The sequence below is a fragment of the Photobacterium sp. DNB22_13_2 genome, from assembly GCF_052873915.1.
Map to the genome: position 1 here is coordinate 576,714 of NZ_JBNNXU010000001.1, position 57,671 is coordinate 634,384.

Sequence of the window (57,671 nt, forward strand, 5' to 3'; positions counted from 1 at the left end):
CTTTTTTATATGAAAGTGACTCAACCTCAGAGAGTTATTTTACAGAACTCGCCAATGCCTCGTTTCCAGCATTCATTCGCTCTTTTGCCCAAGAGCGATACATAGTAATAGAGGTATACAGCACCACACCAATCACCAACCATGCCAGCAAATGCAAATCTAGCGATTTCACCAAATACGCAGCAATGACCACACCAATAGGGCCGGTAATCGCCACCACCAACGCTGCACGGCTGTTAATACGGTTCATGCGGATAAATCCGCCCGCAGAAAAGAAGCTCAAGAAAGCACACGAGCACATCATGATAGGAAATGCCGCCAAGGGATGCATCCCCAACAGGTATACCATGGTCATACACGGGGCATAAAGACCAATACCTACCGTCATTAATGCACCGAACAAGAAGTTACCGGCAATGGCAACCGCCAGTTTCCAGCCACTTAGCCCCAACTCCAGTCCACCAAGCGGGAACAGCTTAAGCTGCCCGGCCAACATCAGACTTGCTACCACCAGCAAAGCGGCACTCATTACCAAGCGGATCAATTGACGATCCCAGCTTGAAACTAAGCGAGCTCCCACTGTCGCCCCCAGACAAGCGGCTAATACCATACAGACCAAGGTCGTTGGGTCAACATCCACTGCCGTAAGGAAAATAAGGGACTGTACAACCGTCGCCAACACTGCCTGGCAATTGAGCGTGCCCGGCAAAAGCTGATCGTCAATAAGCTTGAACTGTTTATAGCCTGCAGTTTTGATAGCAAAGCTACCTACACCTAGGGTGTCACAAAAGTTGGCAAAGCCACCAATAAGGCCAATTGGTAAGATTTTTGTTTGTGCTTCCTGCACTCGATTTTTTCGCCATGAAAGGAGCAACATAGCGATGAAAATCAGTCCACCTACAAGCAATCCCGCTTGTATGACTGTGAATACTGTCATGAGTTACACAAATTTTTTCGGAAAGGCGCGGATTATCCATTATGCTCGTGCATAATTCCATGCTTGAAATCATGACAAATAATAAGAAACAGTAACACTGTCTTAATCGGATAATTTTTGTCATAATTTGTACGAAAAGCCATACATCAGTCATGAAATGCAACAGCATTAATAATGACTATCATGCCTAAAAACGATTATTGTTCACATGAATTCATATCTTGCCAGACAGCCTGTACTAAATCGGGAGAAGGACACCATCGGTTATGAGTTATTATTCCGAGACGGTCCGAAAAACAGCTTCCCAGAAATTGGTGACGAGCAGGCAACACACCGCCTGCTGACAGATAATTTTCTAAGCTCTGGCAACAATGATGTGACCTCGGGGAAAAAAGCCTTTATCAATTTCCCACACAGTAGCCTACTCAACCGCATTCCACTGCTTTTCCCAAAAAAAAGCTTCATCATCGAAATTCTGGAAACCTGTAAACCTGATGATGAGTTATTGGAAGCGGTCAGCGAGCTTCATCGGGCCGGCTATACCTTGGCACTGGATGATTTCACCCCGACTCCGGAGTGGAACCGCTTTATCCCATATGTTCACATCATCAAATTTGATCTGCGGGCAACGCCACTGGCCAAAGCGAGCTTTTTTATCCGCCGCCATAAAGAAAAAGGCAGCCGCATTATCTTTCTGGCAGAGAAAGTTGAAACCCACGACGAGTTCACGGCGGCTTACGAGGCTGGTTTTGATCTGTTCCAAGGCTACTTTTTCAGCCGCCCTGAAATCGTTAGCAAGAAGGCACTAAAGCCCTCAGCCCTGACGACCCTGAGGCTATATCGTGAAATTAGCTCTACCGAAGTCGACTTTAGCAAAGTAGAGCAAATCATTGCCACCGATGTGACGCTGTCGTACAAATTACTGCGTCATGTCAACAACATGACTTACACCCGTGCCAAACCCATCTCCTCCTTCAAGCAGGCATTGGTGTATTTAGGTGAAGAGAAACTACGACGTTTTGTTACCTTTGTTGCGACCTCCCATGCGGTCGAAAACAAGCCCGAATCACTTTACTTCTTATCGCTTCAGCGAGCCCGCTTCTGTGAACAGTTAAGCCAGCAGTTTCAGTCACGCATTGACAGTAACCAAGCCTTCTTGACCGGTTTGTTTTCCCTGCTCGACTCTATTCTCGAGCAACCCATTGGAGCACTAATTGACCAATTACCATTGGATAAACCCGTCCAGCACGCCCTCATTAACCGCAAAGGCCAGCTTGGGGGACTATTGCGCTTAGCTATTGCCTACGATCAAGCAGACTGGCAGACCATTGAGCGGCTATGCAAGGCACTAACTATTAAGCAATCAACCGTTGCAGAGACCTACCTTGAATCTTTAAAATGGGCCACTGTCTTTGAACAAACTTTACCGAGTAAACCATGACCCAACAAACCCTGTCATGTCCATGTGGCAGCCAACGCCCGCTAGCGGAATGCTGCCAGCCTATCCACCAAGACCCAAGTCTGGCTAACCATCCAGAACAACTGATGCGCTCCCGTTATAGTGCCCATGTACTGGGATTGGTCGATTATGTCGTGGCAACCTATCACCCTAGCTGCGACGCTGAGCAACACCGTGAAGCCATTGCCGAATCAGTAAATAGCCAATGGTTAGGGCTCGAGGTGATCAACAGCGAAATTGCGACAGAGTACGAGGGTTTTGTCGAATTTAAAGCGTTTTACCAAGAAGGCGACGAGCAATACTGCCTGTACGAACGCTCGCGCTTTGTTAAAGAAACGGTTAATGGCCAACAGCTGTGGTTCTACATTGACGGTGAATACCCAGAGCCTTCAGCTTCCGAAGAGCATAAGCCAGCCTCTGCAGTAAGCGATAAGATCGGCCGTAATGACCCTTGCCTATGTGGCAGTGGCAAAAAACACAAAAAGTGCTGCGGTTGATATCAGCCTAAATCATTTAGCCCCTAGCCGACGCGAGGGGTTTTCTTATCCGACATATTATTCACAAAGCCGAATAATCAGTCGAATTCCCCCATTCGCTCTAGCCTTTCACCACCATTAGTTCCTGTTAACATTTCGTATAGCAGCTTGTTGCAAGTGCACTGCCTATAAGCTCATCCCAAAGTGAAAATCCGTTTAATATCGTCGCACTATCTCCCCCAGTGATGACATTTTGTTCAACCATTGTTCACCTCCTGATAAAATTTTAATATTTCCGTAAAATTGCTATTGCAAAATAAATCCAGCTTCGTTAGTGTGAATCACAAGCAAGCGTTAATAATGATTTATACAGAGTACATAACTATGCGTATCCCAATGGTAAACCTACACCACCATCATCATCCTGATTAGTCTTTCGGGAGGATACGCCTCGCTCTGGAAGACGCAAAAACATTCTTCCAGCGGTCGTCATAGTACAGATTACAAGGCCCTCGGAAGAGAAATCTTCCGAGGGTTTTTTCGTTTTCAGGCTCAACATCGAGTAACAGGGATTAAAACAATGCAGACACAACGACTACGAATTGCGATTCAAAAGAAAGGACGCCTGAGCAAAGAGTGCCAGGAACTGCTCAAGCGCTGTGGCGTGAAGTTCAACATGGTGGGCGAGCGCTTGGTGGTGCATTCTGAAAACATGCCGATTGACCTACTGCTGGTACGTGATGATGATATTCCGGGCCTGATCATGGACGGCGTGGTTGACCTTGGTGTGATTGGTGAAAACGAGCTAGAAGAAGTCGGCCTTGAGCGTGAAGCCCGTGGTGAACCAGCAAACTACATCAAACTACGCCGCTTGGACTTCGGCGGTTGCCGCTTATCGATTGCCATCGATAAAGACGCTCAGTACAACGGCCCACAGGATTTGCAGGGCAAGCGCATCGCGACGACCTATCCGCAACTGGTTAAACGCTACATGGACGAGCTGGGCGTGACGTTCAGTACCTGTATGCTCAACGGTTCAGTTGAAGTTGCCCCCCGTGCCGGCCTTGCAGATGCTATCTGTGATTTAGTCTCAACGGGAGCCACGCTTGAAGCCAATGGCCTGAAAGAAGCAGAAGTGATCCTGCGCTCTAAAGCCGTGCTAATCCAGCAGACCGGTGAGCTGTCAGCTGACAAACAAGCGCTTATCGATCGTCTATTAACCCGTATGCAAGGTGTTATCCAGGCCAAAGAGTCCAAATATATTATGCTGCACGCTCCGGCAGAGCGCCTTGACCAAATCAAAGCCCTGTTACCGGGTGCTGAAGATCCAACCGTGTTACCTCTTTCACAAGACAAAAGCCGCGTAGCAGTACATCTTGTAAGCTCCGAAAACCTGTTCTGGGAAACCATGGAACAACTTAAAGAACTGGGCGCTAGTTCAATCTTGGTTCTACCAATTGAAAAAATGATGGAGTAAGCAATGAAAACCGTTGTGTGGCAATCCCTGAGTGAGAACCAACAAGAAAGCCTGCTTGAGCGCCCAGCAATCACCGAGGGTGCCAACATCACCGCGATTGTTGCTGGAGTGATCGCTGATATCCGCAATCGTGGCGATCAGGCCTTGCTCGAGCTAACTGAAAAATTTGATGGTGTTAAACCTGATAGCATCAAGGTAAATGAAGGCGAAGTGTCTGCCGCCTGTGCCAGGTTAAGCGATGACATGAAGCAGGCGCTGCAGCAGGCCTACCACAATATCGCTACCTTCCACAAAGCGCAGAAACAACCAACCTTGCGGGTCGAGACCCAACCAGGGGTAGTGTGTGAACAAGTAACTCGCCCGATCAACTCTGTCGGCTTGTACATTCCGGGCGGTAGTGCCCCATTGCCATCAACGGTTTTAATGCTTGGCGTTCCAGCCCAAATAGCGGGCTGTCGAGAAGTGGTACTTTGCTCACCACCACCGATCGCCGATGAAATCCTCTATGTCGCCAAACTATGTGGCATTACCGACATTTATAACGCCGGTGGATCGCAGGCTGTTGCTGCCATGGCCTACGGCACCGAGACCGTGACCAAAGTCGATAAAATTTTCGGCCCTGGCAATGCGTTCGTGACCGAAGCAAAACGCCAGGTCAGCAATGACTTCCGTGGTGCAGCAATTGATATGCCAGCTGGCCCTTCAGAAGTATTAGTCATTGCCGATAGCAGTGCCGATCCTGATTTCATTGCCGCTGATTTACTAAGCCAAGCCGAGCACGGCCCTGACTCACAGGTCGTCCTGCTCACCCCGGATCCAAGCATTGCCGATCGAACCGCCGATGCCATCCAGCAACAGCTCAAGGCCCTGCCTCGTGCAGATATTGCCCGCCAAGCACTTGGCTCGAGCATTTTGATTGTGGCCGAAAGCCTGACTCAATGTGTGTCGATTTCCAACCACTACGGTCCTGAACACCTGATTGTTCAAACCCGCAACCCACGTGAACTGGTATCGCTGCTAGACAATGCAGGTTCAATATTTCTTGGTAACTGGTCACCGGAATCGGTGGGCGATTACGCTTCCGGTACCAATCACGTATTGCCGACGTATGGCTATACCCGTACTTATTCAAGCCTAGGCTTAGCAGACTTTAGCAAACGCATGACCGTGCAAGAACTCAGTGCCGACGGCCTTAGAGAGTTGGCACCAACCGTTGTCGCTATTGCCGAAGCCGAAGGCCTCGATGCCCATAAACGTGCCGTCACAATCCGAATGGAAAAACTGACTGGCACAACCGATGTAAACGATGAGGCATGATATGAAAATTGATCAACTGGCACGAAAAACTGTCCGTGAGCTAACACCTTACCAGTCAGCACGTCGCCTTGGTGGCTGCGGTGATATCTGGCTCAATGCCAACGAGTCACCTTTTGCCAATGAATACAACATCAAATGCGATCGCCTCAACCGCTACAGTACCTGTCAGCCAACAGATCTGATTGCAGCCTATGCCGATTACGCTGGTGTCCGCCCAGAGCAGACCCTGACCTCGCGTGGCGCAGATGAAGGTATTGAGCTGCTGATCCGAGCATTTTGCGAGCCAAATCAAGACAACATCCTATACTGCCCACCGACTTACGGTATGTACTCCATCAGCGCGCAAACCTTCGATGTCGGCGCCAAGACTGTTCCGCTGACCGAAGAGTGGCAGCTTGATCTTGAGGGCATCCGCGACAACCTTGATGGGGTCAAACTGGTCTTTGTTTGCAGTCCGAACAACCCAACCGGTAACCTGATCAAACGTCAGGACATCGAAACCTTGCTGGACATGACTCAGGGTAAAGCGCTGGTTGTGGTCGACGAGGCATACATTGATTTTTGCCCTGAAGCCACCACGGCGAATATGCTGGATCAATACCCGAATCTGGTTGTGCTACGTACCCTGTCAAAAGCCTTTGCTCTTGCTGGCCTACGTTGCGGCTTTACCTTAGCCAGCCCTGAAGTCATTGACCTGCTATTGAAAGTCATTGCCCCCTACCCAGTACCTGTTCCAGTAACCGATATCGCGGTGCAAGCGCTTTCTCCTGCAGGTCGCGCCAAAACCAAATTCCAGGTACTGGATATCGGTGCTAACCGCGCTTATCTCCAAGCTGGCCTTGGTATGCTGAAAAACGTGACCGTTTTTGAGGGCTACGGCAACTACCTACTGGTGAAATTCCCCGATGCGGATGCCCTGTTTAACGCCCTGTGGGATCACGGTATTATCCTGCGCCGTTCGCCAATAGAAAACTGTATCCGGATCAGCATCGGCAACCGCGACGAATGTGAAAAAACACTGGCCTTCATCCGAGAGCAGCTAGGACAAAACTAAGAGAAAGGACAACATTGTGAGCAAGGAAAAAATCTTATTTATCGACCGTGACGGCACCCTGATTGTTGAACCGCCTATTGATTTTCAGGTCGACCGCCTAGACAAGCTCAAGCTGGAACCCTTTGTGATCCCTGCGTTGCTAAAGCTTCAGGATGCCGGTTACAAGTTAGTGATGGTGACGAACCAAGACGGTCTTGGCACCAGTAGCTACCCACAGGAAGAGTTCGATGCCCCACATAACATGATGATGGAGATCTTCGAATCGCAAGGGGTGAAATTCGACGAAGTGCTGATCTGCCCTCACTTCAATGAAGACAACTGCAGCTGCCGTAAACCAAAACTTGGGCTAGTCAAAGACTACCTTCAGCAAGGCCGAGTTGATTTTGAAACCTCGGCAGTGATCGGTGATCGCCAAACAGATCTTCAGCTCGCTGAAAACATGGCTATCCGTGGTATCCAGTACAACCCGAACTCTAACGAAGAGAACGGCATGAACTGGCAACAGATCGTTAAAGATCTAACGACCCGCCCAAGGATCGCCGAGGTGGTGCGCACCACCAAGGAAACCGATATCCGAGTCAAGGTCAACCTTGACGAAACAGGCGGAAATCACATTGCCACAGGCCTTGGCTTTTTCGACCACATGCTGGATCAAATCGCGACCCACGGTGGTTTCCGCATGGAGCTGACCGTTGACGGCGACCTGCACATCGATGACCACCACAGTGTAGAAGATGCAGCACTGGCATTAGGTGAAGCATTGAAAAAAGCCCTTGGCGACAAGCGCGGGATCGGTCGATTTGGTTTCAGCTTGCCGATGGACGAATGCCTTGCGCAGTGTGCACTGGACCTATCCGGACGTCCATATTTGAAATTCGACGCAACATTCAGCCGCGAACAGGTCGGCGATTTATCGACGGAAATGGTCTCACACTTTTTCCGCTCACTGACCGATACCCTAGCGTGTACGTTGCACCTATCATCGACAGGTAACAACGACCACCACATTGTCGAAAGCCTATTCAAGGCCTTTGGTCGCACCTTGCGCCAAGCTATTCGGGTGGAAGGTAACGAGCTGCCAAGCAGCAAGGGAGTATTGTAATGCCAGCGCCTAACCAACAAGTTGTCATTATCGATACCGGTTGTGCCAATGTGTCATCAGTGCGTTTTGCCATCGAGCGATTAGGCTACCCAGTGACGGTGAGCAAAGATCCCGAGGTCGTACTGGCAGCAGACAAACTCTTTTTACCCGGCGTCGGCACTGCCAGCGAAGCGATGAAGAACCTCGAGCAACGTGACCTTATCAACTTGGTGAAACAAGTTGAAAAGCCGCTGCTTGGTATTTGTCTCGGTATGCAATTGCTGGGCGAGCTGTCGGAAGAACAAGGGCAGAACGGTACCGAGCAGGTCAATTGTCTTGGCCTATGCAGCGCGCCGGTAGAAAAATTACAAACCGGCGAACTCCCCCTGCCCCACATGGGCTGGAACACCGTCGTCGCCGAAGCTGAGCACCCTCTTTTTAAAAACATCCCAACAGAAAGCTATTTCTACTTTGTTCACAGCTATGCGATGCCGGTATTCGGAGAACCAGATGCTGAAAAGAGAAATGAATCACAAACAGGCCGAACGATTGCCCGCTGCGAATACGGACAGCCGTTCACTGCAGCGGTACAAAGTGGCAATTACTTCGGTGTGCAATTCCACCCGGAGCGCTCAAGCAAAGCAGGCTCGCAACTGATCAAAAACTTTCTGGAAATGTAAGGACAAGGACGAATTATGATTATCCCCGCACTCGATTTAATTGACGGTCAGGTCGTCCGCTTATTTCAGGGAGACTACGGCAAGGTTACCGAATACAAGGTTGACCCTGCCGAGCAATTCAACCTCTATAACCAAGCTGGTGCCGGGTGGCTGCATTTGGTTGACCTTACCGGAGCCAAAGATACCTCTGCCCGCCAGTTGGACTTAATCAGCACGCTGCTAGCCAGTACACCAGCCAATATTCAAATTGGCGGTGGCGTACGTAACGAGCAAGATGTTGCAGATCTTCTCAATGCCGGCGCCCAACGTGTCGTCATTGGCTCGACTGCAGTTAAGCAACCAGAGCTTGTTAAAGGTTGGATGGAAAAATACGGCCCAGAGCGAATTGTTCTGGCACTGGATATCAATATTGATGCAAAGGGCAAGCGTAATGTCGCCGTATCGGGTTGGCAAGAAGACTCGGGCGTGACGATCGAAGCCCTGCTCGATGACTTCCTGACTGTCGGTCTCAAGCATGTATTGTGCACCGACATTTCCCGTGACGGTACATTGGAAGGCTCCAATGTTGAGCTCTACCAAGATCTTTGTGCCCTTTACCCGCAAGTACAATTCCAGTCATCGGGTGGAATAGGTTCACTCGATGATATCGCCGCCCTAAAAGGCTCAGGCGTTGCTGGCGTGATCGTTGGCCGAGCCCTGCTGGATGGCAAATTTACCGCTGAGCAAGCCTTTGCTTGCTGGGCAGAATAAGGCAAGGAGAAACCAAGATGCTAGCTAGACGAATTATTCCCTGCCTTGATGTAAGAGATGGTCAAGTGGTCAAAGGGGTACAGTTCCGTAACCACGAGATTATCGGTGACATCGTTCCGCTGGCCAAGCGCTATGCCGAAGAAGGTGCCGACGAGCTGGTGTTCTATGACATCACCGCATCCAGTGATGGTCGAGTGGTCGATAAAAGCTGGGTTTCCCGCGTAGCAGAAGTGATCGATATCCCTTTCTGTGTCGCTGGCGGCATCAAATCTGCCGAGGATGCCAGCCGTATCCTGCAGTTTGGGGCCGACAAGGTATCGATCAACTCGCCGGCCTTGGCCGATCCGAGTTTGATCACTGAGCTTGCGGATAAATTTGGTGTGCAATGCATTGTAGTAGGTATCGATTCCTACTTTGATGCCGATACCGGAAAATACCAAGTCTACCAGTTTACTGGAGACGAAAGCCGTACCAAGGCTACCCGTTGGGAAACCCGCGACTGGGTACAGGAAGTCCAGCGCCGCGGTGCCGGTGAGATTGTCCTGAACATGATGAACCAGGATGGGGTTCGCAACGGCTATGACCTCACCCAGCTCAATATGGTACGTGATGTTTGCCATGTACCATTAATCGCTTCCGGCGGTGCCGGTGAGATGGTGCACTTTGCCGATGCCTTCAATGAAACGAATGTCGATGGTGCCCTTGCTGCATCGGTATTCCATAAACAAATCATCAACATTGGTGAGCTCAAGCAATACCTGAAACAACAAGATGTGGAGATCCGACTATGAGCCTAGCAAATAGCATTAATTGGGACAAAGTAGACGGATTGGTTCCGGCTATCGTGCAAGACAACACCAGCGGCCAGGTACTGATGCTGGGGTACATGAATGACTCAGCATTGAGCAAAACCCTTGAAACCCAACAAGTCACTTTTTGGTCTCGCACCAAAGAGCGCCTTTGGACCAAAGGGGAAACGTCCGGCAACGTGCTGCGGCTTAAAAGTATCAAGCTCGATTGCGACCAAGACACCCTCTTGGTAAAAGTCGATCCTATCGGCCCAACCTGCCACTTGGACACCACAACCTGTTTTGACAGCGATACCGCTGAAGCAGGCCAAGTTGAACAACCCGCTCTGGTGTTCCTTCATCAACTTGAACAGGTCCTGGCTTCTCGTAAAGGTGCCGATCCTGAATCGTCCTATACCGCCAGTTTGTATGCCCGCGGGACTAAACGGATTTCGCAGAAGGTCGGTGAAGAAGGCGTTGAAGTCGCGCTTGCGGCAACGTCGGGTGACAAGGCGGAATTAGTTTGTGAGTCTGCCGATTTAATCTACCACCTACTGGTACTGTTGCAGGATCAGGGAATGTCGTTGTCCGATGTCACGGCCAAGTTACAAGAGCGCCATAAATAGAGCGACTTGACGATTGGTTAACAAAAAGCCCGGTCAAAATTGGCCGGGCTTTTTATTGAATGCAATATTTAGCGCTCAAGGGCTTCCTTGTAGTGCTTTCGGCATACCGATACATAACGATCGTTGCCACCGATCTCGACCTGATCACCATCAGCAATCGCTTTGCCGCTGGCATCTTGGCGGATCACCATATTGGCTTTACGACCACAGTGACAGATGGTTTTCAGTTCAACCAATTTATCTGCCCAAGCGAGCAAATAACGGCTGCCTGCAAAAAGTTCGCCACGAAAATCACTGCGCAGACCATAGCAAAGCACTGGAATATTCAGTTTGTCGACAACTTCGGTTAATTGGTATACCTGCTCTTTGGTTAAGAACTGGCATTCGTCAATCAGTACACAATCAATTTTTTGCGTTCCATTCATATCTTGCAGGCGGACATATAGATCCTCGCTGGCATTAAACAGCTCAGCTTCTTCTTGCAAACCAATCCGAGAGCTGACCATGCCTTTGCCATAACGATCATCAATTGCCGCAGTAAAAATCACTGGCGTCATTCCCCGCTCGCGATAATTAAATGATGACTGTAATAATGTTGTCGACTTACCCGCATTCATTGCCGAATAATAGAAATACATCTGGGCCATTAAGCTTCCCTAATAATACGATTGGTGCGTGAAAAAACAGCCGAGATGCTACAGAAAAGCCTTTCAGATTGAAAGGAGCAAGCTCAACTTCTTTGTAACTGGATATCGGAAAATCTCTCATCTGACTGAAATAAAAAAAGCCTGTATCAAATACAGGCTTTTTTCATATTCAACCGTCAGTCTTAAGCGTTAGCCGCTGCTTCCTGAGGACGGCGAGATAGCCACGATAGGCAGGCACAAGCGACGATGAAAGCAATGGTTGCCGTCATGAACGACACAGCCAGAGAGCTTGTGAAGCCAAGCACCAAGAAACCGATGGTTGATACTACGGCCATCGACAATGCGTAAGGTAGCTGAGTTGATACGTGATCGATGTGGTGGCAGCGTGCACCCGTTGACGACAGAATCGTGGTGTCAGAGATAGGCGAACAGTGGTCACCAAATACCGAACCCGCCAATACTGCACCTAGCATTGGAAGCATCAGCATGATATCCGTCGCGGCAGCCAGATCACCCGCGATTGGCAGCATAATACCGAATGTACCCCATGAAGTACCGGTTGAGAACGCCATCACGCCAGCCAGCAAGAACAAGATAGCTGGTAGCAACATTGGACTAATATTACCTTCCACCATCGTCGACAGGTATTTGCCTGTTGCCATATCGCTGATCACGTTGCCGATGCTCCATGCAAACAGCAAGATCAAAATCGCTCCGAACATCGACTTAGCACCGATCCATAACGTAGAAGACACGTCAGCCATCGGAATGCGTTGGCGGATTACAGGAATTAGCGCAGCAATAAAACCGACCAAACCACCGTATACCAGAGACATGCCTACATCTGTGTTCTCAAAAGCACCCAGCACGCTAAATGCGAGACCATCAGCAGCCAGAGCTTGGTAACCGGTAAAGATCATAAAGAAGAACGTCGCCACAATCAGGGTCACGATCGGCATAATAAGATCAGCAACACGACCATTTTTGCTTTCTTCGATTTCAAGTTCGTCATTCAGATCTTTGGCACGGCTGTCACTATCGCCCTCGTCAAAGCCGCGGCAGTGACTGGCTTCCAGTTCGTGCTTTTTCATTGGGCCAACATCAATTTGGAACCAAGCCACCACGAAGACCATCAGCAATGCAAAAACTGCATAGAAATTCATTGGTGCCAACTGTACGAATGCACCCAGCGGAGTATATTCCGTCACACCATGTGATGCCAAAATACCGCCAATCAAGGTAATAATGTAGGCACCCCAGCTAGAAGCAGGCATTAGTACACACATTGGTGCTGCTGTTGAATCAAGGATATATGCTAATTTGGCACGGGACACATAAAAGCGATCTGTCACTGGGCGCGAGATCGAACCGACAGCCAAGCTGTTGAAGTAGTCATCAACAAAAATAAACACCCCCAAGAAAGCAGCCAGCAGTTTAGCGCCACGCTTACTCTTAATTTTGGTTTGTGCCCATTCTGCAAATGCACGGGTACCGCCAGAAAGTGTCAGCAATGCTGTGGTCATACCCAGCAAAATAAGGAAGGCGACGATACTCATGTTCCAGCTGTTAATGGCGCCGTCTTCAATAAACAGCCCTTTAACCGTGGTACCAATATAGCTTGCGGTGCCGCCGACAGAGAAATCAGTCAGCAGGAATGCGCCCAGAAGGACACCTACACCCAAAGAAACTAAAACGCGTCGTGTAAGGATTGCCAAGCCCAATGCAACCAAAGGTGGCAACAATGATATGGCGGAATGGGAAAAATCTACAATATTCATGATCTCGACTACAACCGATCCTGGTTGGAGATCTACTGTTTTACACGACATCTTGTCGTGTATAGAAGAGCATAAGGAAGGGTACTACCCCTAATCCGACTCCACAGTAGCGCTCCATAGTTAATGTAATTATATACTATGGCAGTGTTGCCCCTATTCGGTGACAACCCCAGCAAGCTGGCTTGATAGTCCGAGCTTACTTCGGCAACGGCTCCTTTCGTAAATCCTCATCGGTATCACCCTACGATTTACTACTAATAGACGATGCGCCTCTACCCTTAGTCTAGGTCTGGTCAATTCTACGGAATAGACATTCAAATGCAACCAGTTAACGTGAAAAAAATGACACAAATAGTGAATAGTCTTGCCACAAAGGACAATAATCAGACAGTTGAAAGCGCTTTTTTATACTTAACACATATGAAATTGATGGCAATTATTTAACCGTCTGTGTTGATTGTGGATAAGAATATTTACTCATCTCGACCATTACATTCTATTACAAATGAGAAATGAACCCAGTAAATTGCAAAAAAATAAATATACCCTTCATTTTTTAATTGGCATCGCCGTATTAAAAGTATTATTATTGCAATTATTGAATTGTCACTGCTATTATTAATTTATAGTTTTAGGCCTACAGGAAATAAAAAATGTCTGATGCAATGAAAGCGCTACTTAACCTTCGCAGCCTTCGCGCTCTTTCTCGTGAATATTCTCTTGAACAACTACAGGAAGCGCTAGAAAAACTTCAAACTGTTGTTACTGAGCGTGAAGAGTCTGAAGCTGAAGAAGTCGCTAAAGAAAAAGAACGTACAGAAAAACTAGCTCAGTACCGTGAAATGCTTCTTGCTGACGGTATTGACCCAGAAGAGCTTCTAGCAACTCTTAATAAAGCACCAAAAGCGAAACGCGCACAGCGTCCAGCTAAATACCGCTTCATCGATGAAAACGGTGATGAGAAGACTTGGACTGGCCAAGGCCGTACACCAAGCGCTCTGAAAAAAGCACTTGATGATGGTAAGTCTCTAGAAGAATTTGAAATCTAATAAATCAAATTACCTACGAACATCTATAAAAACCCGACTTTTGTCGGGTTTTTTATTACCTGTGAAAAATCACCATAAAACAATGTAAGCGCATGATTTATATGTTAAAAATGCAAACTCAAGCATGTGATAACAACACGATTAGTTTGAAAGCCATAGGATAGCTAATAATTAACCGTTGGTTTTAAACCATCATCACAGGTTATAGGATGAATCTTCACTTGCCTCAAAGCATAAAAAGCCAGACCTTTTGGTCTGGCTTATTTGTCATATTATGACATTACCTGATTTGATCGGCTAAATGACTTACCGCCAAAGCGAAATAGTGTGACCGGTTCCACTTAAGTAAAGATTGGTAATTACCGTAGATTAAGTAGGCTCGACCATGTTTATCATCCGGTTGAATAAGCCACGCTTCAATATCAACACTCGGTAGTGCCTGACCATTAAAGCGACGAACGCCTAATCGTTGCCAATCCGTTAAGCTTTTGGCTTTGCTCTTTTCAACCCCCATCAGCGAAGCATCGATAGAAGCGGGTAATGAAACTTGTCGGCCCCAGGTATATTGATCATCCCAGCCCGCTTTTTTTAAATAATTCGCGGCAGAGGCAAAAACATCAGCCTCTGTCTGCCAGATATCAATCTTTCCGTCATTATTGCCATCAACTGCATAAGACAAAAATGACGTCGGCATAAACTGAGGTTGCCCCATCGCGCCCGCCCAAGAGCCTTTCATCTCTTCAGGGCTAATATGGCCCGCATCCAATATTTCCAGCGCCGCCATTACCTGCCCGCGGAAAAAAGCTTCACGGCGGCCTTCATAAGCCATGGTCGATAAAGCCTCAACCACATTATAATTCCCCATCAGACGACCGAAATTACTTTCGACCCCCCATAAGGCAACTATAAAGCGAGGCTGTACACCATATTGCTGACCAATTTTATCCAGCGCTGATTTATGCTGGCGATAAAGCTCATTCGCCTGTTTTACTTTCCAAGCCGGCACCGCACGAGGAATATACTCATCCAGCGTCAATTTACGCTCTGGCTGATTTTTATCCGCTTTTACTGCGCGTTCGACAAATGTTATGCCATCAAAAGCAGAGTTGATAATCGACTCCGAAATTCCTTTTTCCTGGGCTTCTACTTTTAGTCCTTCGACATAGTTATCAAACCCCTCATCAGCATAAACTGCCGACGATAATCCTAACCCTAAGGCCACAAAGGCCGATATCAATCGCTTATGCATAGTTTATCCTTTGTTACTGGCGGCTTTATCCGCTTTGTATTGCTCCAGTAAGTTTGGCACGGGTGGCGGTACTTGCAGATAATATCCGTTGCCCTTGAGTTCCGTTTTCACTTTTTCGATATCTGCCTGTGCCAACTTATGGCGTTCATCTAACTTAATTACCATGACAAATTGTGGCGTACCAAATGTTTTCAACAAAGCATCAGGTACTGGTGAGAAATCATCTTTGTTGTTGATATAAAGATAGGTATTGTCTTTTTTAGGGCTTTTGTAAATAGAACACAACATATTGTCGGTAACCTGTACGTTAATTTCGCTCTTTGTCAGACAACGATTCACGCGAATCATTCCCCTATCGAGGGTGGATCGCCTACTTGATGAGACGGTTGTCTGAATTTCCAACGCAAAAGCAAGGATAGCTTGCTGATATACTGTTTGGAATATAACATGCAAGTTACCCAAGAGATAACGTTCCCGAACGACTAATTTAGCGACAGTCATCAGCACACATGACAAAATCTGCAGAACTCAAGGGAGGCTCATTCACCCTCTCTGCCCTCCATTTAGTGGACGGCGACATACAGCAAGCAGTCAACTTTCTTAAAGAGAAGGTTGAGCAGGCTCCCCATTTCTTTTCAGCAGCCCCCATCGTCATTGATGTCAGCCAAGCCGGAAATAAATTGGACTTCGCGTTACTAAAAAGCCAGGTAAAGGCGGCCGGAATGATCCCTGTCGGGATCAGTGGTTGCAAACAAGCTGACCTGCAAGAGCGGGCGAAACAAGCCGGATTTGCCATTATGAATGCGGCCAAGCAGGCCAAAGCGGCCGAGCCTGTGATGACACCCACAAAAATCATTAAGAATCCAGTTCGGTCAGGTCAACAAATTTATGCTAAAAATAGTGATCTGATAGTACTGGGACATGTCAGCCCTGGAGCAGAGATAATTGCTGATGGTTGTATCCATATTTATGGAACCTTACGAGGCCGTGCTATCGCCGGGGCCAACGGTCAAAAAGAGGCAAAGATATTCTGCCATGACTGCCAACCAGAGCTCATTTCCATTGCTGGAAATTACTGGTTAAGCGACAAAATACAAGAAGAGTTCTGGGGAGAGAATGTCGTTATCTCGCTGGCTGAAAATAATTTGAACATAGAGCAGATGGCTCTATAGCGTTTAATAAGGAATTTTAAGATGGCACGAATTATCGTTGTTACCTCAGGTAAAGGTGGCGTTGGTAAAACTACCTCGAGTGCAGCTATTGCATCGGGCCTTGCACTTGCTGGCAAGAAAACGGCGGTGATCGATTTCGATATCGGCTTACGTAATCTTGACCTCATCATGGGCTGCGAACGCCGTGTAGTATATGACTTCGTCAACGTCATTAATGGTGAAGCGAACCTAAACCAAGCCCTTATCAAAGACAAGCGTGTCGACAATCTGTATGTCCTACCCGCTTCTCAAACCCGTGACAAAGACGCGCTGAGCCGTGAAGGCGTCGAGCGTGTATTCAACGATATGGCTGAAATGGGTTTTGATTTCATTATCTGTGATTCGCCAGCAGGCATCGAGACCGGAGCGCTGATGGCGCTGTACTTTGCGGATGAAGCCATCGTCACCACCAACCCTGAAGTCTCGTCTGTGCGTGACTCAGACCGTATACTTGGTATCCTCGACTCTAAGTCTCGCCGTGCCGAGCAAGCCGAAGACCCAGTGAAGACTCACTTGCTGCTAACGCGCTATAACCCAGCCCGTGTAACATTAGGTGAAATGCTGAGTGTGGGCGATGTCGAAGAAATTCTTCATATCCCTCTACTCGGTGTGATCCCTGAAAGCCAAGCAGTGCTGAACGCCTCAAACAAAGGTGAGCCAGTAATTTTTGACAAAGAATCGGATGCGGGTATCGCCTACGAAGATACTGTTGCTCGATTGCTTGGTGAAGAGCGTCCCTTCCGCTTCCTTGAGGAAGAGAAGAAAGGCTTCCTAAAACGTCTGTTCGGAGGGTAAGACACTATGGCATTGTTAGAATTCTTCCGCCCCAAGAAAACAACGACTGCCAGTCTAGCCAAAGAGCGGCTGCAAATTATCGTTGCTGAACGCCGCTCTGCCAATCAGAGTGCGCCTAGCTATTTACCGCAGTTGAAGCAGGATATCCTGGACGTCATCCGTAAGTATGTTGAGATTAGCCCAGAGCAAGTCTCTGTGAACCTCGATCAGAAAGAAGAAGATCTTTCCGTACTCGAGCTCAACGTCACCCTGCCAGACGAAGAAAAGTAATTCCAATCAGGACTTATTCCGATTAAAAAGCCCGCACATTGTGCAGGGCTTTTTCGTCTTTATCACACTTTTTTGTTATGACTTAATCTTTTTTCAGCAGAGGCAAGACTTTCTCTTCAAATAGCGATTTACGCCATGTCTTTAGCATGTCTGGCATATTGTCAGCCGGCGAGTCTTTTTTCCAAGCCCAGGAGATCAACTGATTAATCTGCTTTTTTGATGCCAGAAATTCAGACATCAGCCCCGTTTCCGTCTCCACCTCCGTCACCACATCTTTGATATGCTTAACTTTCTGCTTGTAACCCGGTAAATCCACCAGCCTACTGAGCTTTTCAGGGTACTGTTCTTGAGGCATGTCATCGACATCGTGAACCATTTTCAGCAAACGGTTAGCATGCCGTTGAATCTCCATGCTCTCGAAGCCTTCTTTGGCCATTACCGCTTTGGACTTAATACCGAAACGGGCCAGCTTCCAAAGATGCAGTTCTTTGACAACAAAATTGAGGGCTAAGTCGCGCTTACGCGCTTCCAATAAACGCCACTTCGCCGCTTTTTGCAATATAGCCAATTGCTTAGGGTTTAGCTGCCAAGCGTTTTTGATATCAAGGTAGGCTTTATCCGGGTCTATGGTCTTGACCCGCTTAAGCATCAAACCGGCACACTCCTGCGCCAGCGCCTCTTGCCAGCCTTTATCGACCACTTGCGGCATCAGTTTCTGATAAAGCGGCAGTAAATAGTACACGTCGGCAGCTGCATAATCGAGCTGACGCTCAGTCAGTGGACGAGCAAGCCAGTTGGTACGCGCTTCGCCTTTATCAAGCTCAACACCAAGAAAGTCCTTAACCAAAGTGCCGAAGCCGGCTGACACACCGTAGCCAAGGAATGAGGCCATCACCTGGGTATCAATCATCGGCACTGGTAAGCAGCCGGCGTAATATTGGAAGACTTCCAAATCTTCACCACAGGCATGGAGTACCTTGATCACTGATTGGTCACGCAGCAGGTCCCACAACGGCTCTAAGTCATCAATCGCCAACGGGTCAATCAATGCCAAAGACTCACCGTCAAACATCTGGATCAAACCAAGCTTCGGATACAGTGTGCGGGTTCTAACAAACTCGGTATCCAACATTACCGCTGTCTGGCGGCGCGCCTGAAGACAGATAGTTTCCAGTCGTTCACGGCTGGTAATTATTTCAAAATTCACAGTATTCTCACCAATAAAATGCCGGCTTGAGGCCGGCATTCTTTGTATTAATTCACGATGCGCTTACGCACTCTGGCTTTGCTGAGCAGACTCTTCACGCAATGCTCGGCGGAGGATCTTACCGACATTGGTCTTTGGAAGCTCATCTCGGAACTCAACAATTTTCGGCACTTTGTAACCGGTCAGGTGTTCACGACAATGCTCAAGCAGCTCTTCGCGGGTTAGGCTAGCGTCGCGCTTAACTACGCAGATCTTGACCAACTCACCAGACACCTCATGAGGTTCACCGACCGCTGCCACTTCCAACACTTTGCTGTTGAGGGCAACGACATCTTCAATTTCATTCGGATAGACGTTAAAGCCTGACACCAAAATCATGTCTTTCTTACGGTCAACAATGTGCAAGAAGCCTTCATCATCAAAACGGACAATATCGCCCGTTGATAGCCAACCGTCTTCGGTCAGTACTTCTTTGCTCGCTTCTGGGCGCTGCCAGTAACCTTGCATCACCTGAGGACCACGGACTTGAAGCTCACCGGTCTGGTCATTACCCAGTACCTGCCCCTCGTCATCAACCATACGGACCTCTGTAGAAGGTACAGGCAAACCGATAGAACCATTATAGTCGGTCAAATCATACGGGTAAGCGGCCACCAACGGTGAACATTCAGTCAGGCCGTAGCCTTCCAGCAAGTAGTTGCCCGTAATTTGCTTCCACTTCTCAGCTACAGCACGCTGTACCGCCATGCCGCCACCTACCGAAAGGCGAAGCTGGCTAAAGTCAATTTCATGGAAATCTTCATTGTTGACCAACGCGTTGAACAAGGTATTAACACCGGTGATGGCCGTGAACGGATAGCGCTGCAGCTCTTTAACAAACGTCGGGATATCACGCGGGTTGGTGATCAGCAGGTTACGTCCACCCATTTCAATAAACAACAAGCAGTTCACGGTCAGGGCAAAAACATGGTAAAGCGGCAACGCTGTTACAATCAGTTCGCGACCTTCGGTCAGAACCGGACCATAAGCTCCCTTAGCCTGCATCACGTTAGCCAGCATATTACGGTGACTTAGGATCGCACCTTTGGCTACGCCCGTTGTTCCACCGGTATACTGCAAGAAAGCAGTATCTTCGCCAGACATAAACGGCTTAACATATTGCATGCGGCGGCCTTTTCGCAGGGCCATACGCATAGAAGTCGCGTGCGGAAGGTGGTATTTAGGCACCATCTTCTTGATGTATTTCACGACAAAGTTAACTAATGTCCCTTTCGGGCGTGACAGCTGGTCACCCAAGCTAGTCAGTACCACATGCTCAACGCTGGTGTTTTTAACAATGCTTTCTAGAGTGTGGGCGAAATTAGAAACAATGACGATAGCCTTAGCACCGGAGTCGTTCAACTGGTGCTCAAGCTCTCGCGGAGTATAAAGTGGGTTAACATTCACCACCACACAACCGGCACGTAAAATACCAAACAAGGCAATAGGATACTGAAGTAAATTAGGCATCATCACCGCCACGCGGTCACCTTTTTTCACCTTCAGTTCATTTTGCAGGTAGGCGGCAAAAGCACGGCTACGCTCTTCCAGTTTACGGAAGGTCATGACCTGTCCCATATTGATGAATGCCGTCTGATCAGCGTACTTCTGTACTGACTGCTCAAACATTTCAACCAATGACGGATACTGATCCGGGTTAATTTCAGCCGGTACATCTTCCGGATAGCGGTTAAGCCAAACCTTATCCACTTTGCACTCTCCTTATTGATTTTGGCATGGTGCCTATACTGTGCTAACGGGTAATTAAAACATGTGGTTACGTCGCATTACAGCACATTTAACATACAAGTAACACTGGCCTACTTGGCCAATGCATTAAAATTTGAGCTAAACAACAATATCCCATCTGTCACCCTTTCAGGGCTGTCAAGGTGGCAGTGGTGACCACCAGCAATCTCTACTTGCTCAAGTTGTTGCCATTCTTGGGCTTGAGACTGAGTCATTTTCAGCTGCCGATAACCGGTTTGTCCGATGAGCGATAACACCGGGCATTTCACCGATGCCACCAAGGCACTGATCTGTTCTGGTGTCATTCGGTATAACGACTCACACCTCAGGCGGTTGTCATGGCGCCAATACCAACGCCCATCACGCTGGAAAACACCGCGCTCTACCACTGGCTTGATCTGGTCAGGCCGTAGGCCGTTGACCGCACAACGGAGATCCAGCGCCTGCTGAAAAGACGCCATGGAACGGTTCTGCCGCTGATGCGCCCTTGCACGGTAACGCTGCCGGCTTTCAATACCCTGGCGTAGTCGTTCCGGAGCGTTTTCCGCCGCCTGTGATAACGGAGACAAGCCTTCAATCAGCACCAAAGAGGCGATCTTATCAGCAAACGCCGCAGCATAAGACATTGCAATTAAAGCCCCCATAGAGTGACCAACAAGCACCACCTGCGGCTGATCTATTAAAGCGACCAGTTGAGCCAAATCATCGACATAATCGTAAAAGTGATAGAAATTATCTGCCGCTCTCGGTGCCGACAGCCCGTGTCCGGGCCAATCTATGGCAATGATATGGAAATGCTCGGCCAGTTTGCCAAATAAAGGGGCAAAACTTGCTGCATTATCCTGCCAACCATGCAGCATCACCATGACTGGCTTTTGCGTTAAAACAGCGCTTAACTGGGCTTTGTTCTCTATCGGTAATGGGGCAGAAAACGAGGCTAGTCCTGACAGCCGCTGTTCGGCCAACTGAAACTCTATTTGATACATAGTAATCTACTTGGTCACCCGCTCTCTGACTTCAGCCCTTGAGAAACCATTGTTAATAAGGCTGGGTGAACAATGTAAACCAACACAGTTCCTGAAGCGGTCAAAATCATCGATCCAGACTTCCTGCTTCACTTGCCACAATTGGGTGCCGGTAGCGGCTACCACCGGGAAACGGTAGTTATACTCGCCAACCTTGCCTTCTTCTTCGCCATCAACGCGCCCCGCGACAGAAACCAATCGCCCAGGGTGATATTCAATCGGCTCGAGGAAACCATCAACATACGCGACAAAGCGCTGTTGGGCACTTCTACCTAACTTGGGTTTACCGTCACTGCCAATTGGCATAGCAACGATTTCCAACCGGGTTTTCTGCTCACCGTTATCTATTGCTGCAATCACTCCGCCGAGGCGGATCGCCTGACCAAAATCTTGGCCTGCAGGATCCTTCAGCACCGTGACATCTGTGATTGGGTCATCACTATCGGTCATGAGGGCCTCTGGCACCGCGGCGCAGCCTATCATAGTCGCAGCAAGCAACCCAACGATTAGCTTCCTAAACATCGGTAACTCCATTGTAAATGATGAATATCCAAGCAATTCCCTGACTTTCAGGTAACTAATCACACGGCTTATTCCAAACAGACATGGTATTAAACATAGACATCGACCCCGACCAGCATTGAGAGTTCATCTCGCTTTTGCTGGTGCATTACCCCCATATAGCTCTGCAACGCCTGGCGGTTTTTACCTTCAGGTTGATCATACTGAATATGAGAGTGGGCTGCGCTTAGCAACTCAGGATCACGTACTGATTGAGCAACGGCTTTGGCAACAGGGGTAGGTTCACCGGCTCCCTGAACAGAGGCGCGGATAACTTTCGTCTTTGAAGGCGTTTGGGGTATTGTGACAGGAAGGCGCTGAATAGAAACCATAGGAAACGTCCAGTATCCAATTGATTGCCGAGTATGCTACAACCATAGTATGCATACACGGCAATGAGGCAAGCGTATTACTCGCGACCCGGCAACTTTTTCCAGGTGACTGTATCACGAAGGTACACCGGGCTAGCTTCCTCGGCTATCACGGCCTCGCCACGAGCCAATGCATATTTGGCTAAATGCACCATATCTGCGGCATCCGGGTAAAGTACTGAACCAGATACGGCTTCAACAGGCAATTGTGCCAGTTGGTCAGCATAGCTTTCCCAACCTGTACCGGCCGTTAACCACTGGCCTTCACTTACTGGCAGTTGCGTGATCAGCATCTCAGGCTTAATCACTAACTCACTGCCTAGCACAGCCCAATCGCCATCTGCCTGACGGCGGTACTGGCCCCAGTAGATTTCACTCATACGGGCATCAATGGCTGCCATAACCTGCTCGGCCTGATGCTGGCGATATGTGCCCTGTGCCATCGCGGCCAAGGTCGAGATACCTAACATCGGCAGATCTGCACCAAATGCCAACCCCTGAGCAATACCAATGCCGATACGTACCCCGGTAAAGCTACCTGGGCCACGGCCAAAAGCCAGAGCATCAAGTTGGTTTAATTTAAGGCCAGCCTGTGCCAGTACATTATCTACCATAGGGAGCACCTTAGTGGTGTGCTCACGTGGCGCATACTCACAGTGAGAAATCACTTCATCGCCCACCAACAGGGCTACGGAACAGTTTTCGGTTGCAGTATCTACTGCAAGAATTTTGTTGCTCATTCAAGCCTCTGAATGCTGTTCTTCGGTTGTGGCAGGCTCTTGGCGGCCATTAACCGAAGATAAGAATTGCCCGACGCTAACAACATCCCGAGTTCGCGGGATAGACGGCAGGCTGTTAAGAAAGACCGCGCCATAAGGACGCGTTACTAACCGGTTGTCACAGATCACCAGAACACCTTTATCCTGTGTATCACGAATAAGTCGACCGACCCCTTGCTTGAGGGTGATCACCGCATCCGGGATCTGTACTTGCGCAAAAGGATCTCCGCCACGTAAACGGCAGTCCTCTATGCGCGCTTTCAGCAGCGGATCATCCGGTGCTGTAAAGGGTAATTTATCAATGATAACACAGCTTAGGGCCTGCCCTCTAACATCCACGCCTTCCCAGAAGGCACCGGTCGCTATCAATAAGGCATTGCCCCGCTCAAGGTATTCCGCCAGCAACTTCTGCTTGGTCGTTTCGCCCTGCACCAATACGGGAAGATCGAGCTTGGCCCGGAACCCTTCGGCCAACTCTCGAACCATCTGATGTGAGGTACACAAGAAGAAACAGCGCCCTTGGTTCTCTTCAATAACAGGGGCCATCATCTCCACCAGCCTGTCAGCAATACCAAAACTATTAGGCTCAGGCAAAAAGCGGGGCACACACAGTAAGGCCTGTTGCTGGTAATCAAAGGGGCTTTCCAGCGAAAACTGTTGTTTGGGTTTGAGTCCCAGACGCTGGCTGAAATGGCTAAAGTCATCATTCACGGCAAGGGTCGCCGAGGTAAAGATCCATGCCCCACCCTGCTGCTCGATTTGCTCGTTGAACTTATCGGCGACCGACAATGGCGTAATATGCAGATTGAAATGACGCGGGGTACATTCATACCAGTAGGAATAGCCCGTAATACTGGTATCGCAGACCCGCTCTAGCCGCGCCTTGATCAAGGTCGCCCGCTCAAAAGCTGCATCCAACAACTGGCTCCGGCCCAATGCCAGCTTCAGTACTTCATGGGTTAGATCCAGAGCATCAGTCAAACGGGTAATTTCACGTTGAATCGCCTGGCTGGTTATCGCTTCGCGCCAATTGCCACGAAAACCAGGCTCACCAAGCACAATACGCATATCTGCCGCCGCTTGATGCAACCTGTCTGCGGTTTTTTGCAGCTGGCGCATATCTTTGGCTTCGGTGCGGTAGCCTATCTCGACATCTTTCGCCAACTCTTGGATCTGGCGGCTTGATAGGCTTTGGCCAAAGTACTGGCTGGCAATATCTGGCATCTGGTGCGCTTCATCAAAGATGAAAACTTCTGCTTCAGGAATTAACTCGCCAAAGCCGGTTTCCTTGATCGCCTGATCGGCCAGAAACAGGTGATGGTTTACCACCACGACATCGGCGTCCATTGCCCGACGGCGGGCTTTGACCACGAAGCAGTCTTCATAGGATGGACACTCCCGGCCAAGACAGTTTTCATTGGTCGAGGTGATCATCGGGATCACCGGGCTGTCTTCGGCAATATCTTCACAATCGCCCAAATCACCGCTCTTGGTCGACGACGACCAGCTCCGAACCTGAACCAGCTGACTCAGTAATTTCGGATCGGTATGAACGCCGTGACTTTCAGTGATTTGACGGCTCAGCCGATCGAGACATAAATAATTCGACCGCCCTTTGAGCAGAGACACCCGACCGGTAAAACCGAGGGCATCCGCCATCAACGGCAAATCCCGGTGGAACAATTGTTCCTGCAGGTTTTTGGAACCTGTAGAAATTATGGTCTTTTTACCACTGACCAAAGCGGGTACCAAATAAGCAAACGTCTTGCCGGTTCCCGTTCCCGCTTCAACAACAAGCTGGCTCTCGGTCTTAATGGCATCGGCCACGGCTTGCGCCATATCAATTTGCGGTTGGCGGGCCTGGAACCCGGGGATGGCTTTATCTAACGCACCGCCGGAGGCAAAAAACTTGGCTATCATAGGCTTTTGAATATCTAGGCTTTCGACTATCTGCTTTAGGAAAACGGGCTTTAGGCAACACCGTCGGATGACCGGTCATTATGCCAATATTCCCACTTAGCAGCCATGATTTATTCCAGCCGCCGCGTGTAATATCAAACGTCGGTATTCGGCTGCCACTATGTCTGCCTTGGTGGACTCGACAATAGCCAACAACTCTTGCTGCTCTTTTTCAGGGAGCTCATATTTATGAATACACCGGTAAGTAGTACACCATATGTTGCCACTCAGCCGGTGTAATGTTGAGAGGCTACCGGGACACTTTTTCTTGCCAGATCAACCGCTGGGTTACTATTAAGTACATCGTCAATGCCACTTTGTACAAAGTAATAAATCCATTTACTCACTATTTATGTTTTGACCCTGAAAACGATCCGATGTAAATAAAAGAAAGGATTTATATATTTTAGTGCAAGGAAGAACATGGAAAAGAAAACCCTGCTGACCGATTGCCCGGATGCAATGGGCCTGATCAGCAAAATCACCAACATCTGTTACAAGCACCAGCTCAATATTGTTCACAATAATGAGTTTGTCGATCATTCCCATAGCCAGTTTTTTATGCGCACCGAACTGGAAGGCTACTTCAATGACGAAACCTTCCTTTTCGATCTGGACCGTGCACTGCCTGAAGGGAGTCAACGACGTCTGATCGGCTCAGAGCGTAAACGCATTGTGATCATGGTGACCAAAGAAGCTCACTGCTTGGGTGATATTCTGGTCAAAACCTTTGATGGCACACTCGATATCGAAATTGCCGCTATTGTCGGCAACTACGATCATTTGGCTGAGCTCGCCCGCAACTTTGGCATTCCTTACCATCATATCAGCCATGAAGGGATCAGCCGGGACGAGCATGAGGCCCTATTGCTTGAAACAGTGCAGCAGTACACGCCGGATTATGTGGTGCTGGCCAAATACATGCGTATCCTCACGCCGAATTTTGTTGCCCAGTTTCCCCATAAAATCATCAATATCCACCATAGCTTCCTGCCAGCCTTTATCGGTGCCAAACCGTACCAGCAAGCTTTTGAGCGCGGGGTGAAAATTATCGGAGCCACTGCCCACTTTGTGACTAACGACCTTGATGAGGGCCCGATCATTACCCAGAACGTGATTCCGGTTGACCATAACTTCAGTGCCAAAGACATGGCACGAGCAGGCAAAGATGTTGAAAAGTCGGTGCTGAGTAAAGCCCTAGGCTTAGTGATTGATGATCGGGTTTTTGTTCACGGGAACCGAACCGTGATCTTATGATTCACCCATACCCTTTTAACTCTATCGTTGCCAGCTAACGGTACGTAGCGTGGAACAAGGTCAAAACTTACCCGGGCCTTAAATGGTCCGGGCAAAAATAACCGCATGCTTTTTTGAAGTTTTACTCTACCTCACTCTCAATTACGGCTTTTAGTGAATGCGGGTGCAGCTTGATACAAACCCCACCCTGCTTGAAAGCATATGTTGGGTTGGAAAGGCGCTCTTTCTCACCTGACGGGCTGCTCGCTTTGACCTTAATACCCTTGCCAGCTAATTTATCCCACTGACTCGCTAACTCAGGAAACGTTTGATCCAAAGAGACCTTCAACGCATCGGTATCGCCAGCCTTTGATGGGATCACAAATTCGACATGCTCCCACCCCTCTTGTGGATATGCTTTCTCCCCCGGATACGGTAATTCCAGCGCTTCGATCTGCCAAGGACCGCAGCTAAGCGGGGTATCAAAACCAATCACCACAATCGGCCGGCCGTTGATTTCATTGGTCGACCACTCCTTGCCATAAGCCGACCACGCCTTGTGCAACTGCTCTGCAACCTCCCAATCGTTGACCCGCAAAGCAATATGGTCCGCTTGGTAACCGGCAAGCGATAGGCCCAACTCTTCGGCAAGGCGTTCAATTTTCGCCATGAAAGTGGGTAACTGGGCCAACATTTGCTCTGGTAACAGACCTTTTTGTTCTAGCTTGTGCATGTCTTTTCTCCGATTATTCACGATGAGCGATTGAACGCATAATTATCCATAGTTTTCGGCTTGACAACAGCCCTATTCGCATCGGCAAAGCCCTTGTGCTTGCTAGACTCCTGCATATTTTTCACCCCGCTATGGATATTAAAAAAAAATCGCAATCTATTGTCTTTACGGCTTGCCAAACCACCTAAATTTGTGGGTATTATTAGGGCAATGCAACCAGCGTATTCAAGATGTCTCCCCTCTTCCACTTCTGAGGCGGCCCCGTCAAAAATACTCACGTAAATAAATTATCACTTGGTGCTATCTTTATAGGCCAATGATCGTGATTATTTTTGACGGTTATATCCCTTGAATACGGTGCCGTTTTTGCCTCGCCAATTTGCATTACTTATTGGCGTTACAAACGATTTAAAGGATAAGCGTGTGAACATTCAAGCACTCATTAATGATAAAGTATCTCAGGCGCTAGAAGCCGCAGGCGCACCTGCCGGCAGCCCTGCTGCAGTTCGCCAGTCTGCGAAAGCGCAATTTGGTGATTACCAAGCCAACGGTGTAATGGGCGTAGCCAAAAAACTGGGTACTAACCCTCGCGAGTTCGCACAAAAAGTTATCGAACAGCTAGACCTTGACGGTATCGCTGAAAAAGTTGAAATCGCCGGCCCTGGCTTTATCAACATCTTCCTGAGCAAAACATGGCTTGCCGAGCAAGCGGAAAATGCCCTGAAAGATGAACGCCTAGGCGTATCAACTGAAGAACAGCAAACTATTGTTGTTGATTACTCTGCGCCAAACGTTGCTAAAGAAATGCACGTAGGTCACCTACGTTCAACCATCATCGGTGATGCAGTGGTACGTACCCTTGAGCACCTAGGTCACAAAGTGATCCGTGCTAACCATATCGGTGACTGGGGTACGCAGTTCGGCATGCTTATCGCTAACCTTGAGCGTGTACAGAAAGAGTCTGGTGAAGTCTCTATGGAGCTTTCTGATCTAGAAGCTTTCTACCGCGAATCAAAAAAGCTGTACGACGAAGATGCCGAGTTTGCAGCACGCGCACGTAACTACGTAGTTAAACTACAAGGTGGTGACGAGTACTGCGCTGATATGTGGAAGAAGCTGGTTGATGTCACCATGATCCAGAACCAGCGCAACTACGACCGCCTAAACGTATCGCTAAGCCGTGATGACGTGATGGGTGAATCAATGTACAACGACATGCTGCCTGGCATCGTTGCTGACCTAAAAGAAAAAGGTCTAGCGGTTGAAGATGACGGCGCACAAGTTGTGTTCCTCGAAGAGTACAAGAACAAAGACGGCGAGCCTATGGGTGTGATCATCCAGAAGCGCGACGGCGGTTTCCTTTACACCACCACTGATATCGCTTGTGCCAAATACCGTTACGAGCAGCTTGGTGCAAACCGTGTGCTTTACTTCATCGACTCCCGTCAGCACCAACACCTAATGCAGGCTTGGACTATTGTCCGTAAAGCTGAATACGTTCCAGAAGCGGTAAGCCTTGAGCACCATGCTTTCGGTATGATGCTAGGTAAAGACGGTCGTCCATTCAAAACCCGTGCTGGTGGTACCGTTCGCCTAGCCGACCTTCTTGACGAAGCAGAAGTACGTGCTGCAAAACTGATCGAAGAGAAAAACCCAGATCTAGACGCTGAAGAGAAAGCCAACATTGCCAACACGGTTGCAATGGCTGCAGTTAAGTATGCGGATCTGTCTAAGCACCGTACGACTGACTACATCTTCGACTGGGACAACATGCTAGCCTTCGAAGGTAACACTGCACCATACATGCAGTACGCATACACCCGTGTCGCTTCTATCTTCAAACGTGCAGATGTTGAGCTTGCTGATCTGACTCACCCTGTCGTGATTAACGACGAGAAAGAACAAGCATTGCTTTCTACCCTACTTCAGTTCGAAGAAGCGGTACAAAATGTTGCTCGTGAAGGTCAGCCACACTTGATGTGTACTTACCTATTCGAGCTTGCTGGTAAGTTCTCAAGCTTCTACGAAGCCTGTCCAATCCTGAACGCTGAAGAAGACGTCAAGCAGAGCCGCCTAAAACTGGCACTATTGACAGCTAAAACAATCAAGCAAGGCTTGGATCTTCTGGGTATCGAAACTCTTGAGCGCATGTAATAAAACGCTGACATAATTCGATAAACACCTAATAATTCATAGCCTTCTAAGGTATCCTTAGAAGGCTTTTTTATTCTTTATACCCAAGTTGCGTCAGAAGACCCGTAATAATGGATGTTAGGTATGAGTAACGACAGCTTTGCGAAATCAACGGAGATCTTGAAACAAGCCGTTCCCCTGATGATTAAGCATAAGGTCCCCACCACCCCAACCAATTATGCTCTGTGGTACACCTATAGCTCTCAGCAAAACCCCCCGCTCAATATGGCTCTCGATAGTGGTATCGAGGCAATCGGCCATTGTACGCCGACGTTGTGCGAAACCCTCTATCAAGACCATCTTGCCAGCCAAACCGATAGCGACGTCAAACAACTCAAGCTTAGCCTCACAGCTATGATGCAGGAGCTCTCGCACAGCATGGCTGATACCCTGTCGGATACCAACAGTTTCCACAATGCCTTAGAGTCAACTTTCGGCCGGCTGGAGCAGGTTGGAAAAGAAGGGGTATCCCTTGAAGAAACCGTTGGCTTAGTTCGCGAACTGCTTCGCGAGTCACAGCAGATGCGTCAGTCAACAGGGCTATTCAAAGGCCAACTCGACTCTGCCCAGCAAGAGATCCGAACTTTGCGGGCTGCGCTTAATAAAAGTCAACAACAGGCCAATGAAGATGCATTAACCAAACTCTACAATCGCCGTGCCTTTGATCAGGATATTCAGAGCTATCTCGACAACCAGATCCCGATCAGCCTGATTTTGCTAGACATTGACCACTTCAAATTCTTCAATGATGAGTTCGGCCATCTTATGGGCGATCAAGTATTGAAGATGGTAGCCAAAAGGTTAGCGGAGTGCTGCCGTGATTATGCCAAAGCCTACCGTTTCGGAGGGGAGGAATTTGCTATTTTGCTGCCACATAAATCACTGCCTTCAGCCCGCCAGCAAGCGGAAACCATGCGTAGGGCCATTGAGAAGATATCGGTACTCGACAAGAGGTCCGGACAACGGATCAATTCAGTGACCGCCTCTTTTGGGCTCAGTAGCTCCCAGGAAGGGGAACACAGTATGGCACTTATCGAACGCGCCGATCACTTCCTCAACCAAGCCAAACAGCTAGGTCGAAACCGTGTACTGCCGATTTCCTAGCCTAACACCGTCCAATAAAATCCAACGAAACATGCTATAACGATAAGCCAGCTGATTGGCTGACCGCCTCGAACCCTTGGCTACTGACCAAACCGCTGGCCACCTTTATGCAGCCACCCCAGCTCTTCCTGGGTCGATAAGCGACCAAAAGCAGCATTTCGGTGCGGGAAGCGACCAAAGCGCTTAATCACATCATGATGGCTGACTGCATATTGATAGAACCCTTCGAAAATATCAGCATGTGCAGGGCTGACAGCGTGCATCAAACGGTCGAAACGAAATACCGCTTCCTCCTGATCCTCAATCGCTTCTGAATGTTCAAGAGGCAAGTAGAAAAACACCCGCTCTATCGGTGTAAGTGCCAAATCTTGATTCTTTGCCAAGCCCCGCTTGCACAGGGCCAGAGCCAGTGAGTCATAGCGAAATGCAGCACTTAAGCCGCGGTAAATATTACGACTGAATTGATCGAGCAGAATAATTAACGCGAGAGTTCCTCTTGGTTCCTCGGTCCAGGCGCTTAGTTCACCTAGCCCAGCCTGGCTCACTTGATGCTGGAAACGTTCTGCGATAAGTTGATCCGTTTCTTCCCCACCACGGAACCATAGTTTATTCCGATCCGTGACCGTTACTTCTTCACCTATCTCGCCGAACCAAAAGTCCAGCACATCTTGATATTGAGCACCCATGTCTCACTCCTATCTAGAATTTCGTCACGATACCGCTGATTCTTCAACGCGGATAAACCTGAACCCACTTTCTGATCACAACCTATTTCACTTACGCGCAATTAAATTACCGACTACCATGGCAGAAAGCATTGCTACTGCATTATATTCACACTATCTTACTGTCATCAGTGCAGCTCCTGATACCTATATACCCAAGTTACCTCAAGGTGCAGGATTCAGAGGGTTACTTGGGTATATCCTACCCCAAAGCACATTTTGGGCTGTTGGCAAATATCTCAGCATGTGAGCTGCACAATACAATTAAGGAATCGCCCCATGCAATTTTCACTTCATCCGAGACTGGCCGCAGATACTACTGTTGTTGGTAACCTTCCTCTGTGTCAGGTTTTGCTTTCCAAAGAAGCGCTAGGCCCTTGGTTAATATTGGTTCCCCGTAAAGCAGACCTGTGCGAAATCCACCACCTGCCTGAAACCGAACAGCTTCAATTAATGAAAGAGTCCTGCGCGGTAGCGACGGTGCTAGAAAAAGATTATCAGGCCGACAAAATCAACATCGGAGCCTTGGGTAACCTTGTCCCGCAACTGCATGTCCACCATATTGCCCGCTTCAAGAATGATGTTGCTTGGCCGGGCCCTATCTGGGGCAATACCGATGGCACCCAGCGCGACGAAACTCTGCAACAAGCTCTTACCGAAGAATTAAGGGCCGAGCTGAGCCACATCGACGGTTTCTGCGTCGAGGAATTATAAGGTAAAAAAAAGGCAACCCGCAGGTTGCCTTTTTCTTTTCAGTAACTTGTTAGCCACGCATAACGGTGACTGAAAGCTCATCACTCTTGAGCGGACGATACCAGATCTCTTGCGCGCCCTGGCAGCACCCATCACTGTCGCAGCCGATCAGCTCCTTGCCCAACTTGCCTTTGCGGATCCATACCTCCAGCATGGCCTCGACGCCGTCTTCGGACATCCCGAACCGCATCGCCAATGCCTTGCGGCTGGCGCGACCGTGTTGCTCAATATATTGTTTCAGCTGCTGCAGGATCATAGGGTGACTAGCTCCTCAGTTTGCACTTGCTGTCCCTTACGCTTGAAGGTAATAAACAGGCCTGCATTGATAGCCGTGAACAAACCAATCCACATCATGCTCGTTGCCGGGTGATCGGCAAAGTGAGCGATCTGGTAGTAATAAGTCGCAAAGGTATACGCCAGTAACATGGTATATGACGCAATGAACAGCGAGTACTTCTGGCCAAATTCACGCACATAGGCACCCATCGCTGCTGCACAAGGCGTGTAGAGCAAAATGAAGATCAGGTATGCCATTGCCGCTGCCGAGCTCACAAAGTGCGCCTGGATGTTACCAAAGATTGATGCATCGACTTCCTGCTCTTCTGCAACCGCCGCTGTATCTTCTAATTCACCGACATCGATACCTAGCGGGTCAGAATAACTTAGCCCAGACAGGTTATCACCAATACTCGCTACCGCTTCTTGCAGGCTTCCCACCAAGTCGTACTCGGCTTCTTCCTCACCTTCAGCTGGCGCATATAGGTTATTTAAGGTACCAACTACCGCTTCTTTGGCAAAGATCCCTGTCAGAATCCCCACGGTTGCAGGCCAGTTATCTTCCTTCACACCAATTGGTGCCAATACCGGTGTAATTACCTGAGCTGTTTTTGCCAGTACCGAGTTTGGCGTATCTTCGTTACCGAACGAGCCATCAGTACCCAATGAGTTGAAGAAGCTCAAAATAGCCACAACCACGACGATGGTCTTACCGGCACCCAACACAAATTTCTTCAGCTTCTGCCAAGTTTTGATACCCACATTACGCAGTGTCGGCATCTCGTAGTCTGGCATTTCCATGATAAAGCTATCGCTGCTACCCGGGTAAATCGTATGGCGTAGAACCAAACCGGTCAGAACCGCTGCCGCAATACCCAGTAAGTACAATCCAAACACCACGTTCTGACCGTTTTCAGGGAAAAAAGCAGCGGCAAATAGCGCGTAAACCGGAAGTCGTGCACCACAAGACATGAATGGCGCCATCGCGGCTGCCAGTTTCCGCTCACGCTCTTGTTCTAGAGTGCGGGTCGCCATGATTGCCGGTACGTTACAGCCAAAGCCCAGTACCAATGGTACGAAAGCTTTACCCGGCAAGCCGACTTTCTGCATTACCTTATCAAGAACGAAAGCTGCACGTGCCATATAGCCAGAGCTCTCAAGCATTGCCAAGAACAGGTACAAACAAGCAATGACTGGAATAAATGTTGCTACTGTCTGGATACCGCCACCGATACCATCAGCAATCACAGTGGCAAGCCATACTGGCAGATGATCATCAAGCAGGTAATGACCGCCGTCCACCAGAATCGCACCAGCACTGATATCGAAAAAGTCGATAAAGGCGCTACCGATGTTAATCGAGAACATGAACATCAGGTACATCACCACAAAGAAGAAGGGGATACCGAATGCACGGTTGAGCAATACGCTGTCAATTTTGTCACTCAGGCTACGGCTCAGCTTGCCTTCCTGACGGCGGACTTTACTGCAAAGTTGATGCAAGTAGCTATAGCGGACATCGGCAACTTGTATATCCGGATCAACGTCAACCATCAAGTTATTGCGAACATTGCATACCTGATTTTTCTGCTCTTCAGAAAGTCCGTTTATCACTAAGGTGTCATTTTCCAGCGCCCTGATTGCTTGCGCGCGACTGTTTAGCTGATCAGCGGTAAAAAATGTTTCTGTCTCAGTAATAGCTTGTTCAAATTGGGGACCGTAATCCAGTGTTAGTTCGTTAACCGCAATACCCTGAGCCAGCATTTTGTGCAGATGGGTTTTAAATTCAGTCACTTGCTTGAGGTTATTTGCCGACAGGCTCAATACCGGGCAACCCAACGCTTTTTCGAGCCCTTTGATGTCCAATTTCTGGCGCTGGCGTTCAAGCACATCCATCTTGTTCAGCACGACAACCATTGGTCGGCCCAACTCACGCAGCTGAAGGGTCATGTACAGGCTACGCTCAAGGCAAGAAGCATCAACCACGTTGATGATGACATCCGCCGGCATGGTCAAGATAGCGCGGGAAGCAATCGCTTCATCCAAGCTATTGACGTCGTTGGCGCTATCAAGATTGTAAATACCCGGAAGATCAGTTAACGCAAAGCTATCGCCAGCACACTCGTAACGGCCTGTTTTCTTTTCTACGGTTACCCCAGCCCAGTTACCAACCTGCTGCTTGGCCCCTGTCAGGCCGTTGAACAAGGTTGTTTTACCGCTGTTAGGGTTACCTACTGTCAGAATACTGTACTGCATCAGTTCACCTCCACATCAATGCTTTCTGCTAGTTGTTTACGCAATGCGATGTCTACACCACGCACTCGCACCTGCAGAGGGTCCCCTAAAGGCGCAACACGAATAACACTCACAGGTGTATTCGGCAGCATCCCCATTACCATGAGCTTTTTACGGGTAGCGACTGGTAAGCCAGCTAAACTGGTAACCCTTCCCTCGGCCCCGCATGACATTTCTGACAGTTTCATTCTAAATCGCTACCCTAAATAAGAATAATTAGCATTAGTGCTTACAATGTTACAGATTGAAACACATTGATTGTTGTTTTAAATCAAAAAAAAGCCCTCATTTTTGCATTCATTGTTTGCAAAATTGACAGGAGGCACATTTTAAAACCTAACTGTTCGGCTTTTGATTATTTTGCTGAAAGCATCAACACAAATATGCTTTTAGGGTAATGCTGTATTGTAACGGTGAGGAGTGGGTTGTTCGCGTTCATATGTAGCGGTCTACATATCCCCAAGCGACATTACGTCGCTTGGGGAAAATAAGCATTATAAGGAAGAATACATTGGGCACGAGAGATGACCCACCAGCCATATCATGCGCTACTCTTCATCAGAGAAGCCGCCGCAGGCAAAATCGGAAGGTGATTGGCCACAGTAAGCCTTGAACCTAGCAGTAAAGTAGGAAGCGTCCTTAAACCCGCATGCAAGAACAACATCTGATACCTTGTCTCCTTGCCTAAGCATTACCGCCGCTTGTTCAAAACGAAACTGAGTAACGTAGTCTTTGAAAGGTGCACCGAACTCCTGTTTGAAACGACGCTGGAAAGTCCGTTCCGACATCAGAAGCGTCTTGGCTGCAGCTGAGGTGCCAAAATCTGGGTAGTGAAAATGACCCGAAACCAAAGACTGGACATTATCCTGCCATTGACTACCTTGATCTTCCTCTACGGATGATCCCTTCCATAGACCTGCTTGCTGTTGCCTGAGTAAATGGTCAATTTCAGCAAACATTGGTTGCGCTTGTAATGGCTTCGTCAATACTCTATCGGCCCAACTGAGTGAGTGAAGATCATTTTCATGACTTTTTGTCGCGCTGCTGACAACGACCATCAAAGGTCCATTATTACCAAAAAAATCATTCTTTAAACCCTTTAGCAACTCTTCATCACTCGGCTCAAGCACTGACAAATCAACGAGTAAAACATCCGGATAGGGGCCATCAAGTAACATTAGATCTTCATAATCTCCCCGAGTATGAGTAACATGAAAGTGCTCAGATAACCATTTGCTCCACTCACTATCCACATCTGTCTCTTCACCGATGGCCATAACCCAAAAACGTGATTCTGGTGACGCCTTCTGGGCTTTTTGTATTGAACTCCCTGAGGGACTGGCGATTAATGGCAATCGAATAATAAATTCACTCCCTACGCCTTGATAGCTAATTACCGAAATCGTCCCATGATATGTCTCGACCAGTTGCTTAACAGAGCTCAGCCCCAACCCAAAGCCCCCTTCGGAGCTATATTGAGGTTCTTCCTGATAATAGCTATCAAACAAACGCGCTTTGGTCTGCTCTGACATTCCACGTCCGGTATCACTGACCGAAATAACCAGTTGTTGTTCCTGCTCCTTCACATTGACAGTGATCCCCCCTTTGCTATCAGTGTATTTCATTGCATTGGATAATAAATTGCCCATCATGATCTCAAGGTGATAAGGGGCAAGATCAATGCAGGTCTCAGCTGAGATATGCTCTTCAAGACAAAGGGCTATCTGCTTTTTCTCGGCTTCGATTTGCCAGCTCATACAACAAGCTTGAATAATCGGGCTGACCAACTGTTCACACGTTTTGTCAGGTTCGACCAACGCAAAAACATCGCGGGCCAACAATTGTTCAGTAACGTACAAGGCGTGGGCTATATTCCTTTCGGTAATATCAATCTTGCTCGGGGTCTGACAATACGGTCGGAGATCTGACAGCAAACCGAGCGAAAGCTGTAATGGGGATCTCAACTCATGGGAAAGGTGCGCCATGATATGCTGCCTAACATCCAATATCCGCTGCAAATGCACATTACTCGCATTGAGTTGTTTCTTCTGCAATTCAATTTTGGCCGTTTTATGAAAAACGGCCTGCTTGAGTTGCTGCGCTTGATCCCGAAAAACTCTACTCCGCCAGTAGAAGAGCAGCAACACCAGTAACAAGACCGATAAGACCACAAAGCCTATCAACGCTTGATAAACCCGCCAGGCAGATTGAACGGTGAATACATAGCTCAGCTCGCCCCCTTCGTCAGCAGATGGCTTAACCCGACGAACTTCCAATGTGTAACGTCCGGCAGACAAGGCCCCAACGGATAACAGTGGCTGCGTTGCAATTTGCCACTCTCCAGCCTGTTCGTTTTCATCAACCAAACGATATTGATACAAGAGTGAGCGTGACGGCATGGTCTCGAGCTTAAAGGCAATTGTCGATCCATAAGGCAACCGTCTCAGCTGGCCCCAGGAATCTCCCAACGGCCAAATATCATCATCAACCCATACCGCGCTAAGTGACAATTCAGGCTCAACGGTATATTCGTCAAACAATACCTCATCAGGAATACTCAACAGCCCTTGCCGATATCCGAGTACCAATGCATTCATGTCATCCTGCACACAGGCACGGGAGCCCACATCATCAGGCAGTAACCCGCTATCGAAGCCAAAGTGCTGTTTTAAATCTGCATAATAGCTGACAAACGAAAGTCCATTACTTGAGGTAATCCACACTCCATTACTGCCACCAGCTAGGCAATATGGCCGAACAAGGTCAGACGAAAGATGGACTTCTTGCAGTTTGATAGGCTTCAGGCCTTGGGATACCAGCAGTGTATAATTCGTCGCCACCCACAACTGCCCCATGCGATCTTCATAAATATCAACGATCCCCCCATGCTCAGCAGTACCCGGTACAAAATGGAGCATACCAGCATCAAACTTGTACATACCATAGGTTGTACCTACCCAGACCTGATATTCACTGTCTTCCACGATACTAGTGATCTGCTCGCCGCCCACCGGATCCCTCAACCAATGGCTGCCAAAAGGCATCCACTCTCTGAACTCCGACCAATATCGGTACAGCCCGTTTTCAGCCCCTATCCAAACCGAACCAAAATGATCCACTACGATTCGATTTATTGTCTGACCTTGCATCTCTTGCGGCATGCTAATGCGCTGTATACGGGACTGTCCAATCTCATAAAACACCAACTCATCATCAGACAATATCCAAAGTCGACCCTCAGACAAAATCATCTGCTTGATTGCTCCTAAGTCTGAGATATGCTGGACAACATCGAACATTGGAGAAAGTTCAAATAAACCATTATCGGTCGCCAACCAATAATGACCATTGCTGGCATAGGCAACATCGGTAATCAAACCAGCATCTATCTTCCCTTTACCCAACCGTATCCGGTTTAGCCGATGAGAACCCGCTGGTAACTGGCTCACCCCCTTTGAGGTAGAAACCCATAGGTTCCCTTGAAGATCTTGATGGAGATCCAACACACGACGACCAGGAAGTGCATAATTATCGTAGTCAGAGGGCATAAAATGTTGTTTTTGAGCGGTGTCCAGCCCCATCAAAAAGAGCCCCATAGTGCTGCCAACCCACATGCCCTCCGGGGTTGCTTGCAGGCTAAGTACAGCCCTTTCTGTCTCTTGACCATCGAGATACTGCAACGCGCCGTCCTTGCCTTTGATTACCCCTCCCCGCGTACCAAACCATAGTTCTCCGAGTAAATCTTGCTCCACAGCCGTAACATGGTGATCATCAAGTATTTTCGTGGGTGGTAACTCCGGTGACTGGTATTCATAGACCCCTTTCTGAGCAGCAACATACAGATGATGGTCGGCCACATATAACCCCGATAGCTTTATCGGGTGGGGAAAAGGCAAGAATTTTACATTCGGCTCGGCCTCCGAAAGGCGGTACAACCCACGGCGATTGGCAAACCAAGCATCATTGCCCAGTTGAACCACCGACTCAATCGGGATCTGGCTAATATTGTGCCTTTCCAGTTGGGCAAGTTGCGGGGAGTAGGAGTAGGCATGGCTGTCTTTGACCAACCACAGTGTTTTGTTCACCACAGCCATGTCGGTCACACCGGTGATCGGCTTGCCTTCTCTGTCAAGCGCGAGCTTGAGGTTCGAGCCATCATAAAACTGTAGTTGACCACGGATATCGACCAGCCACAGCCCCTTATTAGAATCATTGATGATTTTACGAACGGACAGTGTACTTGACCCGTTTAGTTCCGACATTGAGCGGAAGAGGTAACTCGAGGCAATAGCTGACGCCGAATTAGCCAGTCCCATGACCAAGATAAAGGCCACAAGTAATAATCGTCTGTCCATAACAGCGTAAAATAAATTCCAACCTCACGAAAAACCCGTTTATTATGCAGTATTGACCGTTTTAATATAAGCTGACATTTATAAAATGAGGCAAGATGCATAAAAAAAAACGCACCTGAGTGCGTTTTTTATCATTCTCATGCTAATTAGCGCAGGCAACCCGCTGCACCGTGCGGTTACTCGGGTATATTTATTTCAGGCATTGGCTAAAACTGTTGCCCAGTGTATTGAGAAACTCCACATAGCTACCATCACCATAAGCAATATCGGTCCCCATTGGATCCAACGTTCCAATATTGACCCCAGTCCCTCTTACCACGCTGTCAACCACTGCAGGTGAGAACTGAGGCTCACTGAAGACACAGTGCGCGTGCTGATCTTTCAATGAAGTACGAATAGATATCAAAGTCTTAGCACCAGGTCGGCGGTCAGGTTCAACGGTAAAGTGACCAAGGTTGTTAAGACCAAACTGCTCTTCGAAATAGCCATAGCCATCATGGAAGACAAAATATCCACTATCAGCTACCGGGGCTAATGTTTGCTCAATAGACACCATCGCCGCTTTCACTTCTTCAACAAAATTAGCGAGATTTGCTTCGAATTTTTCTTTATGGGCAGGGTCAAGTGCTACCAGTTTGTCAGTGATCACTTGTGCAGCTTGAATTGCCTGCTCAGGGCCTAACCATAGGTGTGGATCAATACCATCATGGCTATGATCATGGCCTGCGTGATCGTCATGACCGTGGTCGTCGTGATCATGGCCTGCGTGTTCATCATGTCCGTGTTCATCGTGAGCTTCACCATAGTGGCGAAAGTTAATACTGGCTTGCGCTGTCAACGTCAGGACATTTTCTTTATCTTCAAGGATTTTCGTCAGGAACCTCTCCAGTTCAGGGCCAACCCAAATGACCAAGTCTGCATCGTTCAACTTCCTCGCATCCGAAGGACGCAGCGCATAATCATGTGGTGATGCACCTGCTGGTAGAAGTGTCTCTGTCGACGTTACCCCTTGGGTTAACTCCTGGACAATCATAGTGATTGGCTTCACGGTCGACACCACTTTTAGGTCTTGAGCGTGAAGTGAAGGTGAACACAGCAAGCCAAGAGTGCTACATGTAAGGAATAAACGGCGCATATAAGTTTCCCTGAATAATTCTTGATTACAACATTTCCCAAAGATGTTATATTATAACATCTCACTTTGGCAAATATCTAAGCAAAGAAATATATGACCTCCTTAGTTGAATTACAGTCGGTCACAGTCACGTACTCGGAAAGGCATGTGCTGGATCAGGTTTCCCTAAAGTTAGAACGGGGACAGATCACAACCCTGATTGGCCCAAACGGTGCCGGCAAGTCGACACTTGTCAAAGTCATCACGGGTTTGACCAAACCAACAGTAGGAAACATTATTCGCCAGAAAGGACTCCGTATTGGCTATGTGCCGCAAAAATTGGCACTCAACAACACACTTCCGCTTAGTGTTGACCGCTTCATGCGCTTAGCAGGCCGTTACAAGGAAGCACAGCGTATCGAGGCCCTCGAACTTGTCAGCGGTAAGCACCTGCACCATAGCAATATGCACTCGCTATCCGGAGGTGAGATGCAACGCGTATTGCTTGCAAGAGCGCTACTGCAAAAACCAGACTTGCTGGTGCTTGATGAGCCAGTGCAAGGGGTTGATGTCAATGGTCAGCTAGAGCTTTACAGCCTGATCCAAACCCTGCGTGATAAGCTTAACTGCGCCATTTTGATGGTCTCTCACGACTTGCACCTGGTAATGGCAAAAACCGATCATGTTATTTGCCTGCACCATCATATTTGCTGCTCTGGCGAACCAGAGGCGATCACCAGTCATCCATCGTATGTTGCACTGTTTGGCCGCCACCAATGCGAACAACTGGCGCTATATCAACACCACCATAACCATGAGCATGATTTATCTGGCAACCCAGTCGGTCCCTGCCAGCATGAACACCAGCATTCAGAACAACAAGAGATAAACAATGCTTGATTTATTGCTGCCCGCACTGATTGCGGGCATTGGCATCGCCGTGCTTGCCGGCCCACTAGGCTCCTTCGTCGTTTGGCGAAAAATGGCCTATTTCGGTGATACCCTATCTCATGCCTCATTACTGGGTATTGCGCTTGGGTTCTTGTTCAACATCAACCTAAACCTTGCACTGCTCATTTGCTGTCTGGCATTAGCGGTTATTCTCGTCGGCCTGCAAAAACAAAAATATGTGGCTACCGACACCCTACTCGGCATACTTGCACACAGTGCATTGTCACTTGGCTTGGTTGCTGTCAGCTTCCTTGATCATGTCCGTATCGACCTGATGTCATACTTATTTGGTGATTTACTCGCGGTCACACCTTCTGATCTACTGTGGATCTATGGTGGCGGCGCGATTGTGATGACGATGCTAATCACCTTATGGCGACCATTACTCTCCATGACCATCAATGAAGAGTTAGCACAAGTCGAAGGGGTAAATGTCGATCTAATGCGCTTGCTGCTGATGATCATGGTGGGTATGGTGATTGCTGTTGCGATGAAGTTTGTTGGTGCGCTGATCATTACCTCCCTGCTGATCATCCCTGCCGCGACAGCACGCAAATTCTCACGCAGTCCTGAAATGATGGCAGCGCTGGCATCCGCCCTCGGTATCATCGCCGTCATGTGCGGTTTGGCCATGTCGTGGCATTACGATACACCAGCAGGCCCTTCGGTCGTGGTGTCGGCTGCCGCTCTATTCCTGGTTAGCCAATTCAAACGTAGCGAAGCCTAATCATACACAGCCAATGAAAAGCAGCTGGACCTTCGCCTGCTGCTTTCCAGCATCCTTTGCCAATCAGTTAATTGAACAAGCTCCGATGACGGCTATTACAAGTACTTTTTACCTGCATAGCGGTACGCAAGTGCTTGGTCTCCGGTAGATAATCTAAAAGGCATTGGAAGTAAGCCTGGTCTTTGTCTGACAGCATAAAGTTATCGACGTAGAGCCGATGACAGGCGTTGGTCATCAGATTGGCTGAAGTACCATTTTCAGCCAGTGAGACATGCTCAAGTATGCAGGTTTCATAGCCTTCCTTGTCTTCTTTAGCCAAACACATCTCTGAGCCTAAAGCGACGAACAGCAGCAAGGTTAACTTATTCACTTTCAAACCTCTGCACCAGTAACTACTCCTAAGCATATACTCAGGTTACTGTTAGGAGCCGATATATAAAAAACCCGCCTAATGGCGGGTTAGTATATTCAGTGAGTGTGGGAGCTTACCAACCAGTCACTTCACGCAGTGCTTTACCGATATCGGCTAGGCTCTTCACCGTTTTCACACCAGCAGCTTCCAATGCCTGGAATTTATCTTCCGCTGTGCCTTTACCACCAGAGATAATCGCACCAGCGTGGCCCATACGCTTACCTGGAGGTGCAGTAACACCAGCAATATAAGAAACCACAGGTTTGCTGACGTGTTCTTTTATGTATGCAGCCGCTTCTTCTTCTGCGGTACCACCGATTTCACCGATCATAACAATCGCCTCTGTCGCCGGATCTTTCTCGAATAGCTCAAGCACATCAATGAAGTTCGAACCCGGAATTGGGTCACCGCCGATGCCAACACAGGTCGACTGGCCGAAGCCTTCGTCTGTGGTCTGCTTAACAGCTTCGTAAGTCAGCGTGCCCGAACGGGACACGATACCCACTTTACCCGCTTTATGGATATGGCCCGGCATAATACCGATCTTACACTCATCCGGCGTGATCACACCTGGACAGTTAGGACCGATCATACATACGCCAGCTTCATCAAGGCGAACTTTGACATCCAGCATATCCAACGTTGGGATACCTTCGGTAATAGTTACAATCAGCTCGATACCCGCATCAATCGCTTCAAGGATCGCATCTTTACAGAAAGGAGCCGGTACATAGATAACTGTCGCTGTTGCCCCTGTAGCTTCAACGGCTTCGCGTACGGTGTTAAATACCGGCAAACCTAGGTGAGTCGAACCACCTTTGCCCGGTGAGACACCACCGACCATCTGCGTTCCGTACTCAATCGCTTGCTCTGAGTGGAACGTGCCCTGACCGCCAGTAAAACCCTGGCAGATCACCTTGGTATCTTTATTAATTAGTACAGACATTATTTACCCTCCGCTGCAGCAACAACTTTTTCCGCTGCTTCAGTTAGGGAAGTCGCAGCAATGATATTCAAACCACTCTTCGCTAGGGTTTCTGCCCCCAGCACCGCATTGTTACCTTCAAGACGAACAACGACCGGCACTTCAACACCGACTTCTTCGACCGCACCAATGATCCCTTCAGCAATCAGATCACAGCGAACGATACCACCGAAGATATTCACCAATACCGCTTTTACATTGGTATCAGACAGGATGATCTTGAATGCTTCGGTAACACGCTCTTTGGTAGCACCGCCGCCTACATCAAGGAAGTTGGCTGGCTGGCCACCGTGCAGGTTGACGATGTCCATGGTGCCCATCGCCAGGCCAGCGCCATTGACCATACAGCCAATGTTACCGTCTAGTGCAACGTAGTTAAGTTCCCATTGTGCCGCATGTGCTTCACGCTCGTCTTCCTGTGAAGAATCGTGCATTTCACGAAGCTTAGGTTGGCGATACAAGGCATTGGAGTCAATGTTGATCTTGCCATCTAGACAAAGTAGGTTGTCATCACCGGTGATCACCAATGGGTTAATTTCAAGCAAAGCAAGGTCGTAGTCAGCAAACATATTGCCAAGACCGAGGAAGATTTTGGTAAATTGCTTGATCTGGTCGCCTTTTAGACCCAGTTTGAATGCTAGCTCGCGACCTTGGTAAGGCTGCGGGCCAACTAATGGATCAATCGCCGCTTTGTGGATAAGCTCAGGCGTTTCTTCAGCCACTTTTTCGATTTCCACGCCGCCCTCTGTCGACGCCATGAACACGATACGACGTGTCCCGCGGTCGACAACTGCACCTAAGTACAATTCATTGGCAATATTCGAAGCTTCTTCAACCAGGATCTTGGTTACTGGTTGGCCATTTGCATCTGTCTGGTATGTTACCAAATTCTTACCCAACCACTTCTGGGCAAAACCCTTAATTCCTTCTTTAGTGTCATGAAGTTCAACACCGCCCGCTTTACCACGGCCACCGGCATGAACCTGACATTTCACGACCCATTTGTCGCTACTGATTTTACCTGCTGCTTCAGCAGCCTCTTGTGGCGTATCGCAAGCGTAACCTTCTGGAACTGGCAGACCGTACTCGGCGAACAGCTGTTTCGCCTGATATTCATGCAAATTCATGATGTTCTATCCGTTTTCATATCCCTTGGGGAATTGTTATATCCATGTGAAATACTCTTCGGTATTTCTTCGATTTTAACTGCAAGAATGGCAGGCCAACTGTCGAGCCACACCGGCCTGCCTGCAGGATTACACGTCTAGTAGCAGGCGCGTAGGATCTTCAAGTAGTTCTTTGATGGTAACCAGATAGCCTACTGACTCACGGCCATCAACCAATCGGTGATCATAAGACAGGGCTAGGTACATCATTGGCAGGATTTCAACCTTGCCATCAACAGCCATTGGACGATCTGCAATCTTGTGCATACCTAAAATTGCCGACTGAGGCGGGTTGATAATCGGCGTCGACATCAATGAGCCAAATACACCGCCGTTGGTAATGGTGAAGTTACCGCCGATTAGCTCATCAACAGTCAGTTTGCCATCGCGTCCCTTGATTGCTAGCTCACGGATCCCTTTTTCGATTTCCGCCAAGCTCAGCTTGTCACAGTCACGCAAAACCGGCGTCACCAAACCACGCGGCGTTGATACTGCAATGCTGACGTCAAAGAAGTTGTGGTAAACAATATCATCGCCATCAATCGAGGCATTGACTTCAGGAAAACGCTTCAGCGCTTCAACAACAGCTTTCACGTAGAAAGACATAAAGCCCAGACGGATACCGTGGCGCTCTTCAAAGATGTCTTTATACTGCTTACGCAGATCCATGATTGGCTTCATGTTGACTTCGTTGAAGGTCGTCAGCATTGCTGTGCTGTTTTTAGCTTCAAGCAAACGCTCTGCCACACGCTTACGCAGGCGAGTCATCGGTACGCGCTTCTCGCTACGGTGAGCAAGCGGTGCTTCAACTTTGGCTTCCACAGCAGCTGTTGCAGGCGCTGACTTGCCCTCTTTCACATAAGCTTCAACATCTTCGCGTGTAATACGGCCACCGACACCGGTACCTTTCACATCACCGGCATTAATGCTGTGCTCAGCCAGCAGGCGACGCACAGCAGGGCTTAGAGCTTCATTGGTCTCATCACCCAGCGCTGCAGTATTGCGCTTATTAGGCGATGACTCAGCTTCAGCAGGAACATCCTGTGTCGGCTCGCCAGCAACGGCGCCCGCTTTGATCTTACCAATCAGCTGTTTAGTTAGTACTGTAGTGCCTTCACCTTCAAGAATTGCTTCAAGAATACCATCTTCCGGTGCCGGTACTTCCAACACCACTTTGTCTGTTTCGATATCAACCAGAACTTCATCACGGCTTACAGCGTCGCCTGGCTGCTTGTGCCAAGTTGCTACTGTTGCATCTGCAACTGATTCAGGTAAATCGGGAACCAGAATTTCGATCGTCATATCGGTTTTGTCCTTTTTGTTCCAGTTCTTATTAATTTATTGTCAATGCGTCTTCAATCAACGCTTTTTGCTGTTTCAGATGAACCGACATGTAGCCTACAGCCGGTGATGCCGAGGCTGGGCGGCCTGCATACTCTAGCTGGGCGTCGGTCGGAAGCGCAGAACGGAAATTGTGCTGGCTGGAGTACCATGCACCTTGGTTCTGAGGCTCTTCCTGACACCAAATAAAATCAGTCACATGCTGATAATCTGCCAGAGCAGCTTCAACGTCTTCTTTCGGGAATGGGTAAATCTGCTCAATACGAACAATGGCAACGTCAGTTTGCTCGTTCTTACGACGCTGCTCAAGCAGATCGAAATACACCTTGCCCGAACAGAACACCACGCGTTTGACCTGTTTCGGATCAAGATCATCCACTTCACCAATCGCTGGCTGGAAAGACCCGTTAGCCAAATCATCCAAAGTGGACGTACATAGCGGGTGACGCAATAGCGATTTTGGCGACATTACCACCAGCGGACGACGCATAGGACGCACCACTTGGCGACGCAGCATGTGATATACCTGAGCAGGCGTAGATGGGATCACCACCTGCATATTCTGCTCAGCACACAGCTGAAGGTAACGCTCAAGACGCGCCGATGAGTGTTCTGGACCTTGGCCTTCATAACCGTGAGGCAGCAGCATGGTCAAGCCGCACATACGACCCCATTTCTGCTCACCGGAGCTAATGAACTGGTCAATCACAACCTGAGCACCATTGGCGAAATCACCAAACTGGGCTTCCCAAAGTGTCAGTCCGCTTGGCTCTGCCGTCGCGTAGCCATACTCAAACGCCAGCACCGCCTCTTCTGACAATACCGAATCGAAGACTTGGAATGGGCCCTGTTTGTCATGGATATTGGCAAGCGGGATATACGTACTGGCGTCACCTTGGTTATGCAGCACCGAGTGACGGTGGAAGAACGTACCACGGCCTGAATCCTGACCAGTGATCCGGATGCGATGGCCTTCATCGACCAAGGTGGCATACGCTAAAGTTTCAGCCATTCCCCAGTCTACCGCTTTCTCTCCGGCAGCCATCGACAGGCGGTCATTGTAGAGTTTCTGCACTCGGCTCTGAAGCTTGTGGCTTTCTGGGAACTGACAAACTCGCTGGGCCAATTCGTTCAAGCGCATTGGATCAATCGTGCTCGGCCAATCCACTGTCCAGTCGTGACCGATATACGGTTCCCAGTCAACAGAGTGGAGCTTCATCGGACGCCATTCTTTGACCACACACTCACCACGATCTAGGGCATCGCGGTATTCATTAATCAATGACGTTGCCGTTTCCAGATCTACCGCCCCTTCATCGGTCAAGGCATCAGCATAGATCTTACGCGGCGTTGGGTGCTTCTTGATTTTCTGGTACATCAACGGCTGAGTCGCATTGGGCTCGTCCGCTTCATTGTGACCGTGGCGACGGTAACAAACCAAATCAATAACTACATCGCGCTTAAAGGTGTTACGGAAATCAAGGGCAATACGAGTAACAAATGCAACGGCTTCAGGATCATCTGCGTTCACATGGAAAATCGGTGCCTGCACCATCTTGGCGATATCGGTACAGTACTGGGTCGAACGCATATCGTGTGGGTTCGACGTAGTAAAGCCAATCTGGTTATTCACCACGATACGGACAGTTCCGCCGACACGGTAGCCGCGCGACTGAGACATATTAAATGTCTCAGCAACCACACCTTGACCCGCAATCGCCGAGTCACCATGGATAGTGATAGGAAGTACTTGTGAGCCGTCTTTATCGCCCAAGCGGTCTTGTCTTGCTCGTACCGAGCCGACAACCACGGGATTTACAATTTCCAGGTGAGACGGGTTGAATGCCAATACGAGATGGACGTCACCGCCTGGTGTTGCAAAGTCAGCCGAGAAACCTTGGTGATATTTCACATCACCGGTACCCCAAGTGTCATCGTGCTTACCAGCAAATTCGTCGAATAGGTCCTGTGGCTTTTTACCCAGGACGTTGACCAGCATGTTCAGTCGACCACGGTGAGCCATGCCGACCACCACCTCACGAGCACCATTGGTACCAGCGTAGCGGATCAGCTCTTTGACCATAGGGATCAGGGCATCACCACCCTCTAGTGAAAATCGTTTTGCGCCAGGGAATTTAGCGCCTAAATAACGCTCAAGCCCTTCAGCAGCCGTTAGCTCATCCAAGAAAGTCAGTCTTTCTTCCTCGGAGAATGCGCCACGACCTACCACCGACTCCAGACGCTGCTGAAGCCAGCGTTTTTCATCAGTATTGGTAATGTGCATGTATTCGGCACCGATTGAACCACAGTAGGTTTTTTTCAGTGCGTCATAAAGTTCTGACAGCTTCATGGTCTCCTGCCCGATGGCAAAAGAACCGACATTGAATGTCTCGTTGAAGTCGTCGACGGTCAGGTTATGGTACTCAGGATCGAGGTCGGATACTCGCTCCTGCTGCCATAGCCCCAACGGATCTAAGTTTGCATGCTGGTGCCCGCGGAAACGGTATGCGTTAATCAACTGCAATACCTTAACCTGTTTAGCATCAACATCTGGATCGCTGACGGTAGCACTTAGATGGGTTGTTTCCTTCGCTAGACGCCGGAAGTAGTCACGAACCCGCGAGTGGGGTTGTTCGACAACCGTCTCATTCACGACAGGCAGTTCACTGAAAACGTGACGCCATTTTTCATCCACTAATTCTGGGTCGCTAAGATACAACTCGTAGAGTTCCTCTACATAAGTTGCATTGGCGCCAGCCAGGTGTGAAGACTCAAGCCAAGCCTTCATAACGCCGTTCTGCATTGTTTTCCCTTAACCACTAGTTATCGCCATTTTCCCGGTTCGCTGACCGGAATTGAGGCTGGCTCCAGAGAGCGAATCATGAAGCCAGCATATCGATAATACTTATATTTATACCGCGCGTTTTAACAACATCGTCTTGATGTGTCCAATCGCTTTTGTCGGATTTAACCCTTTAGGACAAACATTTACACAGTTCATGATGCCATGGCAACGAAAAACGCTAAAAGCGTCGTCCAGATCGGATAAACGTTCATCAGTTGCAGTATCACGACTATCAATTAGCCAGCGATAGGCAGCCAGCAAACCAGCAGGTCCGATGAATTTATCTGGATTCCACCAAAATGATGGGCACGACGTCGAACAACATGCACACATAATGCACTCGTAAAGTCCATCAAGGTGAGCACGCTCTTCCGGCATTTGCAGGTTTTCACGCGCCGGCGGCTGGGCACCGTCATCGATCAAGAATGGCTTCACTTTGGCGTAGTTGGTGTAGAACTGCTCCATATCAATGATCAAGTCACGGATAACGGGCAGGCCAGGCAACGGGCGGATCACTATCGTGCTCTTGTCGGTCAATACTGACAGCGGTGTGATACAAGCCAAGCCATTTTTACCATTCATATTGATGCCGTCGGAACCACATACCCCTTCGCGGCACGAACGACGGAATGACAGGGTCGGATCTTGCTCTTTGAGCAAAATCAGCGCATCAAGCACCATCATGTCAGAGCCTTCAGGCACCTCAAGGGTGTAGCCCTTCATGTGCGGCGCATTGTCTACATCAGGGTTATAGCGGTAAATCGAGAAATTCAGTTTCATAATTCTATCCTCCCCTTAGTATGTACGCGCTTTAGGCGGAAATGCCTCACGATGAACCGGTGCCATATTGACATCACGCTTAGTCATCTGCTCTGTCTCTGGGTTGTAGATAGAGTGACATAGCCATTGTTCATCATCGCGATCAGGGAAGTCGAAGCGGGCATGGGCACCACGACTTTCGGTACGGTAGTTAGCCGCCACTGCCGTTGCGTATGCCGTTTCCATTAAGTTTTCAAGCTCTAGACACTCAACTCGCTGGGTGTTGAACTCTGTCGACTTATCAGATAAATGCGCATTTTTCAGGCGTTCACGAATCACTTTAAGTTCTTCTAAGCCTTTCGCCATAGCATCACCTTCACGGAATACCGAGAAGTTATTTTGCATGCACTGCTGTAGATCTTTACGGATTTGCGTCGGATCTTCACCACCGGTACTGTTTTCCCAGCGGTTATAACGCTCAAGAGAAGCTTCAATATCCGCTTCAGTGGCAGGTTTCGCCTCCGCTTGCTTTTGCAGTGTTTCACCAAGGTGAAGCCCTGTTGCACGACCAAAGACCACTAAATCAAGCAATGAGTTACCGCCAAGGCGGTTCGCACCATGCACCGATACAGATGCAATTTCACCACACGCAAATAGCCCCTGAATCTCAACATCAGTACCACTGGCATCTTGCTTTATTGCTTGACCAGACACCTGAGTTGGTACACCACCCATCATATAGTGACAGGTTGGGATAACAGGAATAGGTTCTTTGACAGGATCGACGTGAGCAAAAGTACGCGACAATTCACACACACCCGGTAGGCGAGACTCAAGGACCTCTTTGCCTAGGTGATCAAGCTTCAGCTTGATATGCGGCCCCCAAGGGCCATCACAGCCGCGGCCTTCTCGGATCTCAACCATCATTGAGCGAGCAACCACATCACGACCAGCCAAATCCTTCGCATTTGGTGCATAACGCTCCATAAAGCGTTCGCCGTCTTTGTTGAGCAGATAACCACCTTCACCACGACAGCCTTCTGTCACAAGTACACCTGCACCAGCAATTCCCGTCGGGTGGAACTGCCACATTTCAATGTCCTGCATCGGTACGCCAGCACGAATCGCCATACCCACGCCATCACCGGTATTGATGTGTGCGTTAGTTGTTGAAGCGTAAATACGACCGGCACCACCAGTAGCAAGAATGGTGGCCTTCGATTTGAAATAACAAACCTCACCGGTTTCCATACAAAGTGCAGTACAGCCTAAAATGGCCCCGTCTTCATTCTTGACCAGATCCAGTGCATACCACTCAGAGAAAATCGTCGTTTTATGTTTAATATTCTGCTGGTAAAGGGTATGAAGCAAGGCATGGCCAGTACGGTCTGCTGCCGCTGCCGTTCGTGCCGCTTGCTCACCACCGAAGTTCTTCGACTGGCCGCCAAATGGACGCTGATAAATAGTGCCATTATCAAAGCGAGAAAACGGTAGGCCCATTTTTTCTAGTTCAATAACAGATTTTGGCCCGTTCTTACACATGTACTCGATTGCATCTTGGTCACCGATATAGTCCGACCCTTTAACGGTGTCGTACATATGCTGTTCCCAGTGATCTTCATGTGCATTACCAAGGGCGACTGTGATGCCCCCTTGTGCCGATACGGTATGAGAACGGGTTGGAAATACTTTGGATAGCAACGCACACTTTAGGCCCTGCTCAGAAATTTGTAGTGCGGCACGCATTCCTGCACCACCAGCACCGATTACTACGGCATCAAATTCACGTACTGCAATGCTCACTTACGCACCCCACACAATAAAGAAACCTGAAAACAGGTAAACAAAAAGAACCGCTACTACACCAAATTGGATACCCGCTCGAAGTGCGGCAGGCTTAATGTAGTCCGTCAGTATTTGCCATAGGCCAATCCAGGCATGAATTAAGATCGACAGCAAAGCCAACATGGTGAAAACCTTAGTACTTAGCTTGCCAAAAAAGGCCGTCCAGGTTGCAAAGGTCAGTTCCGGGCCAAAGGCGAAGAAGCCCACCATATAAAGGGTGTATAACGTAAGAATGATGGCGGTAGCACGGATCAGGATAAAGTCATGAATTCCATTGCGGCCGATTGTTGAGACGTTGCTTACCATACTAGGCCTCCTGCAAACAAAGACAGAACACCGACGATGACAAAGCTCACTTTGGCACTTTTGATCCCGGTTTCCATTTCTTCAAAATATCCCATGTCCATCAGCAAGTGACGGATACCCACCACGATGTGGTAGAACAGCGCTGTCAGAATGCCCCACAGCACCAGTTTCACGAAAAAGCTGTCTACGATACCCGTAGCGCTCGCGAATCCTTCAGGGGATGAAAGGGAAAGGCTTAGCAACCATAGCAGGATAGCCACGGCAACGAAGGTGATCACGCCGGAGACGCGATGCAAGATAGACGCTATCGCTGTTAGGGGAAAGCGAATCGTCTGTAGGTCGAGGTTGACAGGTCTTGGCTTATTTACTTTCACGGTGATTGCCCACTCAGCTCCATTGAAGCAATGTTATTGTTATCACTCCCTGCTTCCACTGACGCCGAACAAGTGCATTAACACAATTGCAACCCTAGGTTGCAATTATGTTTTACATGCAAATGTAAAACAGTGCCTTACCTAACTTACTATAATTATTGATAACTTTGGCAATTATGTCTGGCGGCGGCAGAACCAGAGACCTGCCGCGAGTATACGCCCCGCAACAATCAAATACAAACCCTGTTACATGACCTCTAACACGGTTTTAGAAATTTGCATCTTTTTATCCAAAGTTATTAACAAGCGCACACAAGCGGGCACAAAAATTGACATTTGGGCCGCTGATCGGTACAACAAACGTACATCCGCCTTGGATTAGGATTATAAAAACAAAGGAGATTGTTATGGCAGACAAGAAAGCTACTCTTCACATTGAAGGGAAAGCACCCGTCGAACTGCCGATTATCGGGGGCACTGAAGGGCCTGAAGTAATTGATGTACGTAAGCTTGGAGCTAACGGTTATTTTACATTCGACCCTGGTTTTCTAGCCACTGCATCATGTGAATCTCAAATTACTTACATTGATGGTGATAAAGGTATTCTGCTTCACCGCGGATACCCGATTGACCAATTGGCCAATAACGCCGACTATCTGGAAGTTTGTTACATCCTTCTTTACGGTGAGGTTCCGACTCGCGAGCAGTACGAAACATTCCGCACCACTGTTACTCGTCACACCATGGTGCATGAGCAAATCTCAAGCTTCTTCCATGGCTTCCGCCGTGATGCGCACCCGATGGCTGTAATGTGTGGTGTGGTAGGTGCATTGGCTGCGTTTTACCATGATTCACTGGATATCAATAACGATACTCACCGTGAAATCACTGCGTTCCGCCTATTGTCGAAAATGCCGACATTGGCAGCAATGTGTTACAAGTACTCAAACGGTCAACCTTTCATCTTCCCACGTAATGACTTGGATTATGCAGAGAACTTCCTGCATATGATGTTTGCTACACCGTGTGAAGAATATGAAGTTAGCCCTGTTGTCGCGCGTGCAATGGATAAAATCTTTACCCTGCATGCCGATCACGAGCAAAATGCATCAACCTCAACCGTTCGACTAGCTGGCTCTTCAGGCGCTAACCCATTTGCCTGTATTGCCGCAGGTATTGCTTCACTCTGGGGCCCGGCGCACGGCGGTGCCAACGAAGCTTGTCTGAAGATGCTGGAAGAAATCGGCAGCGTAGATAAGATCCCTGAGTTCATCGAGCGCGCGAAAGACAAAGATGACCCGTTCCGTCTGATGGGCTTCGGTCACCGTGTTTACAAGAACTACGATCCACGCGCAACGGTTATGCGTGACGCCTGCCACGATGTGCTTCAGGAGCTGAATATTCAGGATCCACTGTTGGATGTCGCGATGGAGCTTGAGCGTATTGCCCTATCTGATGAGTACTTCGTAGAGAAGAAACTGTACCCGAACGTCGATTTCTACTCCGGTATTATCCTGAAAGCGATCGGTATCCCAGTTTCAATGTTTACGGTTATCTTCGCTATGTCACGTACGATTGGTTGGATTGCCCATTGGAACGAAATGCACAACGATCCAGGCAACCGTATTGGCCGTCCTCGCCAGCTTTACACTGGCTACAACCAGCGCGAGTTCAGCCCGCTGCATGAACGTGAATGATAGATAGTCTTCACTAAGTGAAAGGGCCTTCGGGCCCTTTTTTGTTATAACAGCAGAACCTAGTAACGAGATACTAGTTCCTAGAATGAGCAAAGAGCGAAAACTAGGCTCTACAGATTAAACCTAAGGACTAGCGCACTGTATTTTAGCTTTTGGCTTTTAATCTTTTCCTAGGAACTAGGAGCGCTCTTAATCCCGTCCCTGCCTTGAACGACAAAAGGGCCCGAAGGCCCTTTTTATGTTCAGCTACTTGCGATTAAACAAACTTAATCTTAGTCACTTCTTTCAAGCCAGATAATACTAGCGTTGGAAGAGATGCAGCTAGGAACACAGTGATTAAATGACTAGCCGTTAGACCTTCAGTGCTGAAGATGAACTGGCCAACGCCTGTGTAAATCACACCTAGAGACAGCGTTGCAGAGACCGCTACCGCACCCAACAGAGATTTGTTGGTGAATGGGTTCTTGCGGAATAGCGTGCTGAACGTACGTGAATCAAAGATATGCCATAGCTGACAGAACACTAGCATTGCAAAGGCCATTGTCTGTGCGTAGTTAGCGCTTAGACCTGCGTTCATTGCCCAGTTGAATGCCAAGAAGCTCATACCACCCTGTGCCAGACCACGAATCACGATACGGGTACCTAGGTGATCGCTGAAGAAGCTCTCGTTACGCTTACGCGGTTTACGCTCCATCAGATCTTTTTCTTCTGGGTCAACACCAAGTGCTAGTGCTGGTAGACCATCAGAAACCAGGTTGATCCATAGGATCATCAATGGCGTTAGTGGCAGTGCCACTTCTGGACCCATGAACAGGAAGGCAAACAGGATTACCGATACTTCACCGACGTTCGCAGTCAGTGCCTGACGGATAAACTTACGCAGGTTATCGAAGATCTGACGACCTTGGCGTACAGCCTTAACAATGGTGCTGAAGTTATCGTCCAGCAGGATAAGGTCACCAGAGTCTTTCGCTACTGAAGTACCGGTGATACCCATTGCAACACCGATATCGGCACGGCGTAAAGCGGGTGCATCGTTCACACCGTCACCGGTCATTGCAGCAACTTCGTTGTTGTGCTGTTGAGCCTGGACGATACGCAGTTTGTGTTCAGGTGTTACACGGGCAAATACCGCAACATTCGGACAAATGCGACGTAGCTCTTCATCGTCCATGTCATCAAGCTGGCTACCTGTTACAACCATGTCTTCTTCGCTACGGATAATACCGATTTCACGGGCAATTGCAGCAGCAGTAAGGGCGTGGTCACCAGTAATCATTACAGTGCGAACACCTGCATCGTAACAGCTATCAACCGCTGCACGTACTTCTGGACGCGGTGGATCCATGATGCCATATAGGCCCAGAATCGTTACATCTTTCTCAAGCTCTGCAGGGTCACGCTTCAGGTCTTCTTCAGACAGTTCACGGATACCTACCGCTAGTGTACGAAGTGCCTGATGAGCAAAGTCTTGGATAGCCGCTTCATAGCTAGCTACTAGCTCTTCTGCAGGGTTTGCCGCTACTGCTAGGTTACCTTCAACAGTTGTAGGTTGGTTAGCAACCACTTCACCGTTAACCATGAAGCCAGAAGCGTTGCGTAGGACAACATCAGGCGCACCTTTAATCGCTAGGAAGTGCTTACCTTGTGGACCCTTAACAATGACTGAAGCCATTTTACGAGATGAGTCAAACGGGAACTTATCAACAATCGAGTAACCGCCAGTTGATAGCATTTCAGTTTGCTGAAGGCCGGCTTTAGCAGCAGCAACAATCAGAGCACCTTCTGTTGGGTTACCGCGTACAGAAGAGCTATCGCCATCTTGAATGTACTCAGCATCGTTACACAATGTCGCAACGACCAAGCCTTGCATCATTTCAGGGCTGTCTTTCACATCTGTGCTGTGTGAAAGCGGCTTAAATTCACCTTCAGGAGAGAAGCCTTTACCGCTTACTTCCCAATTGCGGCCTGATGCATCGTAAGCTTTCATTACCTGCATCTGGTTCTGAGTCAGTGTACCTGTCTTATCAGAGCAAATAACCGTTGTAGAGCCTAGTGTTTCAATCGCGGCTAGCTGCTTAGCCAGTGCGTTGCTCTTAACCATACGGGTTGAACCCATGGTCAGAACAATCGTTACAACTGTTGGCAAACCTTCAGGGATTGCAGCCACAGACAGAGAAATACCAGTATTAAGGATCTCAAGCCATGGCATACCGTGGTATAGACCGATAACACATACAACCGCTACTACACCAAGTGCAACAATCATTAGCGTTTTGGCAATCAAGTCCATACGCTCTTGCATTGGGGTCTTGGTTTCTTCAGTATTTGCCATCATATCAGCGATGTGACCAACTTCGGTCTGCATACCCGTACTCACGACAACGCCCAAACCTGTACCTGATGTCACCATGGTGGTCATGAAGCCCATGTTAATCTGGTCACCCAGACTAATGTGGCCATCTTCCAGTGCATCAGCCGTCTTATCAACTGGCTCTGACTCACCTGTCAATGCCGCTTCGTCGATAGACAAACGGTTCGCTTCAACAATACGAACATCCGCAGCAAGGATGTCACCGGTGCTGATCTTAAGGACGTCACCCGGAACAATTTCACGAGCAGGGATATCTACCCATTCGCCATTACGACGAACCTGCGCCATCGGTGCAGCCATATCACGTAATGCTTCCATCCCTTTCTGGGCTTTGAATTCCTGCCAAAAAGCGATAACCACATTGATAACAATGATGACACCGATTGCCACGGCATCAATTAAGTGACCAGTAAAGAAGGAAACAATCGCACCGACCCCTAGAATAAAGATCAATGGATTTTTAAATTGGTGAGCTAGTAGCTCAAGCACGGTCTTACCGGCTTGCTCTTGCAGTTCATTGGAGCCAAATTGCTCCTGACGCTGTTTCACTTCTTCAGAAGATAAACCATTCTTGGTTGACGTACCCAAATTGGACACAGTACTGGCAACCGTTTCGGTAAACCATTTTTTAGTCATGGGGGGAATCTCCAATTAAATACATTCAGTCGACATCAGTACAAATTCAAACTGATAAAAAGCATTCGCTGAATAGGTCAAAGTAATTTAAAACTCGTTATTAAAGGCATCGTGCCAATTAATTTTTCTTACATCCCTGAATGCTTACTGAATAAAGCATTCTAGTTCATTAAAACGAGTAAATTTAAATTACCTGAAACAATGGTGAGTTGTAATTATATTTCGTATGCCCATACGATGATTCAGGTCGAATCTTTGACAATTATCAAGATTAAGAGTGAATCCAACGGTAAAGCCAACAATAAACTGAAACAAAGTATGAATTAGACCCAGATCTAACAGAAACAACACCTCCAAAATAACGAAAGATGAAATTTTACAACACAAAATAAAAGGCTTAATGCGCTCGCATTAAGCCTTTTTGTGTCATTACTTTGGTTAAATTAGTGTTAAACCGGGTTGTCAATGTCGATAAACTCAACATCAAAATTATTTGTTTCAGCTAAATATTCACCTAAGGATTTAATTCCATAACGCTCAGTTGCATGATGGCCGGCACTAAAATAATGAATACCTAATTCTCGGGAAATATGAACTGTTCTTTCGGAAATTTCTCCTGAAATAAATGCATCCAATCCTTTATTTGCTGCTAATTCTATAAAATCTTGACCTCCACCAGTACACCATCCCACCGTTTTTATTTCTTGTGGCGCATTATCGCTAATATGCAACGGCTCACGATGTAAGGTAATGGAAAGCCTCGCAGCCAATTCTTCACCACTTAGAGGCTGATCTAACTGACCATAAATTGCCACAGAATTCGGATTACCCTCTTCCAAGCCTCCTAGCACTTCAATATCCAGCAATTCAGCCAGTTTTGCATTGTTACCTAATGTCGGGTGTACATCCAATGGCAAATGGTAGGCATAAAGATTAATACCATTCTCAATAAGCGCTTTGATACGACGATATTTCATTCCGCGAATTTCCGCGGGTTCCCCCTTCCAAAAGAAACCGTGATGTACCAATAGCGCATCGGCTTGCTCTGAGATAGCTCGGTCTATCAAGGCCTGACAGGCTGTTACCCCAGTGATGATTTTCTTTACCTCTGACTTACCTTCAACCTGCAAGCCGT

General features: G+C 48.4%; 51 protein-coding genes, 1 riboswitch and 1 other annotated feature (1 of these 53 only partly in view). Of the genes, 21 read left to right on the top strand and 30 right to left on the bottom strand.

The genetic code is table 11. The annotated features are described in order from the left end of the window. Nucleotides 1-34: 34 nt before the first annotated feature. Nucleotides 35-937 carry a sulfite exporter TauE/SafE family protein gene (locus ACVA58_RS02450; RefSeq protein WP_446508857.1) on the bottom strand — a complete coding sequence of 301 codons (903 nt, stop codon included), beginning with the start codon at nt 935-937 and terminating at the stop codon, nt 35-37. A 208-nt stretch (nt 938-1,145) separates the two neighbouring features. Between ACVA58_RS02450 and ACVA58_RS02455 the strand changes: the two genes are divergently transcribed. The 10 genes from ACVA58_RS02455 to hisIE all read left to right on the top strand — a co-directional run bounded on the left by ACVA58_RS02455 (nt 1,146) and on the right by hisIE (nt 10,645). Next, nucleotides 1,146-2,378 carry an EAL and HDOD domain-containing protein gene (locus tag ACVA58_RS02455; protein ID WP_446508858.1) on the top strand — a complete coding sequence of 411 codons (1,233 nt, stop codon included), beginning with the start codon at nt 1,146-1,148 and terminating at the stop codon, nt 2,376-2,378. Continuing rightward, nucleotides 2,375-2,893, top strand: a complete 519-nt coding sequence (locus ACVA58_RS02460) for a YchJ family metal-binding protein (protein WP_446508859.1) — start codon at nt 2,375-2,377, stop codon at nt 2,891-2,893. Before ACVA58_RS02455 ends, ACVA58_RS02460 begins: the two co-directional genes overlap by 4 nt. A gap of 386 nt (nt 2,894-3,279) precedes the next feature. Beyond that, nucleotides 3,280-3,416, top strand: a sequence feature (His leader region). A 36-nt stretch (nt 3,417-3,452) separates the two neighbouring features. After that, complete coding sequence (hisG, locus tag ACVA58_RS02465; RefSeq protein ID WP_446508860.1) at nt 3,453-4,349, top strand: ATP phosphoribosyltransferase; 897 nt, start codon at nt 3,453-3,455, stop codon at nt 4,347-4,349. 3 nt (nt 4,350-4,352) lie between these two features. After that, nucleotides 4,353-5,666: a histidinol dehydrogenase gene (hisD, locus tag ACVA58_RS02470; protein ID WP_446508861.1), complete on the top strand. Its 1,314-nt coding sequence runs from the start codon at nt 4,353-4,355 to the stop codon at nt 5,664-5,666. Nucleotides 5,667-5,673: 7 nt separating this feature from the next. Next, on the top strand, nt 5,674-6,720 hold the full coding sequence (gene hisC / locus ACVA58_RS02475) for a histidinol-phosphate transaminase (protein ID WP_446508995.1): 1,047 nt from the start codon (nt 5,674-5,676) through the stop codon (nt 6,718-6,720). 16 nt (nt 6,721-6,736) lie between these two features. Then, nucleotides 6,737-7,822, top strand: coding sequence for a bifunctional histidinol-phosphatase/imidazoleglycerol-phosphate dehydratase HisB (gene hisB / locus ACVA58_RS02480; protein WP_446508862.1), 1,086 nt, complete (start codon nt 6,737-6,739; stop codon nt 7,820-7,822). Then, nucleotides 7,822-8,481 carry an imidazole glycerol phosphate synthase subunit HisH gene (gene hisH, locus ACVA58_RS02485; RefSeq protein WP_446508863.1) on the top strand — a complete coding sequence of 220 codons (660 nt, stop codon included), beginning with the start codon at nt 7,822-7,824 and terminating at the stop codon, nt 8,479-8,481. The genes hisB and hisH overlap by 1 nt, the downstream gene beginning before the upstream one ends. Before the next feature lie 15 nt (nt 8,482-8,496). Continuing rightward, entirely contained in the window at nt 8,497-9,231 is a 735-nt protein-coding gene (gene hisA, locus ACVA58_RS02490; protein WP_446508864.1) for a 1-(5-phosphoribosyl)-5-[(5-phosphoribosylamino)methylideneamino]imidazole-4-carboxamide isomerase, read from the top strand. Between the two features lie 17 nt (nt 9,232-9,248). After that, nucleotides 9,249-10,022, top strand: a complete 774-nt coding sequence (gene hisF / locus ACVA58_RS02495; RefSeq protein WP_446508865.1) for an imidazole glycerol phosphate synthase subunit HisF — start codon at nt 9,249-9,251, stop codon at nt 10,020-10,022. Further along, complete coding sequence (gene hisIE, locus ACVA58_RS02500) at nt 10,019-10,645, top strand: bifunctional phosphoribosyl-AMP cyclohydrolase/phosphoribosyl-ATP diphosphatase HisIE (RefSeq protein ID WP_446508866.1); 627 nt, start codon at nt 10,019-10,021, stop codon at nt 10,643-10,645. Before hisF ends, hisIE begins: the two co-directional genes overlap by 4 nt. Nucleotides 10,646-10,713: 68 nt before the next feature. Here hisIE and ACVA58_RS02505 read toward each other — a convergent pair whose 3' ends face one another. Continuing rightward, a complete protein-coding gene (locus tag ACVA58_RS02505; RefSeq protein ID WP_446508867.1) occupies nt 10,714-11,292 on the bottom strand; it encodes a thymidine kinase in 579 nt (192 codons plus the stop codon). Nucleotides 11,293-11,474: 182 nt separating this feature from the next. Beyond that, nucleotides 11,475-13,070 carry a Na+/H+ antiporter NhaC family protein gene (locus ACVA58_RS02510; RefSeq protein WP_446508868.1) on the bottom strand — a complete coding sequence of 532 codons (1,596 nt, stop codon included), beginning with the start codon at nt 13,068-13,070 and terminating at the stop codon, nt 11,475-11,477. Between the two features lie 99 nt (nt 13,071-13,169). Beyond that, nucleotides 13,170-13,353: riboswitch (Lysine riboswitch) on the bottom strand. Nucleotides 13,354-13,723: 370 nt separating this feature from the next. Between ACVA58_RS02510 and ACVA58_RS02515 the strand changes: the two genes are divergently transcribed. Beyond that, complete coding sequence (locus ACVA58_RS02515) at nt 13,724-14,119, top strand: H-NS family histone-like protein (RefSeq protein ID WP_446508869.1); 396 nt, start codon at nt 13,724-13,726, stop codon at nt 14,117-14,119. Between the two features lie 280 nt (nt 14,120-14,399). On the opposite strand, the gene ACVA58_RS02520 is transcribed toward ACVA58_RS02515, so the two are convergent. After that, entirely contained in the window at nt 14,400-15,368 is a 969-nt protein-coding gene (locus ACVA58_RS02520) for a lytic murein transglycosylase (RefSeq protein ID WP_446508870.1), read from the bottom strand. A gap of 3 nt (nt 15,369-15,371) precedes the next feature. Beyond that, the gene (locus ACVA58_RS02525; RefSeq protein ID WP_446508996.1) at nt 15,372-15,656 is read right to left on the bottom strand and encodes a YcgL domain-containing protein; all 285 of its coding nucleotides are present in this window, start codon (nt 15,654-15,656) and stop codon (nt 15,372-15,374) included. 221 nt (nt 15,657-15,877) lie between these two features. Here ACVA58_RS02525 and minC point away from each other — a divergent pair, with 221 nt between their 5' ends. The 3 genes from minC to minE are packed head-to-tail and all read left to right on the top strand — an operon-like array spanning nt 15,878 to nt 17,644. After that, nucleotides 15,878-16,540 (top strand): septum site-determining protein MinC, encoded by a 663-nt coding sequence (gene minC / locus ACVA58_RS02530; RefSeq protein ID WP_446508871.1) that lies wholly within the window; start codon nt 15,878-15,880, stop codon nt 16,538-16,540. Nucleotides 16,541-16,561: 21 nt separating this feature from the next. Then, complete coding sequence (gene minD / locus ACVA58_RS02535) at nt 16,562-17,374, top strand: septum site-determining protein MinD (protein WP_446508872.1); 813 nt, start codon at nt 16,562-16,564, stop codon at nt 17,372-17,374. Nucleotides 17,375-17,380: 6 nt separating this feature from the next. After that, on the top strand, nt 17,381-17,644 hold the full coding sequence (gene minE / locus ACVA58_RS02540; RefSeq protein WP_446508873.1) for a cell division topological specificity factor MinE: 264 nt from the start codon (nt 17,381-17,383) through the stop codon (nt 17,642-17,644). 82 nt (nt 17,645-17,726) lie between these two features. Here minE and rnd read toward each other — a convergent pair whose 3' ends face one another. The 7 genes from rnd to ACVA58_RS02575 all read right to left on the bottom strand — a co-directional run bounded on the left by rnd (nt 17,727) and on the right by ACVA58_RS02575 (nt 25,295). Beyond that, nucleotides 17,727-18,851 (bottom strand): ribonuclease D, encoded by a 1,125-nt coding sequence (gene rnd / locus ACVA58_RS02545; RefSeq protein WP_446508874.1) that lies wholly within the window; start codon nt 18,849-18,851, stop codon nt 17,727-17,729. Nucleotides 18,852-18,914: 63 nt separating this feature from the next. Continuing rightward, on the bottom strand, nt 18,915-20,600 hold the full coding sequence (gene fadD, locus ACVA58_RS02550) for a long-chain-fatty-acid--CoA ligase FadD (protein WP_446508875.1): 1,686 nt from the start codon (nt 20,598-20,600) through the stop codon (nt 18,915-18,917). 110 nt (nt 20,601-20,710) lie between these two features. Beyond that, nucleotides 20,711-21,625, bottom strand: a complete 915-nt coding sequence (locus ACVA58_RS02555; protein WP_446508876.1) for an alpha/beta fold hydrolase — start codon at nt 21,623-21,625, stop codon at nt 20,711-20,713. 6 nt (nt 21,626-21,631) lie between these two features. Beyond that, the gene (locus ACVA58_RS02560; protein ID WP_446508877.1) at nt 21,632-22,186 is read right to left on the bottom strand and encodes a Slp family lipoprotein; all 555 of its coding nucleotides are present in this window, start codon (nt 22,184-22,186) and stop codon (nt 21,632-21,634) included. A gap of 89 nt (nt 22,187-22,275) precedes the next feature. Continuing rightward, entirely contained in the window at nt 22,276-22,557 is a 282-nt protein-coding gene (locus ACVA58_RS02565) for a hypothetical protein (protein WP_446508878.1), read from the bottom strand. Nucleotides 22,558-22,634: 77 nt separating this feature from the next. Beyond that, entirely contained in the window at nt 22,635-23,336 is a 702-nt protein-coding gene (gene tsaB, locus ACVA58_RS02570) for a tRNA (adenosine(37)-N6)-threonylcarbamoyltransferase complex dimerization subunit type 1 TsaB (protein ID WP_446508879.1), read from the bottom strand. Continuing rightward, the gene (locus ACVA58_RS02575) at nt 23,337-25,295 is read right to left on the bottom strand and encodes an ATP-dependent DNA helicase (protein WP_446508880.1); all 1,959 of its coding nucleotides are present in this window, start codon (nt 25,293-25,295) and stop codon (nt 23,337-23,339) included. It abuts the gene before it with no gap. A gap of 462 nt (nt 25,296-25,757) precedes the next feature. Between ACVA58_RS02575 and purU the strand changes: the two genes are divergently transcribed. Beyond that, nucleotides 25,758-26,591: a formyltetrahydrofolate deformylase gene (purU, locus tag ACVA58_RS02580; protein ID WP_107350225.1), complete on the top strand. Its 834-nt coding sequence runs from the start codon at nt 25,758-25,760 to the stop codon at nt 26,589-26,591. A 121-nt stretch (nt 26,592-26,712) separates the two neighbouring features. On the opposite strand, the gene ACVA58_RS02585 is transcribed toward purU, so the two are convergent. Beyond that, on the bottom strand, nt 26,713-27,303 hold the full coding sequence (locus tag ACVA58_RS02585; RefSeq protein WP_446508881.1) for a VOC family protein: 591 nt from the start codon (nt 27,301-27,303) through the stop codon (nt 26,713-26,715). A 423-nt stretch (nt 27,304-27,726) separates the two neighbouring features. Between ACVA58_RS02585 and argS the strand changes: the two genes are divergently transcribed. Together argS and ACVA58_RS02595 are read left to right on the top strand one after the other, a co-directional pair. Beyond that, on the top strand, nt 27,727-29,457 hold the full coding sequence (argS, locus tag ACVA58_RS02590; protein ID WP_446508882.1) for an arginine--tRNA ligase: 1,731 nt from the start codon (nt 27,727-27,729) through the stop codon (nt 29,455-29,457). Between the two features lie 123 nt (nt 29,458-29,580). After that, nucleotides 29,581-30,600: a GGDEF domain-containing protein gene (locus tag ACVA58_RS02595; protein ID WP_446508883.1), complete on the top strand. Its 1,020-nt coding sequence runs from the start codon at nt 29,581-29,583 to the stop codon at nt 30,598-30,600. 80 nt (nt 30,601-30,680) lie between these two features. On the opposite strand, the gene ACVA58_RS02600 is transcribed toward ACVA58_RS02595, so the two are convergent. After that, the gene (locus ACVA58_RS02600) at nt 30,681-31,286 is read right to left on the bottom strand and encodes a DUF924 family protein (protein ID WP_446508884.1); all 606 of its coding nucleotides are present in this window, start codon (nt 31,284-31,286) and stop codon (nt 30,681-30,683) included. 318 nt (nt 31,287-31,604) lie between these two features. Between ACVA58_RS02600 and ACVA58_RS02605 the strand changes: the two genes are divergently transcribed. Further along, entirely contained in the window at nt 31,605-32,039 is a 435-nt protein-coding gene (locus ACVA58_RS02605) for an HIT domain-containing protein (RefSeq protein WP_446508885.1), read from the top strand. Nucleotides 32,040-32,088: 49 nt separating this feature from the next. Here the strand turns inward: ACVA58_RS02605 and ACVA58_RS02610 are convergent, their stop codons facing one another. The 5 genes from ACVA58_RS02610 to znuA all read right to left on the bottom strand — a co-directional run bounded on the left by ACVA58_RS02610 (nt 32,089) and on the right by znuA (nt 40,139). Next, entirely contained in the window at nt 32,089-32,334 is a 246-nt protein-coding gene (locus tag ACVA58_RS02610; protein WP_428653301.1) for a FeoC-like transcriptional regulator, read from the bottom strand. Continuing rightward, on the bottom strand, nt 32,331-34,610 hold the full coding sequence (gene feoB / locus ACVA58_RS02615) for a Fe(2+) transporter permease subunit FeoB (protein ID WP_446508886.1): 2,280 nt from the start codon (nt 34,608-34,610) through the stop codon (nt 32,331-32,333). Before feoB ends, ACVA58_RS02610 begins: the two co-directional genes overlap by 4 nt. Further along, the gene (locus ACVA58_RS02620) at nt 34,610-34,837 is read right to left on the bottom strand and encodes a FeoA family protein (protein WP_107350234.1); all 228 of its coding nucleotides are present in this window, start codon (nt 34,835-34,837) and stop codon (nt 34,610-34,612) included. Before ACVA58_RS02620 ends, feoB begins: the two co-directional genes overlap by 1 nt. 360 nt (nt 34,838-35,197) lie before the next feature. After that, the gene (locus ACVA58_RS02625) at nt 35,198-39,004 is read right to left on the bottom strand and encodes an ATP-binding protein (RefSeq protein ID WP_446508887.1); all 3,807 of its coding nucleotides are present in this window, start codon (nt 39,002-39,004) and stop codon (nt 35,198-35,200) included. Between the two features lie 190 nt (nt 39,005-39,194). After that, on the bottom strand, nt 39,195-40,139 hold the full coding sequence (znuA, locus tag ACVA58_RS02630) for a zinc ABC transporter substrate-binding protein ZnuA (protein ID WP_446508888.1): 945 nt from the start codon (nt 40,137-40,139) through the stop codon (nt 39,195-39,197). 93 nt (nt 40,140-40,232) lie between these two features. Between znuA and znuC the strand changes: the two genes are divergently transcribed. Continuing rightward, nucleotides 40,233-41,018 carry a zinc ABC transporter ATP-binding protein ZnuC gene (gene znuC, locus ACVA58_RS02635; RefSeq protein ID WP_446508889.1) on the top strand — a complete coding sequence of 262 codons (786 nt, stop codon included), beginning with the start codon at nt 40,233-40,235 and terminating at the stop codon, nt 41,016-41,018. Beyond that, a complete protein-coding gene (gene znuB, locus ACVA58_RS02640; protein ID WP_446508890.1) occupies nt 41,011-41,796 on the top strand; it encodes a zinc ABC transporter permease subunit ZnuB in 786 nt (261 codons plus the stop codon). The genes znuC and znuB overlap by 8 nt, the downstream gene beginning before the upstream one ends. Nucleotides 41,797-41,863: 67 nt before the next feature. Here znuB and ACVA58_RS02645 read toward each other — a convergent pair whose 3' ends face one another. From ACVA58_RS02645 to sdhC, 9 genes are all read right to left on the bottom strand, one after another. Further along, nucleotides 41,864-42,166: a VF_A0006 family four-cysteine protein gene (locus tag ACVA58_RS02645; RefSeq protein WP_446508891.1), complete on the bottom strand. Its 303-nt coding sequence runs from the start codon at nt 42,164-42,166 to the stop codon at nt 41,864-41,866. A 115-nt stretch (nt 42,167-42,281) separates the two neighbouring features. Beyond that, a complete protein-coding gene (gene sucD / locus ACVA58_RS02650) occupies nt 42,282-43,154 on the bottom strand; it encodes a succinate--CoA ligase subunit alpha (protein WP_446508892.1) in 873 nt (290 codons plus the stop codon). Further along, nucleotides 43,154-44,320 carry an ADP-forming succinate--CoA ligase subunit beta gene (gene sucC / locus ACVA58_RS02655; RefSeq protein ID WP_446508893.1) on the bottom strand — a complete coding sequence of 389 codons (1,167 nt, stop codon included), beginning with the start codon at nt 44,318-44,320 and terminating at the stop codon, nt 43,154-43,156. Before sucC ends, sucD begins: the two co-directional genes overlap by 1 nt. Before the next feature lie 129 nt (nt 44,321-44,449). Next, on the bottom strand, nt 44,450-45,661 hold the full coding sequence (gene odhB / locus ACVA58_RS02660; RefSeq protein WP_446508894.1) for a 2-oxoglutarate dehydrogenase complex dihydrolipoyllysine-residue succinyltransferase: 1,212 nt from the start codon (nt 45,659-45,661) through the stop codon (nt 44,450-44,452). A 31-nt stretch (nt 45,662-45,692) separates the two neighbouring features. After that, entirely contained in the window at nt 45,693-48,503 is a 2,811-nt protein-coding gene (sucA, locus tag ACVA58_RS02665; RefSeq protein WP_446508895.1) for a 2-oxoglutarate dehydrogenase E1 component, read from the bottom strand. A gap of 108 nt (nt 48,504-48,611) precedes the next feature. Then, entirely contained in the window at nt 48,612-49,325 is a 714-nt protein-coding gene (locus ACVA58_RS02670; RefSeq protein ID WP_255040159.1) for a succinate dehydrogenase iron-sulfur subunit, read from the bottom strand. A gap of 15 nt (nt 49,326-49,340) precedes the next feature. Beyond that, on the bottom strand, nt 49,341-51,107 hold the full coding sequence (gene sdhA / locus ACVA58_RS02675) for a succinate dehydrogenase flavoprotein subunit (protein WP_446508896.1): 1,767 nt from the start codon (nt 51,105-51,107) through the stop codon (nt 49,341-49,343). Next, complete coding sequence (gene sdhD, locus ACVA58_RS02680; protein WP_255040161.1) at nt 51,108-51,455, bottom strand: succinate dehydrogenase, hydrophobic membrane anchor protein; 348 nt, start codon at nt 51,453-51,455, stop codon at nt 51,108-51,110. Then, nucleotides 51,449-51,829 (bottom strand): succinate dehydrogenase cytochrome b556 subunit, encoded by a 381-nt coding sequence (sdhC, locus tag ACVA58_RS02685; RefSeq protein ID WP_446508897.1) that lies wholly within the window; start codon nt 51,827-51,829, stop codon nt 51,449-51,451. Before sdhC ends, sdhD begins: the two co-directional genes overlap by 7 nt. A 407-nt stretch (nt 51,830-52,236) precedes the next feature. Here sdhC and ACVA58_RS02690 point away from each other — a divergent pair, with 407 nt between their 5' ends. Next, complete coding sequence (locus ACVA58_RS02690) at nt 52,237-53,526, top strand: citrate synthase (RefSeq protein WP_255040164.1); 1,290 nt, start codon at nt 52,237-52,239, stop codon at nt 53,524-53,526. Nucleotides 53,527-53,782: 256 nt separating this feature from the next. Here the strand turns inward: ACVA58_RS02690 and ACVA58_RS02695 are convergent, their stop codons facing one another. Then, entirely contained in the window at nt 53,783-56,536 is a 2,754-nt protein-coding gene (locus tag ACVA58_RS02695; RefSeq protein WP_446508898.1) for a cation-translocating P-type ATPase, read from the bottom strand. Nucleotides 56,537-56,985: 449 nt separating this feature from the next. Beyond that, nucleotides 56,986-57,671, bottom strand: partial view of a Nif3-like dinuclear metal center hexameric protein gene (locus ACVA58_RS02700; protein ID WP_446508899.1) — the 3' portion only. The gene runs 73 nt beyond the window's last position; only the last 686 of its 759 coding nucleotides appear in the window; the start codon falls outside the window, past its right edge; the stop codon is at nt 56,986-56,988.

Coding starts and splice junctions, on each gene's coding strand:
- ACVA58_RS02450 (WP_446508857.1), bottom strand. CDS start 937: ATGACAGTATTCACAGTCATACAAGCGGGATTGCTTGTAGGTGGACTG.
- ACVA58_RS02455 (WP_446508858.1), top strand. CDS start 1,146: ATGAATTCATATCTTGCCAGACAGCCTGTACTAAATCGGGAGAAGGAC.
- ACVA58_RS02460 (WP_446508859.1), top strand. CDS start 2,375: ATGACCCAACAAACCCTGTCATGTCCATGTGGCAGCCAACGCCCGCTA.
- hisG (WP_446508860.1), top strand. CDS start 3,453: ATGCAGACACAACGACTACGAATTGCGATTCAAAAGAAAGGACGCCTG.
- hisD (WP_446508861.1), top strand. CDS start 4,353: ATGAAAACCGTTGTGTGGCAATCCCTGAGTGAGAACCAACAAGAAAGC.
- hisH (WP_446508863.1), top strand. CDS start 7,822: ATGCCAGCGCCTAACCAACAAGTTGTCATTATCGATACCGGTTGTGCC.
- hisA (WP_446508864.1), top strand. CDS start 8,497: ATGATTATCCCCGCACTCGATTTAATTGACGGTCAGGTCGTCCGCTTA.
- hisF (WP_446508865.1), top strand. CDS start 9,249: ATGCTAGCTAGACGAATTATTCCCTGCCTTGATGTAAGAGATGGTCAA.
- hisIE (WP_446508866.1), top strand. CDS start 10,019: ATGAGCCTAGCAAATAGCATTAATTGGGACAAAGTAGACGGATTGGTT.
- ACVA58_RS02505 (WP_446508867.1), bottom strand. CDS start 11,292: ATGGCCCAGATGTATTTCTATTATTCGGCAATGAATGCGGGTAAGTCG.
- ACVA58_RS02510 (WP_446508868.1), bottom strand. CDS start 13,070: ATGAATATTGTAGATTTTTCCCATTCCGCCATATCATTGTTGCCACCT.
- ACVA58_RS02515 (WP_446508869.1), top strand. CDS start 13,724: ATGTCTGATGCAATGAAAGCGCTACTTAACCTTCGCAGCCTTCGCGCT.
- ACVA58_RS02520 (WP_446508870.1), bottom strand. CDS start 15,368: ATGCATAAGCGATTGATATCGGCCTTTGTGGCCTTAGGGTTAGGATTA.
- ACVA58_RS02525 (WP_446508996.1), bottom strand. CDS start 15,656: ATGTTGTGTTCTATTTACAAAAGCCCTAAAAAAGACAATACCTATCTT.
- minC (WP_446508871.1), top strand. CDS start 15,878: ATGACAAAATCTGCAGAACTCAAGGGAGGCTCATTCACCCTCTCTGCC.
- minD (WP_446508872.1), top strand. CDS start 16,562: ATGGCACGAATTATCGTTGTTACCTCAGGTAAAGGTGGCGTTGGTAAA.
- minE (WP_446508873.1), top strand. CDS start 17,381: ATGGCATTGTTAGAATTCTTCCGCCCCAAGAAAACAACGACTGCCAGT.
- ACVA58_RS02555 (WP_446508876.1), bottom strand. CDS start 21,625: ATGTATCAAATAGAGTTTCAGTTGGCCGAACAGCGGCTGTCAGGACTA.
- ACVA58_RS02560 (WP_446508877.1), bottom strand. CDS start 22,186: ATGTTTAGGAAGCTAATCGTTGGGTTGCTTGCTGCGACTATGATAGGC.
- ACVA58_RS02565 (WP_446508878.1), bottom strand. CDS start 22,557: ATGGTTTCTATTCAGCGCCTTCCTGTCACAATACCCCAAACGCCTTCA.
- tsaB (WP_446508879.1), bottom strand. CDS start 23,336: ATGAGCAACAAAATTCTTGCAGTAGATACTGCAACCGAAAACTGTTCC.
- ACVA58_RS02575 (WP_446508880.1), bottom strand. CDS start 25,295: ATGATAGCCAAGTTTTTTGCCTCCGGCGGTGCGTTAGATAAAGCCATC.
- purU (WP_107350225.1), top strand. CDS start 25,758: ATGGAAAAGAAAACCCTGCTGACCGATTGCCCGGATGCAATGGGCCTG.
- ACVA58_RS02585 (WP_446508881.1), bottom strand. CDS start 27,303: ATGCACAAGCTAGAACAAAAAGGTCTGTTACCAGAGCAAATGTTGGCC.
- ACVA58_RS02595 (WP_446508883.1), top strand. CDS start 29,581: ATGAGTAACGACAGCTTTGCGAAATCAACGGAGATCTTGAAACAAGCC.
- ACVA58_RS02600 (WP_446508884.1), bottom strand. CDS start 31,286: ATGGGTGCTCAATATCAAGATGTGCTGGACTTTTGGTTCGGCGAGATA.
- ACVA58_RS02605 (WP_446508885.1), top strand. CDS start 31,605: ATGCAATTTTCACTTCATCCGAGACTGGCCGCAGATACTACTGTTGTT.
- ACVA58_RS02610 (WP_428653301.1), bottom strand. CDS start 32,334: ATGATCCTGCAGCAGCTGAAACAATATATTGAGCAACACGGTCGCGCC.
- feoB (WP_446508886.1), bottom strand. CDS start 34,610: ATGCAGTACAGTATTCTGACAGTAGGTAACCCTAACAGCGGTAAAACA.
- ACVA58_RS02620 (WP_107350234.1), bottom strand. CDS start 34,837: ATGAAACTGTCAGAAATGTCATGCGGGGCCGAGGGAAGGGTTACCAGT.
- ACVA58_RS02625 (WP_446508887.1), bottom strand. CDS start 39,004: ATGGACAGACGATTATTACTTGTGGCCTTTATCTTGGTCATGGGACTG.
- znuA (WP_446508888.1), bottom strand. CDS start 40,139: ATGCGCCGTTTATTCCTTACATGTAGCACTCTTGGCTTGCTGTGTTCA.
- znuC (WP_446508889.1), top strand. CDS start 40,233: ATGACCTCCTTAGTTGAATTACAGTCGGTCACAGTCACGTACTCGGAA.
- znuB (WP_446508890.1), top strand. CDS start 41,011: ATGCTTGATTTATTGCTGCCCGCACTGATTGCGGGCATTGGCATCGCC.
- sucD (WP_446508892.1), bottom strand. CDS start 43,154: ATGTCTGTACTAATTAATAAAGATACCAAGGTGATCTGCCAGGGTTTT.
- sucC (WP_446508893.1), bottom strand. CDS start 44,320: ATGAATTTGCATGAATATCAGGCGAAACAGCTGTTCGCCGAGTACGGT.
- odhB (WP_446508894.1), bottom strand. CDS start 45,661: ATGACGATCGAAATTCTGGTTCCCGATTTACCTGAATCAGTTGCAGAT.
- sucA (WP_446508895.1), bottom strand. CDS start 48,503: ATGCAGAACGGCGTTATGAAGGCTTGGCTTGAGTCTTCACACCTGGCT.
- ACVA58_RS02670 (WP_255040159.1), bottom strand. CDS start 49,325: ATGAAACTGAATTTCTCGATTTACCGCTATAACCCTGATGTAGACAAT.
- sdhD (WP_255040161.1), bottom strand. CDS start 51,455: ATGGTAAGCAACGTCTCAACAATCGGCCGCAATGGAATTCATGACTTT.
- ACVA58_RS02690 (WP_255040164.1), top strand. CDS start 52,237: ATGGCAGACAAGAAAGCTACTCTTCACATTGAAGGGAAAGCACCCGTC.
- ACVA58_RS02695 (WP_446508898.1), bottom strand. CDS start 56,536: ATGACTAAAAAATGGTTTACCGAAACGGTTGCCAGTACTGTGTCCAAT.